55 protein-coding genes and 3 tRNA genes (1 of these 58 running past the window's edge) are annotated in these 55,946 nt (G+C 67.0%); 26 read left to right on the forward strand and 32 right to left on the reverse strand.

The window, feature by feature from the left end; all coding sequences use genetic code 11:
- Positions 1-67: 67 nt before the first annotated feature.
- Positions 68-493: a fasciclin domain-containing protein gene (locus tag O3139_RS11520; protein ID WP_269514213.1), complete on the forward strand. Its 426-nt coding sequence runs from the start codon at positions 68-70 to the stop codon at positions 491-493.
- A 55-nt stretch (positions 494-548) separates the two neighbouring features.
- On the opposite strand, the gene O3139_RS11525 is transcribed toward O3139_RS11520, so the two are convergent.
- Positions 549-1,712: a cystathionine gamma-synthase gene (locus tag O3139_RS11525; RefSeq protein WP_269514214.1), complete on the reverse strand. Its 1,164-nt coding sequence runs from the start codon at positions 1,710-1,712 to the stop codon at positions 549-551.
- A 4-nt stretch (positions 1,713-1,716) separates the two neighbouring features.
- Positions 1,717-3,120, reverse strand: coding sequence for a cystathionine beta-synthase (locus O3139_RS11530; protein ID WP_269514215.1), 1,404 nt, complete (start codon positions 3,118-3,120; stop codon positions 1,717-1,719).
- A gap of 112 nt (positions 3,121-3,232) precedes the next feature.
- Between O3139_RS11530 and O3139_RS11535 the strand changes: the two genes are divergently transcribed.
- The 6 genes from O3139_RS11535 (at position 3,233) to O3139_RS11560 (ending at position 8,187) form a co-directional block, all read left to right on the forward strand.
- Positions 3,233-3,499, forward strand: coding sequence for a type II toxin-antitoxin system Phd/YefM family antitoxin (locus O3139_RS11535; RefSeq protein ID WP_269514216.1), 267 nt, complete (start codon positions 3,233-3,235; stop codon positions 3,497-3,499).
- Positions 3,496-3,951, forward strand: a complete 456-nt coding sequence (locus O3139_RS11540) for a type II toxin-antitoxin system VapC family toxin (protein ID WP_269514217.1) — start codon at positions 3,496-3,498, stop codon at positions 3,949-3,951. The genes O3139_RS11535 and O3139_RS11540 overlap by 4 nt, the downstream gene beginning before the upstream one ends.
- Positions 3,952-6,288, forward strand: coding sequence for a ribonuclease R (gene rnr / locus O3139_RS11545; RefSeq protein WP_269514219.1), 2,337 nt, complete (start codon positions 3,952-3,954; stop codon positions 6,286-6,288).
- 86 nt (positions 6,289-6,374) lie between these two features.
- Positions 6,375-6,797 (forward strand): hypothetical protein, encoded by a 423-nt coding sequence (locus O3139_RS11550; RefSeq protein ID WP_269514220.1) that lies wholly within the window; start codon positions 6,375-6,377, stop codon positions 6,795-6,797.
- A 52-nt stretch (positions 6,798-6,849) separates the two neighbouring features.
- Complete coding sequence (locus O3139_RS11555) at positions 6,850-7,653, forward strand: hypothetical protein (protein WP_269514221.1); 804 nt, start codon at positions 6,850-6,852, stop codon at positions 7,651-7,653.
- A gap of 81 nt (positions 7,654-7,734) precedes the next feature.
- Positions 7,735-8,187, forward strand: coding sequence for a hypothetical protein (locus O3139_RS11560; protein ID WP_269514222.1), 453 nt, complete (start codon positions 7,735-7,737; stop codon positions 8,185-8,187).
- Here the strand turns inward: O3139_RS11560 and O3139_RS11565 are convergent.
- Positions 8,184-8,705 carry a TetR/AcrR family transcriptional regulator gene (locus tag O3139_RS11565; RefSeq protein ID WP_269514223.1) on the reverse strand — a complete coding sequence of 174 codons (522 nt, stop codon included), beginning with the start codon at positions 8,703-8,705 and terminating at the stop codon, positions 8,184-8,186. The two genes, O3139_RS11560 and O3139_RS11565, sit on opposite strands and share 4 nt — an antisense overlap.
- A 273-nt stretch (positions 8,706-8,978) precedes the next feature.
- Between O3139_RS11565 and O3139_RS11570 the strand changes: the two genes are divergently transcribed.
- The 4 genes from O3139_RS11570 to O3139_RS11585 are packed head-to-tail and all read left to right on the forward strand — an operon-like array spanning position 8,979 to position 11,377.
- Positions 8,979-9,335 carry a VOC family protein gene (locus O3139_RS11570; RefSeq protein ID WP_269514224.1) on the forward strand — a complete coding sequence of 119 codons (357 nt, stop codon included), beginning with the start codon at positions 8,979-8,981 and terminating at the stop codon, positions 9,333-9,335.
- Positions 9,336-9,387: 52 nt separating this feature from the next.
- Entirely contained in the window at positions 9,388-10,125 is a 738-nt protein-coding gene (locus tag O3139_RS11575) for an NUDIX hydrolase (RefSeq protein WP_269514225.1), read from the forward strand.
- Entirely contained in the window at positions 10,118-10,519 is a 402-nt protein-coding gene (locus O3139_RS11580) for a DUF5990 family protein (RefSeq protein ID WP_269514226.1), read from the forward strand. Before O3139_RS11575 ends, O3139_RS11580 begins: the two co-directional genes overlap by 8 nt.
- Positions 10,520-10,579: 60 nt before the next feature.
- The gene (locus O3139_RS11585; RefSeq protein ID WP_269514227.1) at positions 10,580-11,377 is read left to right on the forward strand and encodes a hypothetical protein; all 798 of its coding nucleotides are present in this window, start codon (positions 10,580-10,582) and stop codon (positions 11,375-11,377) included.
- Positions 11,378-11,409: 32 nt separating this feature from the next.
- Here O3139_RS11585 and O3139_RS11590 read toward each other — a convergent pair whose 3' ends face one another.
- Positions 11,410-11,574 (reverse strand): hypothetical protein, encoded by a 165-nt coding sequence (locus tag O3139_RS11590; RefSeq protein ID WP_269514228.1) that lies wholly within the window; start codon positions 11,572-11,574, stop codon positions 11,410-11,412.
- 215 nt (positions 11,575-11,789) lie between these two features.
- On the opposite strand from O3139_RS11590, the gene O3139_RS11595 reads away from it, so the two are divergent.
- On the forward strand, positions 11,790-12,620 hold the full coding sequence (locus tag O3139_RS11595) for a hypothetical protein (protein ID WP_269514229.1): 831 nt from the start codon (positions 11,790-11,792) through the stop codon (positions 12,618-12,620).
- An 80-nt stretch (positions 12,621-12,700) separates the two neighbouring features.
- On the opposite strand, the gene rpoC is transcribed toward O3139_RS11595, so the two are convergent.
- The 4 genes from rpoC to O3139_RS11615 all read right to left on the reverse strand — a co-directional run bounded on the left by rpoC (position 12,701) and on the right by O3139_RS11615 (position 23,564).
- Positions 12,701-16,894 carry a DNA-directed RNA polymerase subunit beta' gene (rpoC, locus tag O3139_RS11600; RefSeq protein ID WP_269514230.1) on the reverse strand — a complete coding sequence of 1,398 codons (4,194 nt, stop codon included), beginning with the start codon at positions 16,892-16,894 and terminating at the stop codon, positions 12,701-12,703.
- A gap of 134 nt (positions 16,895-17,028) precedes the next feature.
- Positions 17,029-21,144 carry a DNA-directed RNA polymerase subunit beta gene (rpoB, locus tag O3139_RS11605; protein ID WP_269514231.1) on the reverse strand — a complete coding sequence of 1,372 codons (4,116 nt, stop codon included), beginning with the start codon at positions 21,142-21,144 and terminating at the stop codon, positions 17,029-17,031.
- Between the two features lie 324 nt (positions 21,145-21,468).
- Positions 21,469-22,398, reverse strand: a complete 930-nt coding sequence (locus O3139_RS11610; protein ID WP_269514232.1) for a cupin-like domain-containing protein — start codon at positions 22,396-22,398, stop codon at positions 21,469-21,471.
- An 11-nt stretch (positions 22,399-22,409) separates the two neighbouring features.
- Entirely contained in the window at positions 22,410-23,564 is a 1,155-nt protein-coding gene (locus O3139_RS11615) for a GNAT family N-acetyltransferase (protein ID WP_269514233.1), read from the reverse strand.
- A gap of 144 nt (positions 23,565-23,708) precedes the next feature.
- Between O3139_RS11615 and O3139_RS11620 the strand changes: the two genes are divergently transcribed.
- Positions 23,709-23,873: a hypothetical protein gene (locus tag O3139_RS11620; RefSeq protein ID WP_269514234.1), complete on the forward strand. Its 165-nt coding sequence runs from the start codon at positions 23,709-23,711 to the stop codon at positions 23,871-23,873.
- Positions 23,874-24,000: 127 nt separating this feature from the next.
- On the opposite strand, the gene tuf is transcribed toward O3139_RS11620, so the two are convergent.
- The 3 genes from tuf to O3139_RS11635 all read right to left on the reverse strand — a co-directional run bounded on the left by tuf (position 24,001) and on the right by O3139_RS11635 (position 25,501).
- Positions 24,001-25,191 carry an elongation factor Tu gene (gene tuf, locus O3139_RS11625; protein WP_269513375.1) on the reverse strand — a complete coding sequence of 397 codons (1,191 nt, stop codon included), beginning with the start codon at positions 25,189-25,191 and terminating at the stop codon, positions 24,001-24,003.
- Between the two features lie 64 nt (positions 25,192-25,255).
- A tRNA-Gly gene (locus O3139_RS11630) sits at positions 25,256-25,329 on the reverse strand.
- A gap of 88 nt (positions 25,330-25,417) precedes the next feature.
- Positions 25,418-25,501: transfer RNA gene (locus O3139_RS11635), tRNA-Tyr, on the reverse strand.
- Positions 25,502-25,648: 147 nt separating this feature from the next.
- Here O3139_RS11635 and rlmB point away from each other — a divergent pair.
- From rlmB to O3139_RS11650, 3 genes are read left to right on the forward strand one after another with little or no spacing between them, the layout of a single operon-like run.
- Positions 25,649-26,551, forward strand: a complete 903-nt coding sequence (gene rlmB / locus O3139_RS11640; protein ID WP_420022318.1) for a 23S rRNA (guanosine(2251)-2'-O)-methyltransferase RlmB — start codon at positions 25,649-25,651, stop codon at positions 26,549-26,551.
- A 28-nt stretch (positions 26,552-26,579) separates the two neighbouring features.
- Positions 26,580-27,386, forward strand: a complete 807-nt coding sequence (locus O3139_RS11645) for a TerC family protein (protein WP_269514236.1) — start codon at positions 26,580-26,582, stop codon at positions 27,384-27,386.
- Between the two features lie 57 nt (positions 27,387-27,443).
- Positions 27,444-27,893 (forward strand): hypothetical protein, encoded by a 450-nt coding sequence (locus O3139_RS11650; protein WP_269514237.1) that lies wholly within the window; start codon positions 27,444-27,446, stop codon positions 27,891-27,893.
- Here the strand turns inward: O3139_RS11650 and O3139_RS11655 are convergent, their stop codons facing one another.
- From O3139_RS11655 to O3139_RS11715, 13 genes are all read right to left on the reverse strand, one after another.
- Complete coding sequence (locus tag O3139_RS11655; protein WP_269514238.1) at positions 27,894-28,607, reverse strand: 2OG-Fe(II) oxygenase; 714 nt, start codon at positions 28,605-28,607, stop codon at positions 27,894-27,896. It abuts the gene before it with no gap.
- Positions 28,604-30,307: a methionine--tRNA ligase gene (metG, locus tag O3139_RS11660; protein WP_269514239.1), complete on the reverse strand. Its 1,704-nt coding sequence runs from the start codon at positions 30,305-30,307 to the stop codon at positions 28,604-28,606. The genes O3139_RS11655 and metG overlap by 4 nt, the downstream gene beginning before the upstream one ends.
- A 278-nt stretch (positions 30,308-30,585) precedes the next feature.
- Complete coding sequence (locus tag O3139_RS11665; RefSeq protein WP_269514240.1) at positions 30,586-30,819, reverse strand: hypothetical protein; 234 nt, start codon at positions 30,817-30,819, stop codon at positions 30,586-30,588.
- A gap of 153 nt (positions 30,820-30,972) precedes the next feature.
- Positions 30,973-32,319, reverse strand: a complete 1,347-nt coding sequence (locus tag O3139_RS11670) for an MATE family efflux transporter (RefSeq protein ID WP_269514241.1) — start codon at positions 32,317-32,319, stop codon at positions 30,973-30,975.
- A gap of 148 nt (positions 32,320-32,467) precedes the next feature.
- Positions 32,468-32,866, reverse strand: coding sequence for a DUF1489 family protein (locus tag O3139_RS11675; RefSeq protein ID WP_269514242.1), 399 nt, complete (start codon positions 32,864-32,866; stop codon positions 32,468-32,470).
- A 650-nt stretch (positions 32,867-33,516) separates the two neighbouring features.
- Positions 33,517-35,514, reverse strand: a complete 1,998-nt coding sequence (locus O3139_RS11680; RefSeq protein ID WP_269514243.1) for an acetyl/propionyl/methylcrotonyl-CoA carboxylase subunit alpha — start codon at positions 35,512-35,514, stop codon at positions 33,517-33,519.
- A gap of 37 nt (positions 35,515-35,551) precedes the next feature.
- Complete coding sequence (locus O3139_RS11685; protein ID WP_269514244.1) at positions 35,552-35,914, reverse strand: hypothetical protein; 363 nt, start codon at positions 35,912-35,914, stop codon at positions 35,552-35,554.
- 31 nt (positions 35,915-35,945) lie between these two features.
- A complete protein-coding gene (locus O3139_RS11690) occupies positions 35,946-36,842 on the reverse strand; it encodes an enoyl-CoA hydratase-related protein (RefSeq protein ID WP_269514245.1) in 897 nt (298 codons plus the stop codon).
- Positions 36,839-37,231: a hypothetical protein gene (locus tag O3139_RS11695; RefSeq protein WP_269514246.1), complete on the reverse strand. Its 393-nt coding sequence runs from the start codon at positions 37,229-37,231 to the stop codon at positions 36,839-36,841. The genes O3139_RS11690 and O3139_RS11695 overlap by 4 nt, the downstream gene beginning before the upstream one ends.
- A 5-nt stretch (positions 37,232-37,236) precedes the next feature.
- Positions 37,237-38,829, reverse strand: coding sequence for a carboxyl transferase domain-containing protein (locus O3139_RS11700; RefSeq protein ID WP_269514247.1), 1,593 nt, complete (start codon positions 38,827-38,829; stop codon positions 37,237-37,239).
- Between the two features lie 56 nt (positions 38,830-38,885).
- Positions 38,886-39,305 carry a J domain-containing protein gene (locus tag O3139_RS11705; protein WP_269514248.1) on the reverse strand — a complete coding sequence of 140 codons (420 nt, stop codon included), beginning with the start codon at positions 39,303-39,305 and terminating at the stop codon, positions 38,886-38,888.
- Between the two features lie 16 nt (positions 39,306-39,321).
- Positions 39,322-40,167: a division plane positioning ATPase MipZ gene (locus O3139_RS11710; RefSeq protein WP_269514249.1), complete on the reverse strand. Its 846-nt coding sequence runs from the start codon at positions 40,165-40,167 to the stop codon at positions 39,322-39,324.
- A 134-nt stretch (positions 40,168-40,301) separates the two neighbouring features.
- The gene (locus O3139_RS11715; protein ID WP_269514250.1) at positions 40,302-40,955 is read right to left on the reverse strand and encodes an SPOR domain-containing protein; all 654 of its coding nucleotides are present in this window, start codon (positions 40,953-40,955) and stop codon (positions 40,302-40,304) included.
- Between the two features lie 90 nt (positions 40,956-41,045).
- Here O3139_RS11715 and panC point away from each other — a divergent pair, with 90 nt between their 5' ends.
- Entirely contained in the window at positions 41,046-41,909 is an 864-nt protein-coding gene (gene panC, locus O3139_RS11720; protein WP_269514251.1) for a pantoate--beta-alanine ligase, read from the forward strand.
- Between the two features lies 1 nt (position 41,910).
- Here panC and O3139_RS11725 read toward each other — a convergent pair whose 3' ends face one another.
- The 3 genes from O3139_RS11725 to O3139_RS11735 all read right to left on the reverse strand — a co-directional run bounded on the left by O3139_RS11725 (position 41,911) and on the right by O3139_RS11735 (position 44,918).
- The gene (locus tag O3139_RS11725; protein WP_269514252.1) at positions 41,911-42,681 is read right to left on the reverse strand and encodes a chorismate mutase; all 771 of its coding nucleotides are present in this window, start codon (positions 42,679-42,681) and stop codon (positions 41,911-41,913) included.
- A 282-nt stretch (positions 42,682-42,963) separates the two neighbouring features.
- Positions 42,964-43,551 carry a prephenate dehydratase domain-containing protein gene (locus O3139_RS11730; protein ID WP_269514253.1) on the reverse strand — a complete coding sequence of 196 codons (588 nt, stop codon included), beginning with the start codon at positions 43,549-43,551 and terminating at the stop codon, positions 42,964-42,966.
- A complete protein-coding gene (locus O3139_RS11735) occupies positions 43,548-44,918 on the reverse strand; it encodes a class II 3-deoxy-7-phosphoheptulonate synthase (protein ID WP_269514254.1) in 1,371 nt (456 codons plus the stop codon). Before O3139_RS11735 ends, O3139_RS11730 begins: the two co-directional genes overlap by 4 nt.
- Positions 44,919-45,006: 88 nt before the next feature.
- Here O3139_RS11735 and O3139_RS11740 point away from each other — a divergent pair, with 88 nt between their 5' ends.
- The gene (locus O3139_RS11740; RefSeq protein WP_269514255.1) at positions 45,007-45,222 is read left to right on the forward strand and encodes a DUF433 domain-containing protein; all 216 of its coding nucleotides are present in this window, start codon (positions 45,007-45,009) and stop codon (positions 45,220-45,222) included.
- The gene (locus O3139_RS11745; protein ID WP_269514256.1) at positions 45,219-45,548 is read left to right on the forward strand and encodes a DUF5615 family PIN-like protein; all 330 of its coding nucleotides are present in this window, start codon (positions 45,219-45,221) and stop codon (positions 45,546-45,548) included. The genes O3139_RS11740 and O3139_RS11745 overlap by 4 nt, the downstream gene beginning before the upstream one ends.
- On the opposite strand, the gene gor is transcribed toward O3139_RS11745, so the two are convergent.
- The 3 genes from gor to glmU all read right to left on the reverse strand — a co-directional run bounded on the left by gor (position 45,545) and on the right by glmU (position 49,142).
- Positions 45,545-46,939, reverse strand: a complete 1,395-nt coding sequence (gene gor, locus O3139_RS11750; protein ID WP_269514257.1) for a glutathione-disulfide reductase — start codon at positions 46,937-46,939, stop codon at positions 45,545-45,547. The two genes, O3139_RS11745 and gor, sit on opposite strands and share 4 nt — an antisense overlap.
- A 143-nt stretch (positions 46,940-47,082) precedes the next feature.
- Positions 47,083-47,766, reverse strand: coding sequence for a ribose-5-phosphate isomerase RpiA (rpiA, locus tag O3139_RS11755; protein ID WP_269514258.1), 684 nt, complete (start codon positions 47,764-47,766; stop codon positions 47,083-47,085).
- A 26-nt stretch (positions 47,767-47,792) separates the two neighbouring features.
- Entirely contained in the window at positions 47,793-49,142 is a 1,350-nt protein-coding gene (gene glmU, locus O3139_RS11760; protein WP_269514259.1) for a bifunctional UDP-N-acetylglucosamine diphosphorylase/glucosamine-1-phosphate N-acetyltransferase GlmU, read from the reverse strand.
- 82 nt (positions 49,143-49,224) lie between these two features.
- Between glmU and O3139_RS11765 the strand changes: the two genes are divergently transcribed.
- Complete coding sequence (locus O3139_RS11765) at positions 49,225-49,941, forward strand: HAD-IA family hydrolase (RefSeq protein ID WP_269514260.1); 717 nt, start codon at positions 49,225-49,227, stop codon at positions 49,939-49,941.
- Between the two features lie 43 nt (positions 49,942-49,984).
- On the opposite strand, the gene O3139_RS11770 is transcribed toward O3139_RS11765, so the two are convergent.
- Entirely contained in the window at positions 49,985-50,218 is a 234-nt protein-coding gene (locus tag O3139_RS11770) for a hypothetical protein (protein ID WP_269514261.1), read from the reverse strand.
- A gap of 30 nt (positions 50,219-50,248) precedes the next feature.
- On the opposite strand from O3139_RS11770, the gene O3139_RS11775 reads away from it, so the two are divergent.
- The 6 genes from O3139_RS11775 (at position 50,249) to O3139_RS11800 (ending at position 54,029) form a co-directional block, all read left to right on the forward strand.
- A complete protein-coding gene (locus O3139_RS11775) occupies positions 50,249-51,538 on the forward strand; it encodes a dicarboxylate/amino acid:cation symporter (RefSeq protein WP_269514262.1) in 1,290 nt (429 codons plus the stop codon).
- A 77-nt stretch (positions 51,539-51,615) separates the two neighbouring features.
- Positions 51,616-51,690: transfer RNA gene (locus O3139_RS11780), tRNA-Val, on the forward strand.
- A 156-nt stretch (positions 51,691-51,846) separates the two neighbouring features.
- A complete protein-coding gene (locus tag O3139_RS11785) occupies positions 51,847-52,212 on the forward strand; it encodes a hypothetical protein (RefSeq protein ID WP_269514263.1) in 366 nt (121 codons plus the stop codon).
- Between the two features lie 599 nt (positions 52,213-52,811).
- Positions 52,812-53,138, forward strand: a complete 327-nt coding sequence (locus O3139_RS11790) for a hypothetical protein (RefSeq protein ID WP_269514264.1) — start codon at positions 52,812-52,814, stop codon at positions 53,136-53,138.
- A 136-nt stretch (positions 53,139-53,274) separates the two neighbouring features.
- On the forward strand, positions 53,275-53,631 hold the full coding sequence (locus O3139_RS11795; protein ID WP_269514265.1) for a hypothetical protein: 357 nt from the start codon (positions 53,275-53,277) through the stop codon (positions 53,629-53,631).
- Positions 53,632-53,684: 53 nt separating this feature from the next.
- Complete coding sequence (locus O3139_RS11800) at positions 53,685-54,029, forward strand: hypothetical protein (protein WP_269514266.1); 345 nt, start codon at positions 53,685-53,687, stop codon at positions 54,027-54,029.
- A 223-nt stretch (positions 54,030-54,252) separates the two neighbouring features.
- Here O3139_RS11800 and O3139_RS11805 read toward each other — a convergent pair whose 3' ends face one another.
- Positions 54,253-55,946, reverse strand: partial view of a pre-peptidase C-terminal domain-containing protein gene (locus tag O3139_RS11805; RefSeq protein ID WP_269514267.1) — the 3' portion only. The gene runs 673 nt beyond the window's last position; only the last 1,694 of its 2,367 coding nucleotides appear in the window; the start codon falls outside the window, past its right edge; it ends in the stop codon at positions 54,253-54,255.

Below are 55,946 nucleotides of genomic sequence, written 5' to 3' on the forward strand. Positions count from 1 at the left end.
CGCAGGTCTATTGCTCCACCGAAATACAATCCCACCTCCTGATCTCTCTGAAATCAGGAACGACATCATGGCTACCGAAACTCACGACATCGTCGATACCGCCGTCGCCGCCGGTTCGTTCACCACCCTGGTCGCCGCCGTTACGGCCGCCGGACTGGTCGAGACCCTGAAGGGCACTGGCCCCTTCACCGTCTTCGCCCCCTCGGACGACGCCTTCGCCAGGCTTCCGGCCGGCACTGTCGAGGATCTGGTCAAGCCAGAGAACAAGGACAAGCTGACCGCCATCCTGACGCTTCACGTTCTGTCCGGCGCGGTCCACGCGGCCGACGTCGCCGGCAAGACCCTGCACCCCGCCTCGGTCAACGGCGAGGCGCTGAACGTCGATGGCACCGATGGCGTGACCGTCAATGGCGCCAAGGTCACCTCGGCTGACATCGCCTGCACCAATGGCGTGATCCACGTCATCGACACGGTGCTCCTGCCCAAGGGCTGATCTCTGGATCACCTGACGTCCGGAGGGCGGCTCGCAAGGGCCGCCCTTTGTCGTCTCAGCCCAGCGCCTGATCCAGGTCGGCGATCAGGTCGTCGAGATCCTCGACCCCGACCGACAGCCGGATCAGATTGTCGGTCACCCCGCCCGCCTCGCGGACCTCTTTCGGCACGCTGGCATGGGTCATGATGGCCGGGTGGTTGACCAGGCTTTCGACCCCGCCCAGCGACTCCGCCAGGGTGAAGACCTGGACCCGCTCCAGCACCTGTTTCGTCCGTGACAGGTCGCCGTCCAGAATCACCGTGACCATGCCGCCATAGCGCCCGTTCATCTGACGGGACGCCAGCGCGTGTTGCGGATGGCTGATCAGGCCCGGATAGATCACCCTGGCGATGCCCTTGCGCTCTTCCAGCCAGCGCGCGATCGCCAGGGCATTCTCGTTGTGCGCCTTCATCCGCAAACCCAGGGTCTTCAGCCCCCGGTTGGCCAGGAAGGCATCGAACGGCCCCATCACCCCGCCGACCGAGTTCTGCAGGAACTTGATCTCCTTGGCGATCTCCATGTTTCCGGCCACCAGCACGCCGCCGATGATGTCGGAGTGACCGTTCAGATATTTGGTCGCCGAATGCATGACGATATCGGCGCCCAGACTCAGCGGTCGCTGGCTCCAGGGCGTGGCGAAGGTGTTGTCGACCACCAGCAGCAGGCCGTGCGCCCTGGCGACCTTCGACAGGGCCGCGATGTCGGCCAGCTTCATCAGCGGATTGGTCGGGGTCTCGACCCACAGCATCTTCGTCTTCGGCGTGATCGCCGCCTCGACCGCCGACAGATCGCTCAGGTCGACATAGGCGAAATCCAGCCCCATCGAACGCCGCCGCACCCGCTCGAACAGCCGCCAGGATCCGCCGTACAGATCGTCGCCCGTCACGATGTGCGACCCGGCGTCCAGCAGCTCCAGCGCCGTCGAGGTCGCCGCCATGCCGCTGGCGAAACCGAACCCCTGAACCCCGCCTTCCAGATCGGCGATACAGGCCTCGAACGCCTCGCGCGTGGGGTTCTTGCCCCGGGCGTACTCATAGCCCTTGTTCACCCCCGGGCTTTCCTGGGCATAGGTCGAGGTCGCATAGATCGGCGTCATCACCGCGCCCGTCGTCGGGTCGGGCCGCTGACCGGCATGGATGGCGCGGGTCGAAAACCCCTGGCTGTTTTTCAGATCGGCCATGGTCTTACCGGTTCAGGCTGAGGTGATTGATCAGGTCGACCCGGGCGATCAGGCCGACGAACCTTTCGCCGTCCAGCACGATCGCCACCCGGTCGCGGTCGAACAGGGGGATCAGGGCGTCCAGCGGCTCGGTCACCTGGACCGTGTCCAGATCACGCGTCATGGCCGAGGAGACCGGCTTGGCAAACCTCTCCTTACGCGTGATCTCGTCGGTGTTCATGATGTGGACGATGTCGCTTTCGTCCAGGATGCCGACCAGCCGGCCATCCTGGATGATCGGCAGCTGCGAGACATCGGCCCCGCGCATCCGCTTGAAGGCGGTGTCCAGCGTGTCGTCCGGCCCGGCCGTGACGACATCGCCCTTCTCGTATTTGCGGCTGATCAGATCCGACAGATCGCCATGGATCACCCGCTCGCCCAGCCCCTGATCGGCCAGCCAGGCATCGTTATAGACCTTGGACAGATATTTGGCCCCCGTGTCGCAGACGAAGGTGACGCACCGTTTCGGCTCGGTCTGCTCGCGGCACCAGCGCAGGGCCGCCGCGATCAGCGTTCCCGACGACGATCCGGCCAGGATGCCCTCCTTCAGCAGCAGCTCGCGCACCGTCGCCACCGCCTCGGCATCCGGAATGGAATAGGCCTTGTCGATCAGGCTCATGTCGGCTGTGTCGGGGACGAAATTCTGCCCGATGCCCTCGACCGTATAGCTGCCCTCCGGCCCGGGTATGCCGTCGTTGACGATGCCCGCCAGAACCGATCCCACCGGGTCGGCCAGCACGATCTCGGCCTTCGAACCCTGGCTTTTCAGATATTGCGCCACGCCCGTGATCGTCCCGCCCGAGCCGATCCCGGCGACATAGGCGTCGATGTCGTGACCCATCTGCTCCCAGATCTCGGGGCCGGTGGTCTTCACATGGGCCAGGGAGTTCGCATGGTTGTTGAACTGGTTGACGAAGAACCCGCCCGGAATCTGCTGCGCCAGCCGCTCGGCCATGTCGGTATAGTATTCCGGATGTCCGTGCGCGACGTCCGACCGCGTCAGCCGCACATCGGCGCCCATGGCCCGCAGATGCTGGATTTTTTCCTTCGACATCTTGTCCGGGATGACCAGCAACACCTTATAGCCCTTGGCCTGACCCACCAGCGTCAGCGCCAGACCCGTGTTTCCGGCCGTCGCCTCGACGATCGTGCCGCCGGGTTTCAGATACCCCTCCGCCTCGGCCGCCGCGATCATCGACAGGGCGATGCGGTCCTTGATCGACCCGCCCGGGTTCTGTGCCTCCAGCTTCAGGAACAGCTTGCAAGGTCCGGTGTCGATCCGCGTCACCTCCACCATCGGCGTCTTGCCGATCAGGTCCAGCAACGACCCGGTCGGCGCGCTCAGGGTCGGGTGTTCGGCAAGGGACATGATCGGGCTCCGGATTCGAGGTCGGAAGCTAGGCGTGCCGCCGTGCCCGGACAACCCGTTGCCAATGGCGTAGGTTATGGCTATATTTATGGCCATAATTCGGAGGGTGATCATGGCCAGTTATGGCGTTGCTGAAGCCAAGAACAACTTCACCCATCTGCTGGACCGGGTACAGGAAGGCGAAAGCATCACCATCACCCGGCACGGCAAACCGATCGCGGAACTGCGGGCCACGGCCAGTCCGCCCACCCCCAGGCTGACCCCGGCCGAAAAGCAGGCTTGGTACGACGAGTTCGTCAAGCGCCGTGAAGCCCGGGCCATGTCCTCGATCGACGCCGTCGACCTCGTCCAGGCCATGCGGGACGGCGTTGCTGAGTGACGCTTTACGCCGACGCAAGTGCCATCGTCGCCACGGTGTCGAGACAGCCGAACAGTCGCCTGATCGATCCGCTCGTACGAGACCCCTTGCAAGTTCTGGTCGTCAGCGATTTTGCCTTGGCAGAAAGCGCGGCTGCATTGGCAAAGCTCGGCCGGGTCGAAGAGTGGTCCACCGCCGAGGCCGCCGGTTTTTTCGAGGAACTTGATGCCTGGGCGACATTGCTGACTGAACGCGTTGAAATCGAGCCTTCGGATTTGGCCGACGCAAACATGTTCGTTCGAATGCCGCGGCTTTCGCTCCGCGCCCCTGACGCGATCCACATCGCCGCCGCGACGCGGCTAGAGGCGACAATACTCACGCTCGATCGCGGCATGGCGCGCGCCGCCACTGCGCTGGGCGTACCCTGCCTGAACCCCGCCGAGGCCGAAGCGCCCGGCGAACCGAAAGACTGAATGACCAAACCACCCAGAAAACCCGCCGCCGGATTGCCGGACGAGGCCACCCTGCTGGCCTTCCTGCGCGAGGCCGGATCGGCGGAAAAGGGCGATATCGCCCGCCACTTCGGCCTGAAGGGCGAGGATCGCCGGCGCTTGCGCGAGATGATCCGCGGCCTCGAAGCCTCCGGCAAGCTCGGCAAGCGCGGCAGGAAAGGCTTTTCCGAAGCCGGCGCCCTGCCCCCCGTCGGCGTCGCCGATGTGATCGAAAAGGACAGCGACGGCGACCTCTACGTCCGCATGGTCGAGGCCTCGCCCGACGCGCCCAAAGCCCTGCTCATCCCGGACAAGGGCAAGCCTGCCCCTGGCCTCGGGGATCGCGTGCTGGCCAAATTCGAGCTCGGCCCGAACGGCTGGGAAGCCCGGCTGATCAAGACACTCGACACGAACAACAACCGCGTCCTCGGCGTGATCCGCAAATCCAACAAGGAGACACGGGTCGAGCCGGTCGACCGGCGCTCGAAGGACGTGCTGATCGTGTCGGCGCTCCAGGCCGCCGATCTGCGCGACGGCGATCTGGTGCTGGCCGCCATCGAGAAGTCGGACCAGCGCTATGGCCACAAGCGCGGCAAGATCCTGGAGACCGTGGGCCGAGAGGACGATCCCCGCGCCGCCTCCCTGATCGCCATCCACACCCACGGCGTGCCGATGGGCTTCTCGGAGGCTGTCGAGCAGGAGGCCGAGAACCAGGACCTGCCGACGCTGAAGGGCCGCGACGACCTGCGCGACATTCCCTTCGTCACCATCGACCCGGCCGACGCCCGCGACCACGACGACGCCGTCTATGCGCAGCGCGACGAGGACCCGAAGAACGAGGGCGGCTGGATCGTCTGGGTCGCCATCGCCGACGTGGCCGCCTATGTCCGCCCCAATACCAGCCTGGACCGCGAGGCCCGGGCCAAGGGCAATTCGACCTACTTCCCCGACCGCGTCGAACCGATGCTGCCTGAGCGGCTGTCGAACGGCCTGTGCAGTCTGAAGGAAGGCGAGAACCGCGCGACGCTGGCGGTCCGCATGGTCTTCGACAAGGACGGCCGCAAAATGGGCCACAAATTCCACCGCGGCCTGATGCGCAGCCACGCCAAGCTTTCTTACGAGCAAGCCCAGGCGGCCATCGACGGCGTCGAGAACGGCGGCGGGACCGACGACACGACCGGCCCGATCATGGACGCGATCCTGTATCCGCTGTGGAATGCCTATAACACCATGCTGAAGGGCCGGCTGAAGCGCGCGCCCCTGCAGATCGACAGTGCCGAACGCCGCATCCGCATGGCACCCGACGGCGGCATCGCCTCCATCGAGAAGCGCGTCAGTCTCGAAGCTCACCGCCTGATCGAGGAGATGATGGTCCAGGCCAATGTCTGCGCCGCCGAGACGCTGGAGGCGAAGAGGACGCCCCTGATCTTCCGCGTCCACGATACGCCCAGCCAGGAAAAGGTCTTCAACCTCGCCGACTTCCTGTCGACGCTGGGCAAGCCCTGGAACAAGGGCGAGGCCCCGACCACCAAACGGTTCAACAGGCTGCTGGACGAGACCCGCGACGGCCCCCACGCCGAGGTGGTCAATGAGGTCGTCCTGCGCTCCCAGATGCAGGCGATCTACAGTCCGGACAACGTCGGCCATTTCGGCCTGAACCTGGATCGCTACGCCCACTTCACCTCGCCGATCCGGCGCTATTCCGATCTGATTGTGCATCGGGGTCTGATCCGGGCGCTGAACCTGGGCCCCGACGGCCTGACGGACCGCGAGATCGCCGAACTGCCTGCCATCGCCGATCAGGTCACCCTGACCGAGCGCCGCTCCATGGCCGCCGAGCGCGACGCCATGGACCGCTACATCGCCGCCTTCCTTGAGGACCGCGTGGGGGCGACCTTCACCGGCCGCATCACCGGCGTGACCCGCTTCGGCCTGTTCGTCCGTCTGGACGAGACCGGCGCCGACGGCCTCGTGCCCGTCAGTTCGCTGGGCCATGAATACTTCACCCACGACGACCGCGCCCACGCCCTGGTCGGCGAACGCTCGGGCCAGCGCTATACCCTTGGCCGCACCGTCGAGGTCAGGCTGAAGGAGGCCACGCCGATTACCGGCGGCCTGGTGTTCGAGATGCTCTCGGACCCCGAACCCCGCGACCCCAACGCCCCCGCCCCCCGTCTCGGCCTGCGCGGCCGGGGTCCGGGCACAGGCGGCAACGGCCCGCCCAAGCGGGGCGCGGGTCGTCCGGGCGGTCCCAAACCACCCCGCGGCGGTCGCCCGTCCGGTGGCCTGAAGGGCGTGAGGAAGGGCAAGCGGCGGTAGGGCCCCGCCCCCGGCTGTCAATCGGTCGCCTTTCGGGATCCGCCCGGTCTGCCAGGCTCCGCCCAGGGTCCAAAGGAGTGATCGGCATGCCCCGTCTGGTTCTAACTCTGTCTGTGGTCTCGGCCCTCGCCATTTCCGCCTGTGGCGAGGTGGATGTCGGAAAGGCCGGTCGCAACGCCGCCATGGCTGCGCTGGAGGCGAGCCATCCCGAGATCGTGCAGGGTGTGCAGGCGGCCCGGACGCTGAAGCTGGCGGCCGCGACCTGCGGCTGGAAGGACGTCGATGCAACGGGTCTGGCGCAGGCGGCCGTGGCGGGCATCGAGGAGGCCCCCCTCCGCGCCGCCGCCGGGAGTCTGGTCGAGGATCTGATCGTCGCGCCCGGCGCGGCGACAGCCGGGACCCCGACCCCTGCCGCCAGCGACTGCTCGCCCGAAGTCCGACAGGCCCTCGAAGCCCAAATCGCCGCCATCGCCCAGGGCAACGGCGAAGCAGAGGCCGAGGCCGGCTGACCGGTCCCCGCTTGCCCGACCTCATTCTCGTGGGCCAGCATGCGATATGACCATGAGCCAGCCCCCGCATTCTCCGGAGACCGACAGCGCCCTCGACCGGCTGAACGCCGTGGAGCGAGATTTGCTGGGTCTTCTGGGCCGGGGTCACACCGCGAAATCGATCGCCACGCTACGCTCGACATCGGAGGCGGCCGTCAACGAACGTTTCCGTTCAGCCCGGCGAAAGACCGGAATCGGCTCCAGCCGCGAAATCGCTCGCCTGATCGTGGCCCAAGAAAATCGTCACGACTTTATCGATCTCGCCCGTCCGGCCGCCGCGCCTCCAGAACTCCGTCGTCCAGATGCACCTCGTCGTGCGTCCCACCGATGGAGACTACCCATGATCGCAACAGGCCTGTTCGCTGTCGCATTGTTTGCGCAACAAACGTCCACGCCGCCGAATCCGCCGTCTGCTGGGCAGTCGGCCGGTGACGGTCTGGCAGCTCAGATCATCGCTCAACAGCCCCCGGAAACGGACTTCGCGGCATTGCACGCAGAGGTCTCCGACAGCCCTCGTGATCTGGCTTGGTCGCGCCAGGCCGAAGCCGCGCTCTTGCAACGTTATCGCGATATTCCAGGCTTTGACGCCGCGGTCCAATCGTTGAGCATCACTTGCGCCATGACCCTGTGTGAGGTTGCTGGCTTGACCCGCTCCGATCTTCCAAGCGATGACTTGGGAGACCTGATGATCCGGGTGCAGACCCCCGGCCATCCGGATTCCCATCCCGAACTGGACCGGATAGTCAGCAACTTCAGTTCGACCGTCGATCAACCGCAGGCCATGACCTTCCTGTCCTATTGGCGTCGGCGCGAATGAACAGCTGATTAGGGGTACGGCAGCGGGTTCGCAGGTTCTGATGGGTCGGCGCCCATCCGGCCATGTCTTCATGGCCTCCAGGTGGGTGGTTCCGGGCGGCCGGACGACCGGTCGGACTTCGCCGCCGCATCGGCCACCAAGCCCTCGGCCGCCACCCGCGCCCGTATGGAGACCGAACTGGCCCCGCACCGCCGCGCCGGCGCCCTGTGCCTGACCGCCGTGCGCGAGACCCTAGACCATTCGTCGGCTCAGTTGGCGCGGGTCGAAAGGTTCATCACGGCGAGCACAACGAGCCACAGCGAGCACGACGGGACCGGGCGGTTGTCGCGTTGTCGATCCTTCCTGGCACTGAAACGAGACAAGGGCGGCTTTGCCGCCGATCCTCCCTCCGACGAGAAATCGAGCGTGAAGGAAGCGATCGGCGATGGCACCACGGTCTCGATCCCGTCATGTCCGCTGTGGCCCGTTATGCTCGCTGTGATGAACCCGTCTCGATGGACGCCCATGCGTCAACTGAAGCGCCCATTGCTCTAAACCCTTCTATCGGCCAGTCGATGGGCGAGGACCTTCGGATCGCACGCCGCCTCCCCGCTCAGCCAGACCCGCAGCAGGGCCAGCTGGGCGGCCGCCGATGCGGCGGCCATCATGGCATTCGGCAGGGCGTCCGGTGCCCTTTGCCCCAATCGCGCCTCGATCATTCCCGCCAGCTTCCGCTGTAGTTTCGCGGACAGCGGCGGCTCGAACATCACCCGCGCCAGTGCCCGGCGTTCCCACAGGTGGTCCACCACAAACCGCAGCCGGGGCAGGCTCGCCCGTCCCGCCGCCGCCTCGGCCAGGGGCGCGAAGATCGGGTCGATGGCCCAGACCAGCACATCGTCCTTGTTGCGGAAATGCTCATAGAAGGTCGAGCGTCCAACGCCCGCTGCCTCGATCAGGTCCGACGTCCGGATGGCACTGTACCGGTGGGTGAAGATCAGGCGCGTGAAGGCGTCGAACACCGCCTTGCGGGTCCGCTGGCTGCGCCGGTCCAGATCCTCGACGGCCTCGGTCATGGCTCCATGCTAGCGGATCGGTCGCCGGGGTTCAGCCCGAATGCCGCACTCCCTTTGCGGACTTTCGCCGTCATTCGTCCGTTAGCGGACGTCGGCCGAGGTCGTCCGTCGCCCGGCGCGCGGACCCCGGGCACATAGGGTCCCTGAACCGGGGACCACCATGACCAGCCACACCCGCGCCGACGGCGCGCTCATCGCAGCGGCGACCGCCTTCGCCCTCTGGTCGCTGGTCGTTGCGGCGGCCATGATCCTCGCTCGCCTGCAGGAAGCCCAATGACAGACCGACACCACGCCGCCGCCATCGTCCCCGCCCGCGACCTCGATGCCAGCACCGCCTTCTATCGCCGCCTCGGCTTCGAGGTCGTCAGCGACCACGGCGACTATCGCCTGCTCGACGACGGCAGGGGCTGGCGCATCCACCTGCGGTCCACGCCCGACTGGCCCCGTCGCATCGAGGACAATCCGCTCGGCCTCTACCTCTATGTCGAGGACGTCGACGCCGTCGCCGACCGTGTCCGCGATCTGATCCTCGAACCTCAGGGTCCGCATGCGCGCATCTGGGGCACCTATGAGTTCTCGGTCAGCGATCCGTCCGGGGCCCTGATCCGGATCGGCCGCGTGCTGGACTGACGCCGCATTCGTCGCTCTTTCCTTGCCGGTGCCCGCGTGGCATCGCTCGGACATGTCGTCCCCTCAACCCTTCGATGCCGCCCAGGACCTGGCCGACGCGCCGCGCCTGGCCGGTCCGCGACAGCGGCCGAAGGACGCCGCGACCCTGATTCTGGTCCGCTCCGGCGCGCGCCCGCAGGTGCTGATGGGTCGGCGGGCACCCGGCCATGTCTTCATGGCCTCCAAATGGGTCTTTCCGGGCGGCCGGATCGACCGGTCGGACTTCGCTGCGGCCTCGGCCACCGAGCCCTCGGCCGCCACCAGCGCTCGTCTGGAGACCGAACTGGCCCCGCACCGCGCCCGCGCCCTGTGCCTGACCGCCGTGCGCGAGACGTTCGAGGAGACCGGACTGATCCTCGGTCGCCCGGCCCCGTCCGCCTCCGTCGCCGGGCCATGGCGCGCGTTCCGGGCCATCGGGGCCCTGCCAGACCTCGCCGCCCTGGACTATGTCGCGCGCGCCATCACCCCGCCGGGCCGCACGCGCCGGTTCGACGCCCGGTTCTTCATGGCGGACGCGGCCGCCCTGCTGGCCCCCGAGCCGACGGCCGGATCCGGCGAGCTGGACGAGATCGCCTGGCTCCCGCTGGAAGAGGCCCGCGCCCTCGACCTGCCCTCGATCACGCGGTTCGTCCTGGCCGAGGTGGCCGGGCGGATGGTCATCCCGGACGGCGCAGGGCGACGAGCCGGGAAGGACCGCCCCATCCCGTTCGTGCGCATGGTGCGCGGCAGCCATCGGGTGACCCATGACTGAGACCCTGACCCTGCGCCTGACGATCGCCGACCCCGTGCCCGGCCTGCATTACTGGCGACAGGATGCGAAGAACGCGCCCCACGACATCCGTCTGTCGACCGAGGCTCCCCTGACCTTCGACATGCCGGTCGATCTGCGCCCCGACGGCCAGCTGGGCGGAACCTTCGTGCGGCGCGAAGGCAAGGACCGCCGCTTCGTCTACATCGCCATCGGCGGCACCATGCCCGGCCTGCCCGTCGTCAGCCGCCGCGCCAAGATCGATGTCCACGACATCCCCGCCGACCTGCTGAAACCCGGCGCGGTGATCGGGGCCACCCTGCCCGGACGCGCCAGGGACGGCACGCCCGCCTGCGCCACGGTACGGCCGCTGACGCCCTGGCAAGTCGTCGGCTGACCCTGCCCTGATCCGGCCACGGTCGCCCTTCAGCCTCGGTTCGATCGGCAGGGAGGATGCGTGGTCGACGCCAGTCTGAGCTTCGCCCGACGACGGCCGACCTTCGGGCCGGTCCAGCGCCGCCGCGCCGCCCTCCTGGCCGCGTCAGTCCTGTTCCACATCGCGATCCTGACGCCTCTGGCGCTGCGGTTCTTCGAGAAGCCCCTGGCACCGCGCGACCTCGTCGACGACTCGCCGATCTTCCTCCAGATGGAACCGCGCCCGCTCCTGCCGGGTGAGGTGGCCCGCATTCCCGCTTCGGCGTCGGCGCGAACCGAGCCCACACCGACCCTGGGCGACGTCACGGCCGAAAGGTCGTCCGCACCGGCCGCCCCCGGTCAGTCCGGGGCACGACCCTCGCCCCTCTCGCCCCGGATCGCCGCAGAGGCTCCGGCCGACGCCCCCCCGACGACCGTGGACCCCTGGCAGGTGACGCCCGAGACCATGCGGGCGGCTGTCGCCCGCTCGATTCGTCTCGGCGCAGCGGGCTGTCGGGCCATGGATGGCCGTCTGTCCGCTTCGGAGCAGCAGCTTTGCGACGACCGTTTCAACGCGGCCGCCGGTCGGGCCGGGCCACTGGGTCCGCGGACACTGAACGCTTCCGAAGCCCGCCGCGAGGCCCAGTTCGCCCGCGACGGGGCGGCCGCGCTCGCCCGGTACGACTCGCTGCGGGGAGGCCGCCCGGGTGTGGGCATCGTCGGCGCCTCGCCCGAGTGCGTCGGCGGCAACCTGCGCGGGACCTGTGCCGGAGCCTTGTTGCCCCCCCATTTTCAGCATGAGGAAGACGCACCGTTCGGCGGCACGGCCGGGCCGAAATAACCCTGGGCTGATCGTCGCAGAGCGACCCGGTATCAGACCGCCCAGCCGTGTTCGGGGCAGAAGGCGTCGTGAGCAGCTGAGCCGAGTTCAATCATGCCGTTCAACGCCATAAGCACCAGCATCGCCGCCACGCAGATGGTCGTGACGGTCCAGGTGACGCGGTCCGCCTTGCCCGGCGTGGTATCGTTCCCGGTCATTCCAGCCTCCTGCTACACGACAAAGCTGCATTGGCACGCGCTCGGCGTCAACGGCGGCCCTCACTCTCTTCCCCGTGCACGCCGACGAAGGCCGGGGTGCGCGGGGACACCGCAGCAGAAGAAAAGGGGCGACGCCGTCGCGGAATGTCGGCCCAGCGTGCCCTGATCCCGCCACGGTCACCCTTCAGCCTTGAGGTGAAAGGCGGGGAGGATGCGTGGTCGACGCCAGTTTTAACCTCTCGGGACTGCGACCGACCTTCGGGCCGGTACGGGTCCGCCGCGCCGCACTGTTTGCCGGATCGGTCCTGTTCCACATCGCGATCCTGACGCCTCTGGCGCTGCGCTTTTTCGAGAATCCTCGCGTGGTCGCGGGTCCGGACTTCGATCCCCCTATCTATCTCGACATTGAACCGCGTCCCCGGCTGCCCGGCGAAAGGGTCCGGCTCGCACCTGCCGCTGCATCCGCAGGGACGACGCCGACTATCGATGAGGTTCAGACTGCTCCCGGTTCCGCCGCAACGGATCGCACTGCGGCGGTGTCCAGACCCTCTCCGCTGAACCCGCACCTCGCGCCCGACGCACCAGCCGACCCCTCACAGGCCGCCGAGGAGTCCTGGCGCGTGACGCCGGAAAGCCAGCGCGCCGCTGTCGCCCGGTCCCTTCGTCTCGGGGCCGTTGGCTGCCGCGCCATGGACGGCCGGTTGAGTCCTTCGGAGCAACAGCTCTGCGACGACCGCTTCAACGAGAGGGCCGGTCGCGCCGGCCCTCCGGGAGCCCGCACGCTCAACGCCTCCGAGGCCCGGCGTGAGGCTGGGTTCGCCCGCGACGGCGCCCGCGCCCTGGCCCAGTACGAGTCCCGGCGGCGCCCATTATCCGGAGGCGTCGGCATCATCGGCGTCGGCGACTGTCCGGGGTCCAACCTCGGCGCCGGCTGTGCGGGCGCCCACCTCGATCCCGCGATCCGCCAGGGCGCGACAACGGTGGCCAACCCCGGGCTCGGCTCGAACGACCTCCAGCCGATGCGGCCCATCCGGGGACAGGAATAGAAAAGGGCGGCCCCGTCGCCGGAACCGCCCTCCTTCATTCTGAACCTGTCATCCCGGGTTCGACCCGGGACGGAAGGCGATCACTCGCTCTCGGCCAGCTCCAGCTGCAGTTCGGCCGGCAGGGGCTCGATCGCGGCTTCGCGGGTCGAGGTCAGCTCGGCGTCGCGGGCATTGGCGACCTTCTGCAAGGACCGGAGATAGGCCCCGGTGCCCGCCGGGATCAGGCGGCCGACGATGACGTTCTCCTTCAGGCCTTCCAGCGTGTCCTTCTTGCCGTTGACCGAGGCGTCGGTGAGGACGCGGGTGGTCTCCTGGAAGGACGCCGCCGAGATGAAGCTGCGGGTCTGCAGGCTGGCCTTGGTGATGCCGAGCAGGACGGGCTGGGTGGTGGCGATCCGGCCCCCACGCTTCTCGACCTTCTCGTTCTCCAGCACGGCTTCCGCCACCTCGACCGTGTCGCCACGGATCAGGGTGGTCTCACCCGAGTCGATGATCTCGACCTTCTGCAGCATCTGGCGAACGATCACCTCGATGTGCTTGTCGTTGATCGGCACGCCCTGCAGGCGATAGACCTCCTGCACCTCGTTCACCAGATACTCGGCCAGCGCCTCGACGCCCTGGATGCGCAGCAGATCGTGCGGATCGGGGTTGCCGTCGATGATGTAGTCGCCCTTCTGGATCAGATCGCCGTCGTGAACGGAGATGTGCTTGCCCTTGGGGATCAGGAACTCGACCGCTTCGGGCTGTTCGCCGTCCGCGTTCAGCTCCGGCGTGATCTTGATCCGGCGCTTGTTCTTGTAGTCGCGCCCGAACTCGACCCGGCCGTCCATCTCGGCGATGACCGCGCAGTCCTTGGGACGACGGGCTTCGAACAGCTCGGCCACCCGCGGCAGACCGCCGGTGATGTCGCGCGTCTTGGCACCCTCGGTCGGGATACGGGCCAGGATTTCGCCGGGCTTGACCTCGTCGCCGTTGGCGACCGACAGGATGGCCCCCACCGGCAGCAGGTACCGGGCGTCCGAGCCCGAGGCCAGCTTGGTGTAGGCGTCGCCCGCCGTGATGCCCATGGCCGGACGCAGGTCCGAACCGCGGGGCGAGGCACGCCAGTCGATGACGACGCGCTGGGCGATGCCCGTCGCTTCGTCGGTCTCCTCGCGGAACGACAGACCCTCGGTCAGATCCTCGAAGCGGACGGTGCCGCCCACTTCGGTGATGATCGGGGTGGTGTAGGGGTCCCACTCGGCCAGACGCTGGTTCTTCTTGACCTCGGTGCCTTCCTTGACGCGCAGACGGCCGCCGTACGGGATCTTGTAGCTTTCGCGATCCTTGCCATCGACCATGACGGTGACGACGACGTTGCGGCTCATCGACACCAGGTCGCCCTGGGTGCCGGTCACGGTCGGGCCGACGATCTTGATCGTCCCGGCATTGGTCGCCTCGTAGAACGAGGTTTCCGCCACCTGGGCCGTACCGCCGATGTGGAAGGTCCGCATCGTCAGCTGGGTGCCCGGCTCGCCGATCGATTGCGCCGCGATGACGCCGACCGCTTCGCCGATGTTGACGTTGGTGCCGCGCGCCAGGTCACGGCCGTAGCACATGCCGCAGATGCCGGCTTCGGCCTCGCAGGTCAGGGCCGAACGGACCTTGACCGACTGGACGCCCTCGCGATCGATGACCTCGACCACATCCTCCACCAGATAGGTGTCGGCCGGGAACAGCACGGTGTCGGTGCCCGGGGCCTTGATGTCCTCGGCGTTGTAGCGGCCCAGGACGCGCTGCCCCAGCGAGACCAGCACGTCGCCGCCCTCGACCACGGCGCGCAGGGTGATGCCCCGCGTGGACCCGCAGTCTTCCTCGGTGACGATCGAATCCTGCGCCACGTCCACCAGACGGCGGGTCAGATAACCCGAGTTGGCGGTCTTCAGCGCGGTATCGGCCAGACCCTTGCGGGCGCCGTGGGTCGAGTTGAAGTATTCGAGGACGGTCAGGCCTTCCTTGAAGTTCGACACGATCGGGGTCTCGATGATCTCGCCGGACGGCTTGGCCATCAGGCCGCGCATCCCGCCGAGCTGCTTCATCTGGGCCTGCGAGCCGCGGGCGCCGGAGTTGGCCATCATATAGACCGAGTTGATCTCGGCCGTACGACCCGAGGCCAGCACGCGCGGCTGCGCGATCTCGCCCATCATCTCGTCGGCGACCCGGTCCGTGGCCTTGGCCCAGGCGTCGACGACCTTGTTGTACTTCTCGCCCTTGGTGATCAGGCCGTCGGCGTACTGCTGCTCATACTCCTCGACCAGGGTGCGGGTGGCGGCGACGATCTCGACCTTCTTGGCCGGGATCACGATGTCGTCCTTGCCGAACGAGATGCCGGCGCGAGCGGCTTCCTTGAAGCCCAGGCCCATCATCTGGTCGGCGAAGATCACCGTCGCCTTCTGACCGCAGTGGCGATAGACCACGTCGATCAGATTGCCGATCTCCTTCTTGGTCAGGTTCTTCTCGAGCAGGCGGTAACCGACGTTCGGGTTCTTGGGCAGCAGCGCGCCCAGCTTCATCCGGCCCGGCGTCGTATCGATCACGCGCGTGATCTCGTTGCCGTCCTTGTCTTCCTCGGTCCAGCGCGCCTTGATGCGGGTGTGCAGGGTCACGACACCGGCGTCGAGCGCCGCGTCGATCTCGCCGACGTTGGCGAACAGCTTGCCCTCGCCCGGCTCACCGTCCTTGACCAGCGACAGATAGTACAGGCCCAGGACGATGTCTTGCGACGGCACGATGATCGGCTTGCCGTTGGCGGGCGACAGGATGTTGTTGGTCGACATCATCAGCACGCGCGCTTCCAGCTGGGCCTCGAGGCTCAGCGGGACGTGCACGGCCATCTGGTCGCCGTCGAAGTCGGCGTTGAACGCCGCGCAGACCAGCGGGTGCAGCTGGATGGCCTTGCCCTCGATCAGCTTGGGCTCGAACGCCTGGATGCCCAGACGGTGCAGCGTCGGCGCGCGGTTCAGCATGACCGGGTGCTCGCGGATCACCTCTTCCAGGATGTCCCACACCTGGGGCTGTTCGCGCTCCACCATGCGCTTGGACTGTTTGACGGTGCCCGACAGGCCCTTGGCGTCCAGGCGCGCATAGATGAACGGCTTGAACAGCTCCAGCGCCATCTTCTTGGGCAGGCCGCACTCGTGCAGCTTCAGATCGGGACCGACCACGATGACCGAACGGCCCGAATAGTCGACGCGCTTGCCCAGAAGGTTCTGGCGGAAGCGGCCCTGCTTGCCCTTCAGCATGTCGGCCAGCGACTTCAGCGGACGCTTGTTGGCCCCCGTGATCACGCGACCGCGACGGCCGTTGTCGAACAGGGCGTCGACCGACTCCTGCAGCATCCGCTTTTCGTTGCGGATGATGATGTCGGGCGCGCGCAGTTCCATCAGCCGCTTCAGGCGGTTATTGCGGTTGATCACGCGGCGGTACAGGTCGTTCAGGTCGGAGGTCGCGAAACGACCGCCATCCAGCGGCACCAGCGGACGCAGTTCCGGCGGAATGACCGGCACGACCGTCAGGATCATCCATTCCGGCTTGTTGCCGGATTCCAGGAAGGCCTCGATCAGCTTCAGGCGCTTGGACGCCTTCTTGGCCTTCACTTCCGACGGGCTGTCGGCCAGTTCGCCACGGTGGCGCTCGGCCTCCGCGTGAAGGTCGATGCCCATCAGCAGGTTGCGCACGGCCTCGGCGCCGATCTCGGCGGTGAAGCCGTCATCGCCGAACTCGTCCTGGTAGCGATAGAATTCGTCTTCCGTCAGCAGCTGGTTCTGCTTCAGCGGGGTCAGGCCCGGTTCGGTGACGATGTAGTTCTCGAAATAGAGAACCCGCTCCACGTCCTTCAGCGCCATGTCCAGCATCAGCGAGATGCGCGACGGCAGGGATTTGAGGAACCAGATGTGGGCGACGGGGGACGCCAGTTCGATGTGGCCCATCCGCTCGCGCCGGACGCGGGCCAGGGTGACCTCGACGCCGCACTTTTCGCAGATGATGCCCTTGTATTTCATGCGCTTGTACTTGCCGCACAGGCATTCGTAATCCTTGGTCGGACCAAAGATGCGCGCGCAGAACAGGCCGTCACGCTCGGGCTTGAACGTGCGGTAGTTGATGGTCTCGGGCTTCTTGATCTCGCCGAACGACCACGAGCGGATCTTTTCGGGAGACGCGAGAGCGATCTTGATCTGGTCGAAGGTCGGGGTGACCGGGACCGCGTTGAAGATGTTCAGGACTTCCTGGTTCATCTTGGATTCCTTGCTGCGGACAGAGCCGCGATAAATCTAGTGGCGAGTGGCGAGTGGCTGGTGGCGAGAAAGTCGGCGGTGGCGAGTGACGCGGCGAAATCTCGCCACTCGTCACTCGCCACTCGCCACTCGCCTCAGCTATTCTCCAGCTCCACGTTCAGACCCAGCGAGCGCATTTCCTTGATGAGAACGTTGAAGCTCTCGGGAATGCCCGCCTCGAAGCTGTCGTCGCCGCGCACGATGGCCTCATAGACCTTCGTCCGGCCGGCCACGTCGTCGGACTTCACCGTCAGCATCTCCTGCAGGGTGTAGGCGGCGCCATAGGCTTCCAGAGCCCAGACCTCCATTTCCCCGAAGCGCTGACCGCCGAACTGCGCCTTGCCGCCCAGCGGTTGCTGGGTGACGAGCGAGTACGGCCCGATCGAACGGGCGTGGATCTTGTCGTCGACCAGGTGGTGCAGCTTCAGCATATAGATGTAGCCGACCGTGACCGGACGCTTGAACTGCTCGCCGGTCGTGCCGTCATAGACGATCGACTGACCCGAACGCTCCAGCCCGGCCTTCTCCAGCAGGTCCTCGATGTCCGAGATATGGGCACCGTCGAACACCGGGGTGGCGAACGGGACGCCCTTGGACAGGTTCTGCGCCAGCTCGACCAGCTCGTGCTCCTCCTGCGGCAGGGGGGTGTCCTCGCCATAGATGCCGGTCAGGTGATCGATCAGCGCCTGCTTCTGGCCACCGCCCTGCCAGGCTTCCAGCAGACCCTGGATCTGCTTGCCCAGACCGGCCGAGGCCCAGCCCAGATGGGTTTCGAAGATCTGACCGATGTTCATGCGCGACGGCACGCCCAGCGGGTTCAGAACGACGTCGACCGAGGTCCCGTCCTCCAGGTGCGGCATGTCCTCGATCGGCAGGATCTTGGAGATGACGCCCTTGTTGCCGTGACGACCGGCCATCTTGTCCCCGGGCTGAAGCTTGCGCTTCACGGCCACGAACACCTTGACCATCTTCATCACGCCGGGGGGCAGTTCGTCGCCGCGCTGCAGCTTCTCGACCTTGTCCTCGAAGCGACGGTCGAGGGCCTTGCGGGCATCCTCGAACGACTTCTTCATCGCCTCCAGCTCGCCCATCGCCTTCTCGTCGTCGAGGGCGATCTGCCACCACAGGCCGCGCGACAGCTCGCCCAGCTTGGCCTCCGTCACCTCGCCGCGACCCAGGCCCTTGGGACCCGAGACGGCGTTCTTGCCCAGCAGCAGGGGCTTCAGACGGCCATAGGTGTTGCGCTCCAGGATCGCGAGTTCGTCGTCGCGGTCCTTGCCCAGGCGTTCGATCTCGTCGCGCTCGATCGACATGGCGCGTTCGTCCTTGTCGACGCCGTGGCGGTTGAACACGCGCACGTCGACGATCGTGCCGGCCACGCCGGGCGGCAGGCGCAGCGAGGTGTCGCGGACGTCCGAAGCCTTCTCGCCGAAGATGGCGCGCAGCAGCTTCTCTTCCGGGGTCATCGGGCTCTCGCCCTTGGGCGTGACCTTGCCGCACAGGATGTCGCCCGGCTGGACCTCGGCGCCGATAGCCACGATGCCCGCCTCGTCGAGGTTGCGCAGGGCCTCCTCGCCGACGTTGGGGATGTCGCGGGTGATTTCCTCAGGCCCCAGCTTGGTATCGCGGGCCATGACCTCGAACTCCTCGAGGTGGATCGAGGTGAAGACGTCGTCGCGCACGATGCGCTCGGAGATCAGGATCGAGTCCTCGAAATTGTAGCCGTTCCAGGGCATGAAGGCGACGAGCGCGTTCCGGCCCAGGGCCAGTTCGCCCAGGTCCGTCGACGGGCCGTCGGCGATCACGTCGCCGGTCTTCACCTCGTCGCCCACGCGCACGATCGGGCGCTGGTTGATGCAGGTCGACTGGTTGGACCGCTGGAACTTGGACAGGCGATAGATGTCGACGCCCGAACGGCCGGCGTCCAGGTCGCCGGTGGCGCGGACCACGATCCGCGTGCCGTCGATCTGTTCGACCACGCCGTCACGACGGGCGACCACGACGGCCCCCGAGTCACGGGCGACGACCGCTTCCATGCCCGTGCCGACCAGCGGCGCATCGGACTGGACCAGAGGCACGGCCTGACGCTGCATGTTCGCGCCCATCAGGGCCCGGTTGGCGTCGTCGTTTTCCAGGAAGGGGATCAGGGCCGCGGCGACCGAAACGACCTGTTTCGGCGACACGTCCATCATGTCCACGTCGGCGCGGATCAGCAGTTGGGAATCGCCGTTGATCCGGCCGGGGACCAGTTCGTCGACGATCATGCCGTCCTTCAGCGCGATGTTCGCCTGGGCGATCGTGTATTTCGACTCCTCCATGGCCGAGATGTAGACCACCTCGTCCAGGGCCTTGCCGTCCTTCACGCGCCGGTACGGGCTCTCGATGAAGCCGTATTTGTTGACCCGGGCGTGGGTCGCCAGCGAGTTGATCAGGCCGATGTTCGGGCCTTCCGGCGTTTCGATCGGGCAGATGCGGCCATAGTGCGTCGGGTGCACGTCGCGGACCTCGAAGCCCGCACGCTCGCGCGTCAGACCGCCCGGTCCCAGCGCCGACAAGCGACGCTTGTGGGTGATTTCCGACAGCGGGTTCGTCTGGTCCATGAACTGCGACAGCTGCGACGAGCCGAAGAACTCCCGCACCGAGGCGGCGGCCGGCTTGGCGTTGATCAGGTCGTGCGGCATCACCGTGTCGATATCGACCGACGACATGCGCTCCTTGATCGCGCGCTCCATCCGCAGCAGCCCGACGCGGTACTGGTTTTCCAGCAGCTCGCCGACCGAACGGACCCGGCGGTTGCCCAGGTTGTCGATGTCGTCGATCTCGCCGCGGCCGTCCTTCAGCCCGACCAGGATCTGCAGCACCTTCAGCACGTCGTCCTTCTGCAGGACACGGATTTCGTCGGACACTTCCGGCGTTTCCAGACGCATGTTCATCTTGACCCGGCCGACGGCCGACAGGTCGTAGCGTTCGCCGTCGAAAAACAGCGAGTTGAACATGGCCTCGGCGGCTTCCGGGGTCGGGGGCTCGCCGGGGCGCATCACGCGATAGATGTCGAACAGCGCGTCCTCGCGGCCCGTCGACTTGTCGACCCGCAGGGTGTTGCGCATGTAGGCGCCGACCGTGACGTGGTCGATGTCCAGCACGTCGATGGTGGTGAAGCCCTTGCCTTCCAGCAGTTCGATCGTGGGAGCGTCCAGCTCGTCGCCGGCCTCGGCATAGATTTCGCCGGTCTCGTAGTTGACGGCGTCGGCGGCCAGGTAACGGGTCACCAGGGCGTCGGCGGCCAGCGACAGCGACTTGGTCGTGTCACCCAGCTTCTTGGCGGCGCGGGCGCTGATCTTCTGACCGGCCTGGGCGACGATCTCGCCGGTGTCGGCGTCGACCAGGTCGAACTCGGGCTTCACGCCCCTCCAGCGTTCGGCCTTGTAGGGCGTGACCCAGCCTTCGCCGCGCTTCTCATAGGGCACGGTCTCGTAGAAGGTGCGCAGGATCTCCTCGCCGTCCATGCCCAGCGCCATCAGGAAGGTGGTGGCGGGCAGCTTGCGGCGACGGTCGATGCGGACGAACACGATGTCCTTGGCGTCGAACTCGAAGTCCAGCCACGAACCGCGGTACGGGATGACCCGCGCGGCGAACAGCAGCTTGCCCGAGGAGTGGGTCTTGCCCTTGTCGTGGTCGAAGAAGACGCCCGGCGAACGGTGCATCTGCGAGACGATCACCCGCTCGGTGCCGTTGACGATGAAGGTCCCCTTGTCCGTCATCAGGGGGATGTCCCCCATATAGACGTCCTGTTCCTTGATGTCCTTGACCGAGCGCGCGCCCGTTTCCTCGTCCGCCTCGAACACGATCAGGCGCAGCTTGACCTTCAGCGGCGCGGCATAGGTCATGTCGCGCTGGATGCATTCCTCGACGTCGTACTTCGGGTCCTCGAACTCGTAGGACACATATTCCAGCACGGCGCGTTCGTTGAAGTCCTTGATCGGGAAGACGGACTTGAACACGGCCTCGATGCCCTGTTCCTTGCGTGCGCCGGGACGGACCTCGCGCTGCAGGAACTGCTCGTAGGATTCGCGCTGAACCTCGATCAGGTTGGGCATCTGCACCGCCTCGGGGATGCGGCCGAACGATTTGCGGATGCGCTTCTTGCCGGTGAAGGTCGTGGCCGATGCGATCTGACCGTTGATGGTGAGACCGTTCAGGACGTCAGTCATTCTGTTTTCCCATATCGCGCGCCCGGGGGAGACACGCGTGAAATGCAGCAGCCACGGCAGCGCGATCGCGTGCCGTGACAATCGGTTTCGGCCTCCACCCTCGACACGCTTTCACGGTCAGGAGGCCTGAAATCTGGTAAGCTCCCTGGGGAAGGAGCCACGCCTTCGCTCGGTCGGAGGGCGACGGACCGGGCCTCGGCGCTTTCGCGCGGAATCATGGAGTGATTGCGGAACGCGCACATATACGCGCTTCGCGGGCGAAATAAAGGCCCGTCGCGCGATTTCGTCAGTCCCCGGCGTGTCGACGCCGAACCGGCCTTCGGATCAGGCGGGCAAGGCCCCTGCCCCGTCGGCGGCGGCGGCATCCGGGATGAAGTCCCGCTCGTAATGCTCGATCCGGCTCTTCAGCCCGCCGACGCGGCGCAGCGCCAGCGAGGCCGCCCAGCGCGCGGCCAGTTCCGGCGTCGACATGGCGTCGGTGAAGCGCGGACGCCCGCCCCGGCTGCGGATCACGGCATTGGTATAGATCGCCCCGTTCCTTAACCGTGTCGACCAGGTCTGGAAGTCCATCGACAGGCTGACGCAGAACCGGTCCAGGTTCTCCACCCGATGCGGCGCATACAGCGGCCAGGTCAGGGCCTCGCCCGGCTCCAGGTCCATCACCTGGGCATCGGCCTCGAAGGCCAGGGTATAGGGCAGGTCCTCGGTGGTCTGGCGGGCCACGATCTGCTCCATCGCCTGCTCCGGCAGATGCGCCTCGTCGCCTGGATAGATGAACAGCCGCTTGCGACCGCGCAGGTGGAACAGCACCACTCCCGACGCGTCGAAATGATAGGGCACCCGGGTGGCCGGCGAGGAGATGATCAGCTGACCGGCGTTCGTCACCGCCTTCATGCCGGGATAGGTCGCCTGGATCCTGGCGAACTCGCCCATCGCCGCCTGCCACAGGTCGGGACAGCCCGCTTGCGCCTGCCGCAGATTGACCCACAGCCGCCCGGCCTGGATCGCCGCCAGCATCTGGTCGCCCGTCAGATTACCCCGCGCGCCGGTGCGCAGGCTGGGCTGACCTTTGTCGTCGTAGTCGTACAGATTGATGTCGAACAGATGCGCCGGATAGCGGTGCAGGATCTCGGCCAGCGCCTCGTCCGACGCGAACCCCTGCTCGACCAGGCCGTGCGGATGCTTCCTGGCCTCGGCGATCGGCCCGGGATAGCGGGTGCGGCGAGCGGCGCCGGTCATCTGGGTCTGCGTCATCGTCATGTCTCTCAGGCCGCGGCCTGCCGTCCGGTCGCCTTGCGCACGGCGACCCCGGCCGCGGCCACGGCGCCCATGAAGCGGTGAACGGGCGTGGTCTCGCAGGCCTCGATCGCCGCCCAGCGCCGCCGGACGCTCGTCCTCAGCCGCTCTCCGTGTCCGCCCGAGGCGCTGTCCAGCAGTCCGACCGCGACATCCGACAGACTGGCCCCCAGGCCCGGCTTCAGCACTACGGCCTCGCGCACGCTCTGCGTCGCATTGCAGAAATACTTCTTGTAGCCCTCGCCCCCGAAGCCGAAATCGAACACCCGGAAGCCCGCCGCGCAGCCCAGCCGCATCGTGTCCATGGTCAGCAGGATGCCCGGCGAACACCGCGCCAGGGCGGGCTCATAGGCCGGGAACCAGAAGTGATACCGGTCGCCCGCGTGCAGCGAATATTCGACGGCCGTCAGCCGATCTCCCGCCCACAGCGCCGCCATCGAGGCCCCGAAATCGGTCCGCGTCTCGGCCATCAGGGCGTGCAGCAGGTCGACCGTCCAGCCGCAGGCGAAGATGTCGTGCCGTCCGGTGCGCACATACTGGTCGCGCTTCAGTCCGATCAGGTGGTCCAGCAGTTCGGGATCGCGCAGCCCGTGCTCGACCCGGATCGGACCCAGCTCGGTCTCCAGGCTGCGGCGGGCCCGCTCCTTGTCCTTGAAATACTTGCCCCAGGTCTGGCGCCGCTCGGCGTACCAGCCGTCGTAGGACGCCTCGCCCGCCTCGGGCACGACGGTCATCAGGGTTTCGCGCAGGCTCCCGACTCCCGACGGACCCACCCAGGCCGAGACGTTCAGGCGCGGCGCGCCCAGCAGTTCGGCCACCGCCGCCAGGGTCGGGGCCTCGCCCGGCATGGCGATCACGCCGTGATAGTCGTTCATCGGTGCCCCCAGGGGCTGGATCGCCGATCCGCGCCGCTGGTGCGGGAAATAGCCGATGGTCCGCCCGTCGCGGGTCAGGATCGCCACCGCCGCATCGGGACTGATCCGCGAGGCGATCTCGGTGAACTCCCAGCGGAAATAGGGGCTGGCCAGATCGGGATTGGCATCGGTCATCTGACGCCACAGGGCCACGTCGGCGACCGTCAGCTGCTCCGTCCGGACGACCTCGATCTGTAGCGTTCCGGCCATGCCCGTCTCCTGGACGCCCGCAGCCGCAAGCGCCATTCCAGCGCAAACCCTAGCGGTTGCGCCGTTTCGGGACGGTTGAGCGGCGTGGTGAACGAAACCTTCGCGCCCGGCCGGACGTTGCCATGGCCAACACAGAGGCCATCCATGACAGACCCCGCCCGCCCGCCGCGCCAGACCGAAAACGAGAACCAGCGCCCCGCCGGCGACGGCAGGCCCCCCCGCCCCGCCACCGAACCCCGCGGCTCCGAAGGCAGCAGCAACTCCGGCGAAACCGCCACGGACCCGGCGACGGGCAAGCCGAACGACTGAATGCCCTTTTCCCTTGCGGGAGAAGGGCACAAGAAAAAGGCCCCCGGCGTTCGCCGGAGGCCTCTTCCAACTCAATCCGCGCTCAGGCAGCGAACGATCGCGTCGTTCGCGTCAGCGCGCCATCACCTCAGGCGATGATCTTGGCCACCACGCCGGCGCCCACCGTGCGGCCGCCTTCGCGGATGGCGAAGCGGAGCTTCTCTTCCATCGCGATCGGGGTGATCAGTTCGACGTTCAGCTCGGCATTGTCGCCGGGCATGATCATCTCCACGCCTTCCTTCAGCTGCACGATGCCGGTCACGTCGGTCGTGCGGAAGTAGAACTGCGGGCGGTAGTTGGTGAAGAACGGCGTGTGACGGCCACCCTCTTCCTTGGTCAGGATATAGGCCTCGGCCAGGAACTTGGTGTGCGGGGTGATCGAGCCCGGCTTGCACAGGACCTGACCGCGCTCGACGTCCTCGCGCTTGGTGCCGCGCAGCAGTACGCCGACGTTGTCGCCCGCCTGACCCTGGTCCAGCAGCTTCCTGAACATTTCCACGCCCGTGCAGGTCGTCTTCTGGACCGGACGGATGCCGACGATCTCGACTTCCTCACCGACCTTGACGATGCCGCGCTCGACGCGACCCGTGACCACGGTGCCGCGGCCCGAGATCGAGAACACGTCTTCCACCGGCATCAGGAACGGCAGGTCGACCGGACGCTCCGGCTGCGGGATGTAGGCGTCGACGGTTTCCATCAGCGCCAGAACCTGCTGCTCGCCGATCTCCGGGTTCACGCCGTCGGTCGCGGCCTTGGCCGAGCCCATGGTGATCGGAATGTCGTCGCCCGGGAACTGATAGGACGAAAGCAGCTCGCGCACTTCCATCTCGACGAGCTCCAGAAGCTCCTTGTCGTCGACCAGGTCGACCTTGTTCATGAACACCACCAGGGCCGGCACGCCGACCTGACGGGCCAGCAGGATGTGCTCGCGGGTCTGGGGCATCGGACCGTCGGCCGCCGACACCACCAGGATCGCGCCGTCCATCTGGGCGGCACCGGTGATCATGTTCTTCACATAGTCGGCGTGGCCCGGGCAGTCGACGTGGGCATAGTGACGGTTGGCCGTCTCATATTCCACGTGCGCCGTGTTGATCGTGATGCCGCGCGCCTTCTCTTCCGGCGCCGCGTCGATGTCCGCATAGGCCATCGCCTTGGCCCCACCGGCCTTGGCCAGCGTCATCGTGATCGCCGCCGTCAGCGTCGTCTTGCCGTGGTCCACGTGACCGATCGTGCCGATGTTGCAATGCGGCTTGTTACGTTCGAACTTTTCCTTGGCCATGGCCAAACTCCTGATGGCCCTGGCCCGGATGCGGGAATTGGGGCGCTGTGTGCGATCAAAAACCTGGAGCGGGTAGACGGAATCGAACCGACATATTCAGCTTGGAAGGCTGCTGTATTACCATTATACTATACCCGCACGGAAACCACGGCAGTCCCTTGTTTTTGCAAGGAAATGTCCGCAGTCGATCCTCTTCGTCGCGCTCGTTCGCCGCCTCGAAACCGCGTGGTGGGGGAAGCAGGACTCGAACCTGCGAAGCTTACGCAGGGGATTTACAGTCCCCCCCCTTTGCCGCTCGGGACATTCCCCCGCGCGCGTTTCGAACCGTCGAACCCTGACCCGAAACCCGTCTTTCGACCGGTGTCGGAACAAAAGGCTTCAAGGTCGGGACACGCCTGGGATAGAGGGAGCGCCAGACCCGAAAGCCCTAGGGCTCCAAATCGGAGGGCGTCTTATAGTGTCGAGAAATCCAGAACGCAACGACCGGAAATCGGGCAAAAAGGGGCCGGTGAAACCGGTCTTCAATCCCCGGTCCGGCGACGCTTCGGCCGGTGCCAGACCCGGCGGCTGGAACCCCAACCCGCCGGCAAAGGCCTTCTCCACCGCCGCTCCCCGTGCCGGTCGGGGCAAGGTCGACGCCGACGGCTTCCTGTGGGGTCGCCATCCCGTGCTGGCGGCCCTGGCCAACCCGGCGAGAAAGGGCATGGGCCGTCTGCTGGCCACCGCCGAGCGCGCCGCCGAGATCGAACGCGAAGGGACCGCCAACGGCCACAGGATCGAGGTCATGGACGCCCCGACCCTGGAACGCCTGCTGCCCGCGGGCGCGGTGCATCAGGGCCTGGCCTTCAAGGTCCAGCCGCTGGACGGCGTCGCCCTGGAAGACCTCGCCGAGCCCGCAGAGGGCATCATCGTCATGCTGGACCAGCTGACCGATCCCCAGAACGTCGGGGCCATCTTCCGCTCGGCCCTCGCGTTCGGCGCGCGCGGCATCGTGGTCCAGGACCGCCACTCGCCGGTGCTGGCCGGCGCGCTCGCCAAGGCCGCGGCCGGGGCCACCGAGCGCCTGCCCTGCGCCCGCGTCACCAACCTGTCCCGCGCCCTCGAACGCCTCGCCGACCTGGGCTGGCGCGCGGTCGGTCTGGACGGCGCCTCCGACGAGCGGCTCGAGACCGCGCTCGATCACCGCCCGACCGTCCTGGTCATGGGATCCGAAGGCGACGGCATCCGCCGCCTGGTCGCCGAACACTGCGACGTGCTGGCCCGGATTCCCATGCCCGGCGGGTTCGAGAGCCTGAACGTCTCCAATGCGGCGGCCATCGCGCTGTACGAGGCCACGCGCAAGCAACGCCCGCTTGATTAAGGCCTACGCCCTGCCCTAACAGCGCCCCATGGAATTCCTCAGCTCCCCCGAACTCGCCAGCCAGCTCTCCGCCCTGGGCAAGGTCCTGGCCATCGACCTGGTGCTCGCGGGCGACAATGCCGTGGCCGTCGGTCTGGCCGCCGCCGCCCTGCCGCAGGAGCTGCGTCGCAAGGCGATCCTGGTCGGCCTCGCCGCCGCCGTCGTGCTGCGGATCGTCTTCGCCCTGGTCACCGTCCAGCTTCTGGCCATTGTCGGCCTGCTGATCGCGGGCGGCGTGCTGCTGCTGTGGGTCTGCTGGAAGATGTGGCGCGAGCTGCAGGAGGCCGCGACCCACGACCAGGCCGAGGCCCAGGCGGAACTGGAACTCGCCCTGGCCATCGAGCACGGCAAGGGTCCCAGCCCCGAGGAGATGGGCCTGAAGCGCAAGAGCTTCGGCGCGGCCCTCGTCCAGATCCTGATCGCCGACGTCACCATGTCGCTGGACAATGTGCTGGCCGTCGCCGGTGCCGCCCACGACCACCCCTGGATCATGGTGTTCGGCCTGGTGCTGTCGATCGGCCTGATGGGCGTGGCCGCGACCTGGATCGCAAAGCTGCTGAGCAAATACCGCTGGATCGGCTATGTCGGTCTGGTCATCGTGCTCTATGTCGCCATCCACATGATCTGGGACGGCTATCGCTCGACGGTCGTGCGGGCCCTGGGCGTGGAACAGCACAATGCCTCGGCCCCGGCCTTCCTCGACATCACGGCCGAAGAGGTGCGGAAGTCCTGCCGTCCGGAGAAGGGCGAGAAGCTGACGGTCTGCCTGGCCCAGAAGGCGATCGCCAAACCCTGACGCCGCCTGACGTCGGAGACTGCCACCGTACCCAACGATTCATCCGCGGAGTGACCGATGAGCCTGATGCTGCTGCCCCTCCTGATCGCCGGCCCGATGGCGACCCCGGCCGGGCCGGCGCCCTCGGCCGCCGTCCAGTCGGGCGTGCGCGACATCGGCGTCGGCGATCCGCTGCGCCGTCCGCTCCTCGACACCCTGCGCCCCGCCATCCAGCGCGACCTGGGGGGCCAGGCCGTGCAGTTCATGGTCGACCGGCTGCGGGTCCAGGGCGACTGGGCCTTCTACGCCGGATCGATCCAGCAGCCGAACGGCCGCCCGATCGACTTCGCCAGGACCCGCTATGCCAGCGAGATCGAGGACGGCATCTTCGACGGTCCGGGCACCTATGCCCTGCTGCGCCGCCAGGGCGGCCGCTGGCGCGTCGTGACCTTCGTCATCGGTCCCACCGACGTGGCCTATCTGGCCTGGCCGGACGAGTACCGAGCCCCGGCGGCCTTGTTCGAATAGTCAGACGCCGCGCAGCCAGCCGGTGACCGACACCCGGTCGGCGCCGGCGGACAGGGCGACCTGCGTCACCGAATGGGGCGCGGGGACCCTGAGCAGGTTCAGGGTGTTAAAGCGCGGGGTAAAGGCCTCCCCGACATTGCCTTCGGCGTCGTGGAAGGCCAGCAGGCCGCCCCAGTCGATCCGCCAGCCGGGCGTCAGGCCCAGCACATAGGCATAGAGACGTTTCTTGCCATCGGCCGTGTCGTCGTGTTCGGTCAGGAAATGGCCCTTGCGGAAGCGGGTCAGCTGGGCGTCGGCCAGGGCGATGCGGGGTTCGCCCGTCGCCTCCCGCATCAGCCCCAGGAAGGCGTCGCCGTTCAGGAAGGCGACCAGCTCGGCCCAGACGGGCGCGGCCGCTCCGCCCTCGGCGAGATCATGGATCGGGTGGTTGTCGTACAGATACTGGAACGCGTCCGTCGCGGAGGCCTGCACGGCCTGGCCCAGCGCCTGACGCTGGTGCGGCTCCAGCGAATGCAGCCAGGCCCCCGGCAGGTCGACGTGGGCGGTCGGTTTGCGGGTGACGACATTATAGTCCGTCCCGTCCGCCTCGATACGCAGGTGCTCGGCGTAGGTATCGGCCAGCAGGCCGTGCAGCTGGGCGCGGCCGGTCGCGGCGAGGCGCTCGCGCACCGCCCGGAGGGTCGCCGGCGAATGATCCGCCAGCGCGGGCTTCACTGGGCTCCTCCGAACCGCTCGCTCCATTCGGCGACCTGGACGTCCTCGATCTTCTTGAACAGCACCTCGGCCGAGGCCACCGCCTGACCGCGCGGCAGATGGTCCAGCAGCCCCTCGCCCGCGCCCGGCCACGACAGGTCCGTCTCCCCCACCGTGGCCGCGATCGTCGGGGCGGTGAAGGGCATGACCGGCGCGGCCAGACGCGCGAACAGCGCCACCAGATTCAGACCGGTGCGAACTCCGACGGCCGAGCGTTCGACGTCCGTCTTGTACGCGGTCCAGGGGGCGGCCTCCTGCAGATATTCGTTGCCCAGAACCCAGACGGCGCGCAGGGCCTGACAGGCCTTTCTGAACTCCATCGCCTCGAAGGCCGCCGTCGCCTCGGCGATGCCCGCCGCCACATCGGCCTCCAGCTTCGCCTCCAGCGGCCCCGGCTCGCCTCCGTCCGGCACCACGCCGCCGAACTTCGACTCCGCGAACTTGACGATCCGGTTGACGAAATTGCCCAGCACATCGGCCAGGTCCTTGTTCGTCGTCGACTGGAACTGCTCCCAGGTGAAGGCCGCATCCGACCCTTCCGGCCCATAGGCGGTCAGGTGCCAGCGCCAGTAGTCGGCCGGCAGGATCTCCAGCGCCTGATCCATGAAGACCCCGCGCTTCTGCGAGGTCGAGAACTTGCCGCCGTACCAGTTCAGCCAGTTGAAGGCCTTCAACGTATCGACCGTCTTCCACGGCTCGCCCGATCCCAGGATGGTCGCGGGGAAGGACACGGTGTGGAAGGCGACATTGTCCTTGCCCATGAACTGGACATAGCGGACGTCGTCCGCCCCCTCGTCCAGCCGCCACCAGTCGCGCCAGGTCCGGCCGTTGGCCTCGGCCCATTCCTCGGTCGCGCCGATGTATTCGATGGGGGCGTCGAACCAGACATAGAAGACCTTGCCCTCCATGCCGGGACGCGGCCCCCCGTCCGGCCCCACCACCGGCACGCCCCACTTCAGGTCACGGGTAATGCCCCGGTCGATCAGCCCCTCGTCCAGGTGCTTCAGCGCGATGGATTTCGCCAGGGTCTGCCAGTCGGTCCTCGACTCGATCCAGCCCCGGATCCGGTCCTCGATCCGGGTCTGCAGCAGATACAGATGGCGCGTATCGCGCACCTCCAGGTTGGTCGAGCCCGACACCGCCGAATAGGGCGCGATCAGGTCGGTCGGGTCCAGCAGCCGCCCGCAATTGTCGCACTGGTCGCCCCGCGCGCCGACGTGGCCGCAGTGGGGGCAGGTCCCCTCGACATAGCGGTCGGGCAGGAAGCGGGCGTCGTCGATCGAATAGACCATCCGGTCCACCCGCTCCTCGATCAGGCCGTTCGCCTCCAGCACATGGGCGAAATGCTGCGTCAGCCGCCGGTTCGGTGCGCGCGACGACCGGCCGAACCAGTCGTAGCTCAGCCCGAACGCCTGACCCGCCGCCTTCTGGATCTCGTGCTGTTCGTCGCAATAGGTCTGGACGTCCTGGCCGGCGGCGGCGGCGGCCAGTTCGGCCGGCGTGCCGTGCTCGTCGGTGGCGCAAATATAGAGGACCTCATGCCCCTGCCCCCGCTTGAACCGCGCGAACACATCGGCCGGCAGCATCGACCCCGCCAGATTCCCCAGGTGCTTGATGCCGTTGATATAGGGCAGCGCCGAGGTGATCAGGATACGGGGCATGGGAGTCCGGTCGTTCGAGGAAGCTGCGGGATATAGAGTGACCACAGGGCGGCGTCACCTTCTCCCTCCCCCTCGGGGGAGGGTGGCTGAGCCGTAGGCGAAGCCGGGTGGGGAGGGCAAGGCGACGTGCCTATACTCTTCCGGACCTTGCCTTGCCGCCCCCACCCGGTCGCTTCGCGACCACCCTCCCCCGAGGGGGAGGGAGAACAGACCTGTCTAGGACGCTTTACATTTCGCGACTCGTGATGTATAGGGTGCTTTACATTTCGAATGCCCGCTCATGGGATCGGGCCAATACGGAGCCGAACGATGTCGCGTGGACTGGGCTGGACGCTGGGAGGAATCTTCGCCGGTTTCGGCGTGCTGTTCTTCACCGTATGGCGGTCGGACGACTCGGCCAGTATGGCGGCGATCATGTTCGCCGTGTCCTCGGTGATGTTCGCCACGACCGAGGCCACGCAGAAGCGCAAATCCCCCTGCCGGACAAGGCCGGGGATCAGGATGCGGGGCATGGGTCCAGGGGGGTCAGGGATCAGGGAGTAGGGATTAGGGATTAGGGATTAGTCAAGGTTGGCGGCGAGTGGTGACGAACATCGCAACCCCGCTTCCCCAATCCCCAATCCCCAAATCCTAATCCCTAATCCCTAATCCCTAATCCCTAATCCCTAATCCCTACTCCCTACTCCCAGCCGCCCCGCCACCCGCACGAACCGCCCGGTCAGCAGGCCGGCCGACACCAGACTGGCGATGATGACCGCCCAGACCAGACCGTCGACCCCGACCCGGTGCGCCAGCACCCAGCCCAGCGGCATCATCACGGCCCCGTAGGAGAAGAAGTGCATGATCGTCGGCCACCAGACGTCGCCCGCCGCGCGATTGGCCTGCGACGCCACCACCTGGATGCCGTCGGCGACGAAGAACAGGCTGGCCAGCACCAGGGCCGGCACGGCGATCGCCGCCAGCACCGGATCGCGGTTGTAGGCGGCGATCAGCAGGGGCGCGGTCGGCCACACCACCAGCGCGACGGCCAGGGTCAGCACGGCGATCGTCCCGATCCCCACCAGCCCGTTCCGCAGCACGCCCGGCGCGTCCTTTGCCCCATAGGCCCGCCCGACCAGCACCGCCGTCGCCGCCGACAGCCCCATGGGCACCATGAAGACGATGGCCGAGATGTTCAGCACGATGGCCCAGGCCGCCGTCTCCGCCGCCCCCAGTTGTCCGGCGATGAAGGTCATCAGGGCAAAGGCCCCGACCTCGATGAAATAGGACGCCCCCGACCCGGCCCCGATCCGGACCTGTTCGCGCTCGGCCGGCGGGTCCTTCGGCGGCCGGTTGAACACCCCCAGCGCCCGCGCCTCCGGCAGACGCGCGATATAGACGACCAGGAAGATCCCCAGCGAGGTCCTTGCCGCGAACGTCGCCCAGGCCGAGGCCTCGGCCCCGTGTACGCCCAGCCCCAGGATGTCCGGCACCAGCAGGAGGTTGAACGCCAGGTTCACCGCATTGGCGACCCACATGGCGATCATGCCCGGCTTGGGCTTGCCCAGGGCCTCGAGGAAGAACTGACAGGCGACCGAGATCAGATAGCCGGGCATCCCCAGGGCGAAGACAATCAGCGCCGGCCGCGCCCCTTCGCCCAGACCGTCGGCCAGGTTCAGCTGCGTCAGCGCCCAGGGCCCGACGACGATCAGGGCGATCATCGCCGCGATCCCCAGCTGCAGCGCATAGCTCAGCCCGCGCCGCAGCACCGCGCCCGCCTCGTCGCGCCGTCCCTCGCCGATGCGCCGCGCCGTCATCACCTGCACGCCCAGCAGCAGGCCCACCGCCGTCGTCACCATGATGGAGGTCGGGGCCAGGGCCAGCGAGCTGTAGGCCAGCTCGCGGCTGGAATAGTTGCCGACCACGATCGCGTCGGTCAGCCCCATGGTCATGATGCCGATCCGCGCCAGCACCACCGGCCAGGCCAGCGTCAGCAGCTCGCGCGTGGCGGCCCGGGTGGAGGGGGAGAGCATGGGGATCAGGGACTAGGGATTAGGGATTAGGGATTAGGCAGAGCGCCACCCGGCCAGCGGGAGCGCCTCATCTCACATTCGGCCCCGTTCGCTAACCCCAATCCTCCTGATCCCTAATCGCTAATCCCTAATCCCTAATCCCTCCGACCTACCACGCCCCCATCTCCCGCAGCTGCTTCGCCAGCGCCTCCGGCATATCCCCCGCGTCCAGCGACGACAGGTCCGGCGGCGCGTCCTTCGGTTCCAGATAGCGCCAGCCCTGGAACGGTCGCCGCGCCTGCGGGGCCGTGCGGACCACCTCGGGCGCCAGCTTGATCAGGCACATCGACGCCTTGCCCTCGCCGCGCGTCGAGATGTCCACGATCGGCATCCGGCAGGTCACCGAACCCTTCATGACCCAGTAGATCGACCCCCCGTCCTCGATCTCGGCCGCCCGCTTGGGCGTCATCCGCGTATTGACCGTCAGCCAGTCGCCCTTGGCCGCCCGCCGTTCCAGCGTCTCCACCTTGGCGACACCGACGCAGAGCTTGATCATGTGAAGAGGCATGGGCGGGCACTATCATCTCCCTCCCCCGCGGGGGAGGGTGGTCGATGCGAAGCAGCGACCGGGTGGGGCGGGCAAGGTGACGCGGACACCGCCTCTACCTCCCCCTCGGGGGAGGGTGGCTGAGCGGAGCGAAGCCGGGTGGGAAGGGCCAGGCGAAGCGAAGAGCCTCCCTTGTCATCCCGGCCGTAGCGAAGCGAAGAGCCCCGCTTGTCATCCCGGCCGTAGCGAAGCGAAGAGCCCCGTTTGTCATCCCGGCCGTAGCGAAGCGAAGAGCCGGGACGCCGGACCCCGCCACCATCCCTCCCGGAAATCGCGCCAGCGATTGTCCGGGAGACAGTCTGACCGCACTCCACCGTCTCCCGGATAGCCGCTTCGCGCCTTCCGGGAGGCAAGTAAGGCGTGGCTTCCGTCCCGGATAATCGCTGGCGCGATTTCCGGGATGACAAGGTTGAGTGTCGGTCGAACCTGGCGCGCCCCCCTCAAATCCGTTGGACTCATGGGGTGCAGCGGAGTGCAAATTCTATCGAATAAAATCCGCGACTTGCACGCGTTGGACCCGGTTTTTTCGAGTGCAATCGCCTCAGCCCCCCGCGTATCACAAAGCCTGAGAGATACCGCATACAAGTCTCTGTATTTAAACGTTTTCTCTCCTAAGTTCCGGCCTCCACCACCGCCAGCACCGCATCCGCCGCCACCTGGTCCCCGACGGCGAAGGCCACCTCGCCCACCACCCCGTCGAACGGCGCGTTCAGCGCATGCTCCATCTTCATGGCCTCCAGCACGATCACCGGCTGCCCCTTGGTCACCACATCCCCCGCCTTCACCGGCGTCGCCACGATCTTCCCCGGCATGGGCGCGCGGAGGGAGCCGTCGGAGGCGGTGCCGCCGTCAGCGCTTGCTCGGCGACGCTTGAATTCGTGGGCGGCCCCATCTTCGAAGATCACAATCGCTGCCGGTGTGCAGAAGGCCGAGAAGGGACGGCCATCGACGAACGTAAAGCCCGGTGATCCGTAACCATGAAACTGGCCGTCCGGCGTCTCGACCGTAAAGCCGAAATGCTCGCCCATATCATTGTAAGTCTGCGGGCCTTCCAGCTTGGCCGCCAAGGGCTCGCCGTCGAACCAAAGGCCAAGTCGAGCACCGCCTCGACCGTTCATTCGGAATGCAAAGGGTCCATTCGACCAAGGGCTCGTGGTATCGTTCGACGCGCCATTCCAGCCGTCCATTTCTCCCTCGCCTCCCAGCGAGGTGAAGGCGGCAGCGACGGCTTCAGGCGTAGGCAGAGCGCCATCAGCCAGATCATCCTGCTGAGCCCCGATAAACCCCGTATCCACATCCCCCGCCACGAACCGCGGATGCTCCAGGCAGCGCACAAGGAACCCGGCATTGGTCCGCACCGGCCAGACCTCGACCGACCCGCACGCCTCCGCCAGCGCCTCGGCCGCCGCCTCGCGCGTCTCCGCGTGGACGATCAGCTTGGCGATCATCGGGTCGTAGAACTGGCTGACCTCGCCGCCCTGCTCCACCCCGGTGTCGATCCGCACTCCGTCGGGCAGGACGAAATGCTCCAGCTTCCCGATGCTGGGCAGGAAGCCGTTCGCCGGGTCCTCGGCATACAGCCGCGCCTCCATGGCCCAGCCGTTGATCGCCAGCTCGTCCTGTTTCAGCGGCACCGGCTCGCCCGCCGCCGCGCGGAACTGCCATTCGACCAGGTCGACGCCGGTGATGGCCTCGGTCACCGGATGTTCGACCTGCAGCCGGGTGTTCATCTCCATGAACCAGATGCGGTCGGCGCGCAGCCCCTCGGTCCCGTCGGCGATGAACTCGATCGTCCCCGCCCCGACATAGTTCACAGCCTTCGCCGCCTTGACCGCCGCCGCCGTCACCGCCGCCCGCGTCGCCGCGTCCATGCCGGGGGCCGGGGCCTCCTCGATCACCTTCTGGTGGCGGCGTTGCAGGGAGCAGTCGCGTTCGAACAGGTGCAACACCTCGCCGTGGGCGTCGCCGAACACCTGGACCTCGATATGGCGGGGCGACAGGATGTATTTCTCGATCAGGACCCGGTCGTCGCCAAAGCTGGAGGCCGCCTCGCGCCGGCACGAGCCCAGCGCATCCAGAAACGCATCGCCCGCATCGACCCGCCGCATCCCCTTGCCGCCGCCGCCCGCCACCGCCTTGATCAGCACCGGATAGCCGATCGCGTCGGCCTCGGCCTTCAGCCGCTCCGGCGACTGGTCCTCGCCCATGTATCCGGGCGTCACGGGCACGCCCGCCTCGACCATCAGCGTCTTGGCCGCGTCCTTCAGCCCCATGGCCCGGATCGCCGCCGGCGGCGCCCCGATCCACACGATCCCCGCCGCCATCACCGCCTCGGCGAACGCGGCGTTTTCGCTCAGAAAGCCATAGCCGGGGTGGATCGCCTCCGCCCCCGTCGCCTTCGCCGCCGCCAGCACCCTGTCCGCGTCCAGATAGCTCTCGCGCGCCGCCGCCGGCCCGATCAGCACCGCCTCATCCGCCGCGCGCACATGCAGGGCCTTCGCATCGGCCCCGGAATAGACGGCGATGGTGCGGATCCCCATCCGCTTGGCGGTGCGAAAGACGCGACAGGCGATTTCGCCACGATTGGCGACCAGGACGGAGGTGAACATGGGGCCGGTTTAGAGCGACCCGGCGCGAGGGTCGAGGTCAGAGATCGACGAGGCGCTGCATCAGTTTGCGAGTTCCGATCTCTCCGTCCCAGTATGCGATCAGCGCATCCCGGTTCTTGCTGATCCATTCGGTGACCAGACGCTCGTCGCTGGCGATTAATGCGCCATGGACAACCCTGGACTCCGGGCGAATCGCCACGACTGCGAGTTGATCGAGCGTCATCCGGTTGCCATGGACCGTGCTGACCTTCACCCGCGCGTCGTGCCGCGCATTGCCCTTGGGGCTGACCCAGATGGTCATGGGCAGCCCCGTGTCTTCCGGATACAGGTTCGCCATCTCGAAAAGTTCGTTCTCCTCTTCGAGGGTCCATTCCGGTTCGACGGGCTGGTGCACGTTCATGGTCCCAGCCTAGCGCAAATCCGGCCCGAGGTCACTCCGCCCAGCTCGGGCTGCGCTTTTCGAGGAAGGCCCGCACGCCCTCCTGCCCTTCCTTCGACACCCGCGCCCTGGCGATGCGGCGGGCCGTGTCCTCCATCAGGCCGCGATCGATCGTCTGGCCGACCAGGTCGTTGACCAGCCGCTTGGCCTCGCCCATCGCGCCCGGCGCATTCTGGCTCAGACTGTCGGTCAGCATGGACACGAACTCGTCCATCGACCCTTCAGGCAGGACCATGTCGATGATCCCGGCATGGGCCGCATAGTCGGCGTCGAAGATGTTGGCCGTCAGGAACAGCTGCCTCGCCCGACGCGCCCCGACCGCCTCGATCACATAGGGGGCGATGGTCGCCGGGATCAGACCCAGCTTGACCTCGGAAAAGGCGAACCGCGTCCCCTCGACCGCGACGGCCATGTCGCAGGCGCAGACGATGCCCGCCCCGCCGCCCATGGCCGCGCCCTCGACCAGGGCGATGGTCAGGGCCGGAATGTCGTGCAGCGCCTTCAGCATCTTCGCCAGCATCATGGCGTCGTCGCGGTTGTCGCTCTCGGACCAGCCGGCCGCATCCCGCATCCAGCCCAGATCGGCGCCCGCGCTGAACGTCCCGCCCGCGCCCCGGATGAAGACCGCCCGCACCCTGTCGGCCCCGTGCAGGGTCTCGAACGCCTCATGCAGGGCGGCGATGGTGGCGGCGTCAAAGGCGTTCTTCTTCGCCGGCCGGTTGATGGTGATGAAGACCACCCCGTCGGCCGTGGAATCGACCTGCACCAGATCGTCGTTCGCATCCGGCGCCGGATCGGGCACCAGCGGCTGGGCGATGGCATTGATCTCCGCCGCCTCGGCATCGGTGATGTCCAGGGCGTTCAGGTCGTTTTCGGTGGGGTCGGTCATGATGGTGCTCCAGGGCAGCGAGTATAGGTGGTGGCCTCACCGTCGATAGCGATCCGGAGAGCGGATCGATCCGGTGACAGCGTCAGCTTGCCAGGTCGATGCCGGATGACCGGCCGATCGTTTGCGTCAGTGTCGCTCGTGTCCCACCAATTCAAATCGACCTGGACCGAGCCGTCGCCGTCCGGGCGGACAGAGAGAACGTCACCGCCCCATTCGTAATACGTCAGCCTGGTGCCCGCGATGACGAGACGGGAAACGCCGTCCGGATCGCCGCACTCGATGGGCGATAGATCCCACGTTCCATGAAAAGCACGCGGAACCGGACCCGGTGATGTGGCGCAGGCAGACAATGCGAGGCTCATGATAAGCGCTGACAGGAGGAAGCGCATGGCCATCACATCCTGAACACGCCAAACGTCGTGTCCTCGATCGGGGCGTTCAGGCTCGCCGAAATCGCCAGACCCAGCACGTCCCGCGTCTGGGCCGGATCGATGATGCCGTCGTCCCACAGGCGGGCGGTGGCATGGTACGGATTGCCCTCGTCCTCGTATTTCTGACGCACCGGGGCCTTGAAGGCCTCGGCCTGTTCGGGGGTCCAGCTGTCGGCGTCGCGGTGGACGGTGGCCAGCACCGCGGCCGCCTGTTCCCCGCCCATCACGCTGATGCGGCTGTTGGGCCAGGTGAACAGGAAACGCGGCGAATAGGCCCGGCCGCACATTCCGTAGTTGCCGGCGCCGAAACTGCCGCCGATCAGGATGGTGAACTTGGGCACATTGGCCGAGGCGACCGCCGTGACCAGCTTGGCTCCGTCCTTGGCAATGCCGCCCGCCTCATATTTCCCGCCGACCATGAAGCCACTGATATTCTGCAGGAACACCAGCGGGATCTTCCGCTTGCAGGCCAGTTCGATGAAGTGGGCCCCCTTCAGCGCGCTCTCACTGAACAGCACGCCGTTGTTGGCCAGGATGGCGACCGGATAGCCCCAGATGCGGGCGAAGCCGCAGACCAGGGTGGTGCCGTACAGGGCCTTGAACTCCTCGAACTCCGAGCCGTCGACCACCCGCGCGACCACCTCGCGCACGTCATAGGGCGCCCGCACATCGTCGGGGATCAGACCGTACAGCTCCTCGGCATCGAACGCCGGGGCACGCGGCTCGCGCACATCCAGATCGACCCGCTTGACGCTGTTCAGATGGCCGACGATGCCGCGGACGATCTCCAGCGCGTGCTCGTCATTCTCGGCGACATAGTCGACGACGCCGGACCTGCGCCCATGGGTCTCGGCCCCGCCCAGTTCCTCGGCCGAGATGACCTCGCCGGTCGCAGCCTTCACCAGCGGCGGCCCGGCCAGGAAGATGGTGCCCTGGTTCCGCACGATCACCGTCTCGTCCGACATGGCGGGCACATAGGCCCCGCCGGCGGTGCACGACCCCATCACGCAGGCGATCTGGGGGATGCCCCGGGCGCTCATCCGCGCCTGGTTGAAGAAGATGCGGCCGAAATGGTCGCGGTCCGGAAACACCTCGGCCTGGTGCGGCAGGTTCGCCCCGCCGGAATCGACCAGATAGACGCACGGCAGATGGTTCTGCTCGGCGATCTCCTGCGCCCGCAGATGCTTCTTCACCGTCATGGGGAAATAGGCGCCGCCCTTCACCGTCGGATCGTTGGCGACGATCATGACCTCGCGGCCCGAGACCCGGCCGATGCCGCAGATCATCCCGGCACCAGGGGCCTCGTCGCCGTACATGCCGTTGGCGGCCAGCTGGCCGACCTCCAGAAAGGGCGAACCGGGGTCCAGCAGCCGCTCGACCCGGTCCCGCGGCAACAGCTTGCCCCGCGCCACATGCCGCTCGCGACTGGCCTCCGACCCGCCCCGCGCCGCGACCGCCACCCGCGCGCGCAGCTCGGCGTTCAGGGCCGTGTTGTGGGCATGCAGCGCCTTGAACGACGCGCTGTTCGGATCGATGGCGGAGGTCAGCTTCGGCATGGGGCTGGTTTAGGGGGCTTTGGCTGATGCGGAAACCCTCTCCCAGAGGGAGAGGGCTATCTCCGCAACAGCCGGTCCCGCGCGGCGTTCAGCTTCGCCGCCAGCCCTTCCGTCCCGCCCTGGTCGGGATGCGCCCGCCCCATCAGGCGACGCCAGGCGGCCTGGATGACCTCGGGCTCCGCGCCCACGGGCACGCCCAGGATCGACCGCGCCTCGGCATCACCGATCGCCTCGGGCCTCGCCACCACGTTCCGCATCCGCGAGGCGACCGCCAGCCACAGCGCCGCTCCGACCAGACCGGCACCGCTGATCCACGCCCCCCTGGACAGCGCCAGTGCCCCGCCGACCAGCAGCGCGGCCGAGACCAGGGTCGCCGCCACCCGCCAGTGCCCCCGCCGCGGGCCCTCGGTCTGGCGACCCAGCCGCACCAGCGCCCACACCACGATGCCCGCCAGCACGAGCCAGATCAGGCCCATGCGAACAGTCCGGTGATCAAGCGGCCTCGAGCGCCGGCAGGCGGACGTCGTTCAGGCCCAGGGCCTGCATCAGGTTGCGCATCTCCTGCCTTGCCGCGACATGGGCCAGCGACACCGCCACCGGCCGCACCGCATTGGACAGATCGGCCACCGTCAGGCCGAAGGGGAACAGTTCGCGATAGATGACCCGGTCGCGCAGCCCCGGCCCGACCCGGAACCCCACGCGCTTGGACAGTTTCAGCATCCGCTCTTCCAGACGGCGGCGGTTGCGCGCCTCGGCCACGGCCATGCGGTTGACGACCACGATCCAGTCGATGGCGGCGTGGCGACCGTCCTTTATGGCGCGATACTTCCGGGCCTCCCACACACTTTCGGAATAGGTCGAGGGCTTCAGCAGCTCCAGCGTCACGGGATCGACCGTGCCCAGCATGTCGAAGTCGACGAAACTGTCGTTCATCGGCGTCACGATCTGGTCGGCCCGGGCATGAGCCGCTCGCGACAGGGCGGTATCGCCCCCCGGCGTGTCGATCAGGATAACCTCGGCCCCGGATGCCACCGCCTCGCCGAACGCCGTCTCGAACCGGGCCAATTGCTCTGCCTCATCCGCCCTGGCCAGGGCCTTGCCGTCGCCCAGGTCCGGCTCGACCGGCATGGGCAGGGTGACGCCGTTGGCGGCCGTCCAGGCCGTGCGGTGAGAAAAGAAATGGGACATCGACCGCTGGCGCAGATCCAGGTCCAGAATCGCCACCTTGCGACCCGCGTGCATCAGGCCGCAGACGATGTGGATGGCCAGGGTGGACTTGCCCGCCCCGCCCTTTTCATTGCCGACCACGATGACCTGAGCCCGAGCTGTCTGCGTCATGACCTGATAATCCGGATACTGGCGACAACCGACTCACAGAGCCGATTGTCATGGTTCGCCAGAGTCGGGTGCGCGGCCGCATCCGTCAACGAAAGGTTGGCCGACAGCTGTGGGAAGATCGCGCGAGCGGGGGCTCAACCCCGGCGCAGACACCCCAGATCGGCAGCGTCCGCAGCGCGACAGACGGCGCGAACCGTCTCGCCTGCCGCCGTTACCTTCAGCCGGGTCAGGGTGCGTCCATCGACCTCGACAGCCTCGAACGCAGGCGTCAGGCCCGCCAGGCCATGGCCCGCCGCACGAATGCGCGACCAGGCCGCCCGCGCCGCCGACGGGCTGGAGAAGGCTCCGAGCTGCAAGGTCTCGCGCGGACCGGTCGCACCGCCGGCATGAACGGGCTCGACGACGACGGCCCGCGTCGGTCGGATCGTCTGGGAGCGATCGGAGACCTGCTGCCGGACCGCCCGGGTCACGACCGGCGCGGCCGCCTCGATCATCACCGGGGCCGCCTGTTCGACCGCGCCCCGCAGACCGGCATCGCGCGCATCCCACAGGGCATGGGGGTCCATGACCTCGACCCGCAGCGCGCCGGGGTTCGCGACGGCGGCAGCGTCGATCCTGGCAGGACGAAGTCCCAGCTCCGCCGCCGTCCGCACAGGTGCGTCCGACCCGTCGAGGGGCACGCTGGCCACGGCCTGGGCCATGGACTCGAACCGATGCGGGTCGCTCTCGACCACGCCACACGAGACGGTCGAGAGGCCTGCGAGACCGAGGAGTACTGGACGAAGCATTCTGCCGGGCGTCATAAGCCGACCCTAGCCCGGCACCTTTTGCCGTCCGGTGCACGATCACGCTTAAGTCTAAGGGTTAATCCGGTAAGCATGGCTGACAACCCTCCTCCCCTGCCGATCGCGCGAACCGTCGAAGCGTTGCGCGCCGTGGTCCGCGACTGGCGTCGTCAGGGCTTCACCGTGTCTTTCGTGCCGACCATGGGGGCCCTGCACGAGGGCCACCTGACCCTGGTACGAGCGGCGGGCCAGCACGCCGACAGGGTCGTCGCCAGCGTCTTCGTCAACCCGACCCAGTTCGCCGCGCATGAGGACCTCGGCACATATCCGCGCCGCGAGGCCGGGGACGCCGCCCTGCTCGCCGGAGCCGGATGTGACCTGCTGTTCGCACCGACAGAGGCTGAAATGTACCCGGACGGCTTCGTCACCGCCGTCTCCGTCGGCGGGCCGTCGCAGGGGCTGGAGACGGACTTCCGGCCCCACTTCTTCGGCGGCGTGGCGGTGGTCGTCGCCAAGCTTCTGAACCAGGTCCAGGCCGATGTCGCCGTGTTCGGAGAGAAGGACTACCAGCAGCTGATGGTCGTCCGCCGCATGGCCCGGGACCTCGACATCCCGACCCGGATCATCGGCGCGCAGACGATGCGGGACGGCCATGGCCTCGCCCTGTCATCCCGGAACGCCTATCTGTCGGAGGCCGAACTCGACACCGCCCGCCGGCTCAACGGCGTCCTGGCCGAAGCCGCGCTCAAGGCCGCCGACAGGCGTCCGCTGGCTGCCGTGGAGCGCGACGCCTATTCCGATCTGCTCAAGGCCGGGTTCGAGCGGGTCGACTATGTCGCCGTGCGCCGCGCCGACGATCTGGCCCCGTTCCCGAACGGCGTCGTCGATGCCCCCGCGCGCATCCTCGCCGCCGCCTGGCTCGGCAAGACCCGCCTGATCGACAACCTGGCCGTCTGATCTAGCCGATCGCCCCCACACAGCCCTCGGCGTCGCCCGGCGTCAGGGCGGCGTTGGTCAGGGCCAGGGTCCAGCCGTGATGGGTGTTCAGGCCCCAGCGGCGCGCCCCGCCGCCGTCGCCTGCGTCGCCTCCGGCCGTGACGATCACGCTGCGGCCCCTGGGCAGGGCGACCGGATCGATCTTGCCGACCGCCAGCGACGTCGGCTGTCCTCCGGCCTGTCCGAATCCGTCGAACACGCTCAGGGACGACCAGTCGCGGCGCAGGCCGACCCACCAGGGGTCGTCGGTGTTGACCGCCAGAACCGCCACGCCCCGGCCCTCGGCCGCAAAGGCCAGCGCCGCCTGCGGATCGCGCACCATGCGGATGGCGGCGGCCATGCCGAAGCGGTGGCGTGCCCCGTCGAAGGCGCGGGTCGGGTCGGTCGGCGACCAGACCTGGACCTGCAACTGACCCTGACGCGCCAGACCCCAGCCGACGATCTCGCGCCACAGGCTCGAAACGGCTTCGGCATACTGCGGCTCGGCCCTGGCCAGCACCCGGTTCTGGACCGTCTGTTCGCGATCGGGACGCAGCTTGGTGTGGGGGCCGTGCGGCGCATCCTTGGCCTGGCCGACCCTGGCGGCGATGGCCAGGCGGCGCTGGAACAGGGCCAGAAGCTGGTCGTCGACGCTGTCGATCTCGGCCCGCAGGGCGGCCAGCGCCATCTGTTCGGGGGACATCTCTTCGGGCGTCATGTCGGGCCAGACGGTCTTGAGGTTGGATTTCGGCATGGGATCGAGGCTTTCAACGGGGTCATTTCGATAAGGGGTGCAGGGGTGCGCCGCCGCCCCGGGTCAGGGCGGTCGCCGGCGAGGCTGTCAGGAGCGGGTGCCGCTCGAGGCCTCAGCCGGCGTATCGAAAGCCGTAGAAACGATAGCCGAAATAGAGGGCAGCCGCGCGCGAACGGAGGACGAGGGTCTGGGTCGAGGCGCGCAGCGAGGACATGGGTCGGTCCGGTGTTCCGGATCGTCAGCGATCCGTAGCCCCTAAAGACACGCAAGGATCGTGCGCCGTCAACCCGCCTCGCGACACAGGAGAACAAAGCGCGTGCTGTTCGTGTCTGAATCCTGAAGATCGTTGCGCAGAATCGACAGGCCATAGACCTCGGCCGCCGCGACCGGGGCCAGGGCCGCCCGGGTCCGGTCGTTGCCTTCGGACACCGCGCGCGCGGCCCCGGCGGTGTCGAAGGCCTCGACGGTCGCAAGCCCCATCGCGGCCAGGTTACCCGCGCACTGGCGCAGCGCGATGGGGTGGCTGGAGACCGTGCGGATCTCGCCGATCTCGACGCCGTCCAGCGCCATCAGCGCGATCTGGATCGGCCGCCAGACGTCGGCGACCTGTTCCAGCCCGGCCGATGCCACCAGGGTCGCTGCCGGTTCCACCGGGCCGATCGTGGAGTTCTCGACCGGGATCAGGGCGCAGTCGCAATCGCCGGTCTTCACCGCCTCGATCGCCTCGGCAAACGTCTCGAACGGCACATGGACGTCCCAGGGGCGCAGCTCGACGCAGGCCTCGTGGCTGAAGGCGCCGGGCGCGCCCTGGAAGGCGGTGCGTCCGCCCCGGTCGTCGCCGACCGGTCGCCCGATCGCAGCCTCGGTCACGCCGCGCGCGACTGGTTCAGTCGTCCGCTCTTGAGCCGCTCGGCTACCAGGAAGGCCAGTTCCAGCGCCTGGTCGGCGTTCAGGCGGGGGTCGCAGTGGGTGTGATAGCGGCTGGACAGGTCGTCCTCCGACACCGCCTGCGCGCCGCCGATGCATTCGGTGACGTTCTGGCCGGTCATCTCCAGATGGACGCCGCCGGGGTGGACGCCCTCGGCTTCGGCCACATCGATGAAGCCCTTCACCTCGCCCAGAATCCGGTCGAACGGCCGGGTCTTGTAGCCGCTCGTGGCCATCAGGGTGTTGCCGTGCATCGGGTCGATCGACCAGATCACCTTCTTGCCCGCCGCCTTCACAGCCCGCATCAGGCCAGGCAGCCGCTTGCCGACCTTGTCGTGACCGAAGCGGCCGATCAGGGTCAGGCGGCCCGAGATATTGTCGGGGTTCAGGGCGTCGATCAGCGGCAGCAGGTCGTCCGGCTCCATCGTCGGGCCGCATTTCACCCCGATCGGATTCCGGATGCCGCGCATGAACTCGACATGGGCCCCGTCCAGCTGACGCGTGCGCTCGCCGATCCACAGCATATGGGCCGAGGTGTCGAACCATTCGCCCGTCCCGCCATCCAGCCGGGTCAGGGCGCTTTCGACGTTCAGCAGCAGGGCCTCGTGCGAGGTGAAGACCTCGACGCGGCTCAGGTCGGGATGGGTCTCGGGCGTGACGCCGACCGCCTCCATGAAGGCCAGGGCCTCGGCGATCTTGTCGGCCAGCTCGCGGTACTGGGCCCCGATGCCGTGATCGGCGAACCCCTGGGTCCAGCGATGGATGTTGTACAGGTCCGCATAGCCGCCACCGGCGAAGGCGCGCAGCAGGTTCAGCGTCGAGGCCGACTGGTTGTAGGCCTTCAGCAGGCGCTGCGGATCGGGGGCGCGCTCCTCGGCGGTGAAGGCCGAGCCGTTGATGTTGTCGCCGCGATAGGACGGCAGGGTCACGCCGTCGATCGTCTCGATGGGCGAGCTGCGCGGCTTGGCGAACTGGCCGGCGATCCGACCGACCTTCACCACCGGCTTCCTGCCCGCGAAGGTCAGCACCACCGCCATCTGCAGCAGCAGGCGGAAGGTGTCGCGGATGTTGTCGGTCGAGAATTCCTTGAAGCTCTCGGCGCAGTCGCCGCCCTGCAGCAGGAAGGCCTTGCCCGCCTCGACCTCCGCCAGCTTGGCCGTCAGCGTCCGCGCCTCGCCCGCGAACACCAGAGGTGGCATGGCCCGCAGTTCGTCCTCGACCCGCTGCAGGTCACGCGCGTCCGGATAATCCGTCGGCATGTGTACCGCAGGTTTGTTTCTCCAGGAGTCAGGGGTCCAGCGCTGGGTCATGTCGCGCGATATAGGCTTCTGGCGCTTTCGAGACAATGAATGTGCGCGGGGAACGCTCCCGTGTTAAGCTGAAACCATGGACCCGCTGTTGAAACGCATCACGATCAACCCCGACCAGAACTTCGGAAAACCAAGCATCCGAGGCATGCGCATCCGCGTCGAAGATGTCCTTGGCATGCTCGCGGCCGGAGACACCGCCGAGGATATCCTGGAGGGATATTCCTACCTTGAACCAGATGACATCAGGGCCTGTCTCGCCTGGGCATACACGCTCACCAGCCGCACGGCGATTGTCGCCGGGTGAGGTTCATCGTCGACGCCAATCTGCCGGACGAGGTCTCTGTCTGGCTGCGATCGATTGGACATGAAGCGTGGCACGTCAACGAACTCCACGAAGTTGGCGCTGCCGACAACTGGATTTGGCATGAAGCAATCGGCCGAGCCGCCGCCATCATCACGCAGGACGGTGATTTCTCCGATTGGTGCACGACACGCTCCCCAGCACCGCCTCTTGTCTGGATACGCACCGGTAATCTCAGAAAGGCGCAGCTGCTTGAGCGACTTCGGGCGTCCTGGCTTCGGGTCTTGAATCAGCTCAACGACGGACATGCCATAGTTGAAGTGCGCTAACCCGCGCTCGTCTCCTGGCTCTGCTTGACCTTCAGCGTCACCAGTTCCTCGGCCATGGTCGGGTGGACAGCGCAGGTGGCGTCCCATTGCGCCTTGGTCAGGCCCGCCTTCACGGCGATGGCGGCCAGCTGGATCATCTCGGGGGCGTCCGGTCCGACGATGTGGACGCCGACCACGCGGTCGTTCGACGCATCCACCACCAGCTTCATCAGCACCCGCTCGTCCGACCCGGTGAAGGCGTATTTCATCGGCCGGAACCGGGTCGAATAGATATCCACCGCGCCCGAACAGGTCCGCCGCGCCTCGGCTTCCGACAGGCCCACCGTCCCCACCGGCGGCTGGCTGAACACGGCCGTGGCGACGGCCTCATAGTCGAAATGCTGCGGATTGTCCTTGTAGACGGTCTCGTGGAAGGCGACCGCCTCGCGGATCGCGACGGGGGTCAGGTTCATCCGGTCGGTCACGTCGCCGATGGCCCAGATGCTTTCAGACGTTGTTCTCGACAGGGCATCGACCCGGATCGCACCCTTGTCGTTCAGCGCCACGCCCGCCGTCTCCAGCCCCAGCGACTTCACGTGCGGCACCCGGCCGGTGGCGAACATGACGACGTCGGTCTCCAGCTCCATGCCGTTCTCCAGCACATTCACCAGACCGCTGTCGGTCTTGCGGATCTCCTTGTGCTGGCAGCCCAGGATCACCTTGATGCCGCGCTTCTCGATCTCTCCGGCCAGATGCGCGCGCACGTCGTCGTCGAAGCCGCGCAGGATGTTCGGCCCGCGATAGATCAGGGTCGTCTCCACCCCCAGGCCGGCGAAGATCCCCGCGAACTCCACGGCGATATAGCCCCCGCCCGCGATCAGGATGCGTTTGGGCAGCTCCGGCAGGTGGAAGGCCTCTTCAGAGGAGATCGCATGCTCGATGCCGGGCAGACCCTCGGGCATCCACGGACGCCCGCCCGTGGCGATCAGGATGCGCTCGGCCGTCACGGTCAGGTCGCCACCGCCCTCGCCCTTGCCGGCGATCACCACCGTGTGGGCGTCGGTCAGCACCGCGCGGCCGTGGATCAGCTCGACCCCCGCCTTGCCCAGGTTGGCGGCATAGATGCCCGACAGCCGGGCGATCTCGACATCCTTGGTCTCGATGAATTTCGGCCAGTCGAAGCTGGCCTCCACCGTCCAGCCATAACCTTCAGCCGTATGGAACTGGTGCGCGAAGTCACTGGCCATGACCATGAATTTCTTGGGCACGCAGCCCCGGATCACGCAGGTCCCGCCGACGCGGTGTTCCTCCGCGATCGCCACCTTCTTGCCGCCCAGCGCCGTCAGCCGCGCCGCCCGGACGCCCCCGGACCCGGCACCAATGACGAAGAGGTCGTAGTCGTAGGGGGTCATTCGTCGCGCTTTCAATTGGCTTTCGTCATCCTCCGGCAAGCCGCCGGCTGGCGGCGCAGACCGGGGGACCCAGCGGCGCGCGGGAGCGCGAAACTGTCAGGAACACGTTCGTTGGAGGATGACGGAAGCGAAGGGGATACTGTTCAGGGAAGTAGGATGTCCACGCCCGAATCCAAGCCGATGATCGCCTCGTCCGCCAGATCCAGGAACAGGCCGTGCTCGACCACCCCGGTGATCAGCTTCAGGTCGTCGGCCAGGCGGACCGGATCGTGGATCGCGACGCATTTCGCATCATAGATCACATTGCCGCCGTCCGTGCGGACGACGCCCCGGTCGGCCTGGCGCAGGCGGGCGGGCATGGCGATATCGTGGTCGGTCAGCACGTCCATGATCCGGTTGGCCGTCGCCTTGTGGCCGAAGGCGACGACCTCGATCGGCAGGGGAAAGGCCCCCAGCACCGGCACCACCTTGGCCGCGTCGGCGATGACGATGCAGCGCGCCGAGGCCTCCCACACCAGCTTCTCGCGCAACAGCGCCGCGCCGCCGCCCTTGATCAGGGCCAGCCCCGGCCCGACCTCATCGGCGCCGTCGACGGTCAGGTCAATGCGCGAGACGTCCTCCAGCGTCGTCAGCGGCAATCCCAGCTCGCGGGCCAGATCGGCGGTCCTCTCCGAAGTCGGCACGCATCGCAGGCCGCCCAGCCCCCGCGCCGCCAGCGCCTTGACGAACCAGGCCGCGGTCGACCCGGTGCCCAGGCCCACGACCATGCCCGCCTCGACGCGCAGGGCGGCGGCTTCGCCGGCGCGTTGTTTCTGGAGGTCGCTCATTGATCCCTCTCCCGGAGGGAGAGGGATCACGACCCGCGCTCCTTCTTCGCCCTCGCCTTGTCCCGAAACACCCTGCCCGCCCCGTCCTTGTTCACCTGACGCCCGCGCCCCAGCGCCATGGCATCGGCCGGCACATCCTCGGTGATCACCGAACCCGAGCCGACAATGGCCCCCGCGCCAATGCTCACCGGTGCCACCAGCGCCGAGTTCGAGCCGACGAAGGCCCCCTCGCCCACCACTGTCCGGGCCTTGTTGAAGCCGTCGTAGTTGCAGAAGATCGTGCCCGCGCCGATGTTTGCGCCCGCCCCGACCGAGCCGTCGCCCAGATAGGACAGGTGGTTGGCCTTGGCCCCCGCCTCCATCCGCACATTCTTGACCTCGACGAAATTGCCGACCTTCGTCCCCTCGCCCAGATCCGCGCCGGGCCGCAGCCGCGCATAGGGACCGACCTCGGCCCCCGTCGCCACCGTGGCCCCCTCGATATGCGAAAAGCTGCGGATGCGGGCGCGCTCGGCGACCGTCACACCCGGGCCGAAGACCACGAACGGCTCGATCACCGTCCCCGCGCCGACCCGCGTGTCCCAGGCGAAATGCACCGTCTCCGGCGCGCTCATCGTCACCCCGGCGGCCAGGAAGGTCTCGCGCTGGACCTTCTGGAACAGGGCCTCGGCGGTCGCCAGTTCGGCTTGCGCATTCACCCCCATGACAGAGTCCTCGGACGCCATCACCGCCCGCGTCGGCGCGCCGCGCTTGCGGGCCAGTTCGACCACGTCGGTCAGGTAGAATTCGCCCCTGGCGTTCTCGTTGGTCACCTCGGCCAGCAGGTCGAACAGCAGGCCGACCGGCGCGGCCATGACGCCCGAGTTGCAGGTGGTCAGGGCCAGAACCTCAGCCGACGCCTCCTTCGCCTCGGTGATGGCGGTCAGGGTGTCGCCGTCCATGACCAGTCGCCCATAGGCCCCCGGATCGGCCGCCTCGAAGCCGATCACGGTGACCCCGTCATGGGCCCCGAACACCGCCTCGATGTCGGAGGCCCGCAGCAGGGGCACGTCGCCATAGGTGACGACCACCTGGCCAACGAAGTCGCCGAGCACGGCCTCCGCGGCGCGCACCGCATGGCCGGTGCCCAGCGGCGGGTCCTGGACCGCGATGGCATCCTCGCCCAGCCGCTTGACGACATGGGCCCGCACCTCGGGTGAATGGGCCCCCACCACGACCACGATCCGCTCGCAGCCCAGGGCCTCGGCCGCATCGATGGCGTGGTCCAGCATGGCGCGGTGTCCGACCGGATGCAGCACCTTGGGCACCGGCGACTTCATCCGCGTGCCCTGACCGGCGGCGAGGATGATGGCGGCGCGTGGATGGGGAGTGGTCATGAATCGGTCCGGCGGCTAGTCAACGCGCGAGGTCTAGCCCATCCCGGGGTCGGACGGGAGGCTCCGGGCAGGAGATGTGGGCATGATCGAACGCGACCTGGAAGGCTGGACCCTGGCCTTCGACCTGGACGGCACCCTGGTCGAGACGCATCAGGACCTGGTGGGCACCCTGAACCGCATGCTGGTGTGCAAGGGTCTGCCGCCCGCTCCCATGGAGGGCGCGCGCGCGCTGATCGGGGGCGGGGCGCGGGCCCTGCTGGAACACGGCTTCACCCTGGCCGGCGCGCCGCTGGAACAGGCCCGCGACCCGGACCTGTTCGACGCCTTCATCGCCGACTACATCGAACACATCGCCGACGAGTCCACGCCGTTCGAGGGGGTGGTCGAGACGCTGGAGACCCTGTCGGCGCGCGGGGCGACCCTGGTCGTCGTCACCAACAAGCGCAGCGACCTGTCCGAACTGCTGCTGGGCAAGATCGACCTGACCCGCCACTTCGCCGCCATCGTCGGACCCGACCGCGTCAGCGAGAAGAAGCCCTCGGGCGCCCACCTGATCGAGGCCGTCACCTCGGTCGGCGGCGACCCGCGGCGCGCCATCATGGTCGGCGACGCGGCCCCCGACGCCGGCACGGCGAAGGACGCCGGCATTCCCTGCATCCTCGTCAGCTTCGGCTACACCCCCGTCCCCGTCGAGGATCTGGGCGGCGACATCATCGTCGATGCCTTCGAGGACGTGGAGGAGGCCGTCGATATGATCGTGGTCGATCATTATGTGAACAAGGCGATGTTCGGGGGCTGAGGCGGCCGCGGGGCGCCCCGGCTGGAGGCCCCTCACCGGATATTCAGATTTTCCTGTCAGGCTTCTCATCACCGAAGAGGAGAAGCCTGTGTTCGGAGAGATCGTCGCCTATCTGCATCGTCACAACCGCGTCACCGTGATCGGTGCGCTTGTAGCTGTGTTCGCAGCCGGAATCGGGCTGATCAGCCACCATCGCTGACGCGCGACAGGATCGCAGGCGGCGTTGATAGAATTCCTCGTCGCGACGCCCGTTGCTGTCCGACCCGCCAGCCAACATGTTGCGGCTCCTTCCCGGAAAGACCGCCTCATGCTCGCTCGCTTCTTCGCCATTCCCCTGTGGCAGCGCACCGCTGCCGGGTTCGCGCTCGGCATCGTCGCCGGGTTGATCCTGCGCGAGCGGGCCGAGGTCTGGCTCCAGCCGATCGGCGACATCTATCTGAACCTGATCCGGATGGTGGTCGCGCCCCTGGTGCTGTTCACCATCGCCAGTTCGATCGCGAAACTCGGGGCGGGGGCGGGTGCGATCCGGCTGGGGGCGCGGACCATCCTGTGGTTCGCCATCACCTCCCTGCTGGCCGTGCTGGTCGGCTTCGCCTTCGGCCACCTGATCAATCCCGGCCTCGGCCTGTCGAACCTGCCGCTGGGCGAGGTGCGCGAGCGCGAGATCCCCACCCCGCTGGAGGTGCTGATCGGCCTCGTCCCGACCAATCCCTTCGCCGCCCTGGCCGAGGGCAAGGTGCTGCAGATCATCTTCTTCTCGGCCCTGGTCGGGGCGGCCCTGGTGGCGCTGGGCGACCGGGCCCAGACGGCGCGACGGCTGGTCGACGAAGGCGCCGCCATCGTCTTCCGCATCACCCGCTGGGTGATCCAGCTGACCCCGTTCGGCGTGTTCGGTCTGATCGGCTCGGTCGTCGGCGGCTATGGCTGGGAGGCGCTGCTGCCGCTCGGCAAGTTCATCCTCGCCATCTATGCGGCCTGCCTGTTCCACATCCTCATCGTCTATTCCGGCCTGTTGAAGCTGCACGGGCTGAAGGCCGCCAGCTTCTTCCGAGGAGCCTTCGCCGCGCAACAGACGGCCTTCGCCACCTCCTCCTCGCTCGGCACCCTGCCGATCACCCTGCGCCAGACGGTCGAGCGCCTCGGCGTGCCCCAGGCCTATGCCGCCTTCGCCGTGCCCCTGGGCGCCAATGTGAAGATGGACGGCTGCGGGGCCATCTATCCGGCCATCGCCTCCATCTTCATCGCCCAGTATTTCTCCATCGACCTGACGATCACCCAGTATGTCCTGATCGGCCTGACCGCGATCCTGGGCTCGCTGGGGACGGCGGGGGTGCCGGGCACCTCCATCGTCATGCTGACCCTGACCCTGTCCACGGCCGGCCTGCCGCTGGAGGGCATCGGCTATATCGTCGCCATCGACCGGATCATCGACATGATGCGCACCGCCACCAACGTCACCGGCCAGATGCTGGTCCCCGTTCTGGTGGCGAAGGAAGAGGGCATCCTGAACCAGAGCATCTATGACGGCCACGTCGCCTGGCTGCCCGGCGACCCGGACGCCGAGCGGCCCGACACGGTGGTCGCGGCCGGCATCTGATCCTCTTGCCACCTGCCGGGGAGCGGGCTATGTCCCCGCCTCCCCGATTGGCCCGATTGCCGTTCCGGGCCCGAGATGGATGCGTAGCTCAGCGGGAGAGCACCTCGTTCACACCGAGGGGGTCACAGGTTCAATCCCTGTCGCATCCACCATTCATTCCGTCCTGGACCGATGAAACGCGCGTCACGCCGATCCGTCAGGTTCGGACGGTTTGACCGGCGAAACCGCCTCGATAACACTGTTCACTGCCCGGTCCGCGATGTCGTGCGCCGTTCAGAAAACCGGATGATCGAAATCAGGAGGTAGATATGTTCGACGTGCTTCTGGCCGTCGTGGCCATTTCGGGTTCACAGACCAATCTTGAGTTGAACTATAACGACGCTGTCAAGTGCGCAGCCCATGAACATATGGTCCGGGAACGGTTTGGCAATCAGAACAATCTGACGATGTCTGAACCTGAATATTTGATGGAAACGGCAGTGATTTTTCACGGCCACAATGCCGGCATTAGTGACTTCAATATTGAGCTGGCAGTGGAATCACGAATAAGGACCATGCGCGCTGCCGAAGAACGCGCCGTCAGCCAAGGCTTACCGCCCGAACACTTTAGTTCAGTAAATGACGAACGGTGCATGGAACTTCTCGAACATTCTCGATCTTCCGGGATGCGATAAATCAAAGAAGTTTGATATGTTCGACGTAATCTTGGCCGTTATTTCCATCTCAAGTTCACAGGATGATGAACTTGCGCTAAACTATGAAAACACCGTCCGATGCGCAGCCTTGGCCAGCATTTTGGCAGAGGGCTGGGCTGAATACGATGGACCCAGGATTGACTATGGTTACGCATCGCGAGCGTTGACAACAGAAGCGGGTTACCTCGGGGCTGAGGAACGCCGCCCGTCAGGCGGCCACACCCTTAACGATATTTATGGCCGCCGAGACGCAGAATTGCGAGCCATCCGGGCTTCTGGTTTTCCTGGCCAGTATTGGGAGAAGTGCCTGACACTGCGGTTCTCTAACGGCCATATACTGGTTGAACGCCCCAGGTAAGGCATGACGGTCCGGCAGTCAGGCGCGCGATCGGCCACCGCATGATCTGGCGCACGTCGCACCGACCCGTCAGGTTCGGACTGTTTGACCGGCGAAACCGCTTGGATAACACTATTCGCCAGATCAACTGCGGCCAGATGCCGATCGGGACAGGCGCTGACATCGCCTCGTCCGGGGGTCGGGCCGTCCGTCATGAGGGATCAGGATGCCATCTCGACGCGTGCTTTTTGCCCTGTCCGCCGTGCTGGCCCTGGCCGCACCGGCTGCGCCATCCGTAGCCAGGATTCAGGACTCGGGTCAGGACAGCATTCCCTTCGACTGGAACGAACTATGCCGTCGCAAGTATGGTGAAACTGCGGAACCAGAACAGATCGGCGACAACATGTATTGTCGGTTCAATTCGGGATATCCTGCCTTTGAAGATCATAGAGTTGAAATCCCGCGTTATGCGCTCGACGACGAATGCAGTCTCCAGAAAGGGCCGCGCTACACCGGCCAGCCTGATCCTGTCGATATGCCCCACGCGCTCTGTGTCCTGAGACGATAGTCGGGCGCAGATACATCGGCCCCCGGGGGATCCCGGATGTCATCAGGTCGATAGACCCGGAGAAACACTCCACCGCTTTCCCTGCGCGATGTCAGATGTCAGTCAGGAAACACATGTCCACACTCAGGAGTTAGATATGCTTGACGTTCTTCTGGCCGTTATTGCCATCTTTGGGTCTCAGAGCGATGAACGTGCCCGGCATGATGAACTTGAAATGAACCTTGACCATGCCACGCAATGCGCAGCGGTGCTCAGTCTGGTTCACGAAGCCTTTGACGCGACGACTCTGGATGATCACGGATTTAGTGGATCAGGTGAGGCAGCGGCATCTGATTTCAAGCGTAAAGCGACCGAAATTGCTCGAGAAATCGGCTATAGTGACCGCCAGGCGGAGGATTTATATCAAACGCGTCGAGCTCAAATACTTGATATAATCAACAGTGGACAGCACCTGGCTCCACCTATTTTAGCGCGGTGCCTGCATAGCCAGTGAGCTCAAGAACAGCGCATCTGAGCAATAAATTCCAAATAAACAAGGGACGCGGCATGTTCGACGTTTTTCTGGCCATCGCTACCATCTCAAGTTCACAGGGCGATGAGCTTGCTCCGACCTATGAAAACACCGTCCGGTGCGCAGGCCTTGCACGTCTTGTCGAGGATGCTTTTCGCGAATTCAACGAGAATGATGTCGGCGATTATGAAGCTTTCCATGGCGCGCTGATGACCTTGCAACGCAAGGCGGGTGAACTTGGCGCGGAAGTCGGGATTGCAGGTCCCATAGTGGCAAGAGAAATTGAATCCCGCCGGGACGCAGAACGGGCAGCCAGCCGGGGCGGACACTTTCCGAGGCAGGATTTTCTGAAGTGCCTGAGCCTGGCCAGCCGTCTCTGAACACGACGGCACGGCTCCCTTGACCCAGGAGGGGGCGGGGCCAGCGCCAGGCCTGCGCCCCACCGTCGCCAACGCAGGGTCCGGTATCCGCGGCCCGCGCCCCTGGCGGGACACAGATCCCCCAAGGCGTGGACCCGATCGCCCGGCCATTAAGCTGCAGGGATCGCTTTCCAACGGCCCGGGCACCTCTCGGTCCCCGGGCGCGCCGCTGTGGCTGGCCGGCCTACAGACCGCCCGACCATGACCCGTTCGACACCAGGCGCAGCACGATGTCGTCGATCTGCACGCCGCCCCGGTCGATGACCAGGTTCTGGTAGTTGCGCTGACCCTCCATGGTCTCGGACTCCACGCCCTGGACCTCGGCCACGAACTGGGCCCGCAGATAGGTGGCCAGCTCGCCCGCCGTCACCGCGCCGTCGCCGTCGCCATCGCCATCACCGGCCAGACCCGCGCGCAGGAAATGGGACAGATAGCCGCCCGCCTCGAACTTGTCGGCCACCGCGCTGGTCAGGTCCTCTTCCGAGCTGAACAGACCCATCACCCCCGGCCGGTCCACGACATTGCGTGCGAAGCCGCCCGAGAAACAGCTGTCCAGCACCAGCAGCGACAGCCGGGTATCCAGGCTGTTGAACAGCCGGGCCATCTCCTGATCGGTGATCTCGCCGTCCCTCAGCACGATGGACTCGGTGCGTCCGTCGGGCTCCTGGGCGCTGGTGACGGAGTCTTCCTGACTGCCGTGGCCCGAGAAGAAGAACAGGAACATGTCGTCCGGCCCGGCCTCGCGCGCCACCTGGGTAAAGGCGCGACGCACCCCCGCCACCGTGGCCTCGGCATTGGTCAGGACCACGCTGGAGGCGTTCAGCACGCCCTCGCGGTCCAGGGTCTCGGCCAGCTTCTCGGCGTCCTCGTCGGTATAGGGCAGGTTGTTGGCCTCATCGCCGTAATCGGAAATGCCGACCATGATGGCGAACACGCGCGGACCGCCCGGCACGGCGGCCTGACGCTGCGACCCCCGGCTGGGAACCACGCTGAAGCGATACGATCCGGTCTCGCCGGGCTGATAGCTGGTCACCGCGACGGTGTATTCGCCGTCTTCCGTCAGGACCGTATCGAGCCGGCTGTTGGTCCCGTCCTCGCCGTCGTCGTTCTCCAGCTGCTCGCCCGAAGGCGTGGTCATCAGCACATAGGCGTCGAACGCCGAGGAGGTCAGCTCCGCCGCCACCCGCTGGCCGCGCTGGCCCCGGAAGGTGAAGGTGTCGACGTATTCGCCCGACTCCAGCTGGTCGTCGCCGGACTGCAGCACACCCCCCACGGTGTCGCCGATACGGATCGTGCCGCCGGCCACGTTCTGGCGACCGCGGTCGTTCTCGACATAGCTGTCCTGCTGCGGCCGTCCGGGCTGCGCACGGCCCGTGGCGGGAACGACGCTCAGCCGATAGTCCCCGGCCTCCCCGGCCTCATAGCTGGTGGCCGTGATCCGATACTCGCCGTCCGCCGGCAGGGTCACGAACAGGCGGCTGTCCAGACCTTCGCCTTCGGAGTCGTCGTCGTTGAATTCCGACAACCCGCCAGGGCCCTGAATGGCCAGATACGGATCGAAGCCGTCGCCCGTCAGGCGCAGGTCCAGCTGCTGACCCCGGCGTCCCCGCACGGTGTAGGTGTCGATGTATTCGCCCGAATCCAGCTGGCGATCGCCGCGCCCCAGCGATCCGCTGACCGTCTGGCCGATGGTGATCGCGCCCTGCACGGGCCGCTCGGGCGGCTGATAGGCCCCCTGCTGAGGCCGTCCCGGCCCGCCCGAACCCCGACCGCCCTCCTCCAGCGCGATCTGATAACGTCCCGTCTCGCCGCTCGCGAAGCTGGTGGCCGACACATTCACCGTCCCGTCGGCCGGGGCGGTGAAGCTGATGCGGCTGT

The sequence above is a fragment of the Brevundimonas subvibrioides genome (assembly GCF_027271155.1).
GTDB classification, from domain to species: Bacteria; Pseudomonadota; Alphaproteobacteria; order Caulobacterales; family Caulobacteraceae; genus Brevundimonas; species Brevundimonas subvibrioides_D.

Bases quoted from the DNA above. Each gene is read 5' to 3' on its own strand.
- O3139_RS11520 (WP_269514213.1), top strand. From the start codon at position 68: ATGGCTACCGAAACTCACGACATCGTCGATACCGCCGTCGCCGCCGGT.
- O3139_RS11525 (WP_269514214.1), bottom strand. From the start codon at position 1,712: ATGGCCGATCTGAAAAACAGCCAGGGGTTTTCGACCCGCGCCATCCAT.
- O3139_RS11530 (WP_269514215.1), bottom strand. From the start codon at position 3,120: ATGTCCCTTGCCGAACACCCGACCCTGAGCGCGCCGACCGGGTCGTTG.
- O3139_RS11535 (WP_269514216.1), top strand. From the start codon at position 3,233: ATGGCCAGTTATGGCGTTGCTGAAGCCAAGAACAACTTCACCCATCTG.
- rnr (WP_269514219.1), top strand. From the start codon at position 3,952: ATGACCAAACCACCCAGAAAACCCGCCGCCGGATTGCCGGACGAGGCC.
- O3139_RS11550 (WP_269514220.1), top strand. From the start codon at position 6,375: ATGCCCCGTCTGGTTCTAACTCTGTCTGTGGTCTCGGCCCTCGCCATT.
- O3139_RS11555 (WP_269514221.1), top strand. From the start codon at position 6,850: ATGAGCCAGCCCCCGCATTCTCCGGAGACCGACAGCGCCCTCGACCGG.
- O3139_RS11565 (WP_269514223.1), bottom strand. From the start codon at position 8,705: ATGACCGAGGCCGTCGAGGATCTGGACCGGCGCAGCCAGCGGACCCGC.
- O3139_RS11570 (WP_269514224.1), top strand. From the start codon at position 8,979: ATGACAGACCGACACCACGCCGCCGCCATCGTCCCCGCCCGCGACCTC.
- O3139_RS11575 (WP_269514225.1), top strand. From the start codon at position 9,388: ATGTCGTCCCCTCAACCCTTCGATGCCGCCCAGGACCTGGCCGACGCG.
- O3139_RS11580 (WP_269514226.1), top strand. From the start codon at position 10,118: ATGACTGAGACCCTGACCCTGCGCCTGACGATCGCCGACCCCGTGCCC.
- O3139_RS11590 (WP_269514228.1), bottom strand. From the start codon at position 11,574: ATGACCGGGAACGATACCACGCCGGGCAAGGCGGACCGCGTCACCTGG.
- rpoC (WP_269514230.1), bottom strand. From the start codon at position 16,894: ATGAACCAGGAAGTCCTGAACATCTTCAACGCGGTCCCGGTCACCCCG.
- rpoB (WP_269514231.1), bottom strand. From the start codon at position 21,144: ATGACTGACGTCCTGAACGGTCTCACCATCAACGGTCAGATCGCATCG.
- O3139_RS11610 (WP_269514232.1), bottom strand. From the start codon at position 22,398: ATGACGCAGACCCAGATGACCGGCGCCGCTCGCCGCACCCGCTATCCC.
- O3139_RS11615 (WP_269514233.1), bottom strand. From the start codon at position 23,564: ATGGCCGGAACGCTACAGATCGAGGTCGTCCGGACGGAGCAGCTGACG.
- O3139_RS11620 (WP_269514234.1), top strand. From the start codon at position 23,709: ATGACAGACCCCGCCCGCCCGCCGCGCCAGACCGAAAACGAGAACCAG.
- tuf (WP_269513375.1), bottom strand. From the start codon at position 25,191: ATGGCCAAGGAAAAGTTCGAACGTAACAAGCCGCATTGCAACATCGGC.
- O3139_RS11645 (WP_269514236.1), top strand. From the start codon at position 26,580: ATGGAATTCCTCAGCTCCCCCGAACTCGCCAGCCAGCTCTCCGCCCTG.
- O3139_RS11650 (WP_269514237.1), top strand. From the start codon at position 27,444: ATGAGCCTGATGCTGCTGCCCCTCCTGATCGCCGGCCCGATGGCGACC.
- metG (WP_269514239.1), bottom strand. From the start codon at position 30,307: ATGCCCCGTATCCTGATCACCTCGGCGCTGCCCTATATCAACGGCATC.
- O3139_RS11665 (WP_269514240.1), bottom strand. From the start codon at position 30,819: ATGCCCCGCATCCTGATCCCCGGCCTTGTCCGGCAGGGGGATTTGCGC.
- O3139_RS11670 (WP_269514241.1), bottom strand. From the start codon at position 32,319: ATGCTCTCCCCCTCCACCCGGGCCGCCACGCGCGAGCTGCTGACGCTG.
- O3139_RS11675 (WP_269514242.1), bottom strand. From the start codon at position 32,866: ATGCCTCTTCACATGATCAAGCTCTGCGTCGGTGTCGCCAAGGTGGAG.
- O3139_RS11680 (WP_269514243.1), bottom strand. From the start codon at position 35,514: ATGTTCACCTCCGTCCTGGTCGCCAATCGTGGCGAAATCGCCTGTCGC.
- O3139_RS11685 (WP_269514244.1), bottom strand. From the start codon at position 35,914: ATGAACGTGCACCAGCCCGTCGAACCGGAATGGACCCTCGAAGAGGAG.
- O3139_RS11690 (WP_269514245.1), bottom strand. From the start codon at position 36,842: ATGACCGACCCCACCGAAAACGACCTGAACGCCCTGGACATCACCGAT.
- O3139_RS11695 (WP_269514246.1), bottom strand. From the start codon at position 37,231: ATGCGCTTCCTCCTGTCAGCGCTTATCATGAGCCTCGCATTGTCTGCC.
- O3139_RS11700 (WP_269514247.1), bottom strand. From the start codon at position 38,829: ATGCCGAAGCTGACCTCCGCCATCGATCCGAACAGCGCGTCGTTCAAG.
- O3139_RS11705 (WP_269514248.1), bottom strand. From the start codon at position 39,305: ATGGGCCTGATCTGGCTCGTGCTGGCGGGCATCGTGGTGTGGGCGCTG.
- O3139_RS11710 (WP_269514249.1), bottom strand. From the start codon at position 40,167: ATGACGCAGACAGCTCGGGCTCAGGTCATCGTGGTCGGCAATGAAAAG.
- O3139_RS11715 (WP_269514250.1), bottom strand. From the start codon at position 40,955: ATGCTTCGTCCAGTACTCCTCGGTCTCGCAGGCCTCTCGACCGTCTCG.
- panC (WP_269514251.1), top strand. From the start codon at position 41,046: ATGGCTGACAACCCTCCTCCCCTGCCGATCGCGCGAACCGTCGAAGCG.
- O3139_RS11725 (WP_269514252.1), bottom strand. From the start codon at position 42,681: ATGCCGAAATCCAACCTCAAGACCGTCTGGCCCGACATGACGCCCGAA.
- O3139_RS11735 (WP_269514254.1), bottom strand. From the start codon at position 44,918: ATGACCCAGCGCTGGACCCCTGACTCCTGGAGAAACAAACCTGCGGTA.
- gor (WP_269514257.1), bottom strand. From the start codon at position 46,939: ATGACCCCCTACGACTACGACCTCTTCGTCATTGGTGCCGGGTCCGGG.
- rpiA (WP_269514258.1), bottom strand. From the start codon at position 47,766: ATGAGCGACCTCCAGAAACAACGCGCCGGCGAAGCCGCCGCCCTGCGC.
- glmU (WP_269514259.1), bottom strand. From the start codon at position 49,142: ATGACCACTCCCCATCCACGCGCCGCCATCATCCTCGCCGCCGGTCAG.
- O3139_RS11765 (WP_269514260.1), top strand. From the start codon at position 49,225: ATGATCGAACGCGACCTGGAAGGCTGGACCCTGGCCTTCGACCTGGAC.
- O3139_RS11770 (WP_269514261.1), bottom strand. From the start codon at position 50,218: ATGTTGGCTGGCGGGTCGGACAGCAACGGGCGTCGCGACGAGGAATTC.
- O3139_RS11775 (WP_269514262.1), top strand. From the start codon at position 50,249: ATGCTCGCTCGCTTCTTCGCCATTCCCCTGTGGCAGCGCACCGCTGCC.
- O3139_RS11785 (WP_269514263.1), top strand. From the start codon at position 51,847: ATGTTCGACGTGCTTCTGGCCGTCGTGGCCATTTCGGGTTCACAGACC.
- O3139_RS11795 (WP_269514265.1), top strand. From the start codon at position 53,275: ATGCTTGACGTTCTTCTGGCCGTTATTGCCATCTTTGGGTCTCAGAGC.
- O3139_RS11800 (WP_269514266.1), top strand. From the start codon at position 53,685: ATGTTCGACGTTTTTCTGGCCATCGCTACCATCTCAAGTTCACAGGGC.